This is a genomic window from Luteolibacter arcticus (genome assembly GCF_025950235.1).
Taxonomy (GTDB): domain Bacteria; phylum Verrucomicrobiota; class Verrucomicrobiia; order Verrucomicrobiales; family Akkermansiaceae; genus Haloferula; species Haloferula arctica.
In genome coordinates, this window is the sequence record NZ_JAPDDT010000014.1 from 57,672 (window position 1) to 111,952 (window position 54,281).

The following is a 54,281-nucleotide window of genomic DNA, read 5'->3' on the forward strand; positions in this document are numbered from 1 at the left end:
AAGTGCTCGCGGAGTCGGTCACCGAGCGGATTTTCCCCACCGAGTACCAGCCGCCCGAGCTCATTTGCGGGCCGCAGACGTTTTCGCAGCTAGCGGAGAAAAAGCCCACAACCTTCGGCGGATGGCTGGAGAACTTGGCGGGGCACGCGACGCCCACTTCTTTCGAGACGCGGAATACGGGCACGACCTTGGAGGCTGAGATCTCTCGTGCCACCGGACAGGAAAAGATCTGGAACGCTAGCATCGCTGTGGAGGATGTCCGCTTTCTTGGCCGGGAGACCTTCGGTGCCGATGAACTAGGGATAGGCATGCCGGCCTTCTCCTGCTTCCGCAGCACTGCCCATCTGCGGCTCAAGGAAGGCCAGTGGCAGATTCTGTCGGTGATGGAACCGCCGCGCGGGCTCGACAGCAAACCCTCCGACAAGCGCTGGATTACCTTGGTGAGGCTGGACCTCCAGGAGTGACCCCGACAAAAACCAAAGGCATCGCCCGGCTCAAGGAGGGCCAATGGCGGGTCAAATCCGTTCAGGAAGCGCCACGCGGCACCGATGGCAAGTCCACCGGCAAGAGCTGGCTCACGCTAGTCCGGGTGGACCGGGCTCGCTGAGGAGCAGACAAGGCGTGCCGTCACCAATCTTCCGCTCCAGAAACGCCTCTGGTTTCCTCGTTGCCGCCGGGCCGGGATGGCGGACCGGGGCGGCCGGCGGGCGCATCGCTCCGCACCGGCTGTGGCAGGCGTGTGGCTGCCACGGGGCGTGGCCCGCTAGTGGGGAGGAGTACCGGCCGGGGACCCTTCGGCAGACCCGACTCCCGCAGGTCCACCTGCCGCAGGCTGATGCGGAGGATGAGCCATGAGACCGCGACGCCGGCGATCCAGCTCAGGATCAGGACGAAAATGGACTCGGGCCGAAACGACAGGCACAGATTCAAGAGGATGAAAGAAGTCCACCACACCGCCACGAGATAGCCGGTTCCTTTGTGGGGTTTCCCCCGGAAGCTCGCATCGGCGATTTCTTTCATGACCATGGCCGGGAGAAGCCAGTTCACGAAGGGAATGAAGTAGCATCCGATGGCCCAGCCCGGCGAGGGTCCGCTATTCGGACTGATGATCTGGGCATTCACCGCGACCCGGAAAAGCCACAACATGTAGCTGACGATCGCGCAGAGGAGAGTCAGTGCCACGGCGAGCGCCAGAAAGACCAGCCACGCCGGATGCTCGACGCGGACTTGCCGCAGGGTGATGGTCAGGCAGTTCAGCCAGATGAAAGAGATCGTCGCCCAGCCCCAGTTGCGAGGATCCTTGATGCGGAGGTCTGGCCTCTGTTCCGCGGAGGTGCTGGCCGGGGTTTCCGGCGGAGTCGGGTCGGACGCCGGGGGTTGGTAAGGATTGCTCTCGGGGCCGGAAGTCATGGGTAGCGACCGCACATCCCAACAGCATCCGGACCTGATGGCGAAAAAAAAGCCGCCCCGGCAGGACCGGAGCGGCGTTGGGAAAAGCAGGGGCGGGATTACTTGGCGGGCTTGGCCACGGCCTTGAGGGCGTCCTTCACGGCGTCCTCGAATTCGCCGTCAGAAGGGTGGCCGTGCCAGACGAGCTTGCCATCGGCACCGAAGACCATGGCGTGGGGGATGCCGTCGCTGGGCACCGGACCGCTGCCGCCGGCCATCACCGGGTAGTCGACACGGGCCGGCTTGATGGCCTTGAGAATGTCTTCCTTGGTGCTGCCCTGGCGTTCCAGGCCAACGACCACGAGACCCTTCTTTTCATAGCGCTTCGCGAGCTTGGCCATGTCCGGCAGGCTGGCGATGCAGGGGCCGCAATTGACGCCCCATTCTTCCACCACGACGACCTTGCCAGCGAGAGCTTCCTTGTCGAAGGGGGCGGCGTTGACGACTTCAGCCCATTTGACCTGGCTGACGGAGGCATCCGGCACGGACGCCTTTTCCTTGTCTTTCTTGTCCGCGAGGGCGGGCAGGGCGAGCGCGATAAGCGCAACGAGGGCGGGGATTGCTTTCATGGTTCTTTGACGACTCAACGCTTTATAACGTCACCGGCCGGGCATCGATTCAAATTTTTGTAGCCTTTTCCTCCGGCTTCACCCGATCTGGAGGCTTTCGTTTCCCGGTCTTGCTAGACCGGATCGCCCCGGCCCATGGTCTGCCGTCGATGAGAGACGATGCCGTTCGCCAGCTCTTCCGCGCCCAAGGTCCGCTGCTCGGGCTGATCGCGGTCATGTTCGGCATCTTCCTGTTTCAGGAGATCCACGGCCGGGAGTGGTATCTCCCCTTCATGGCGGTGCCCGCTCTCATCACGGAAAGCTGGCAGGATCTCCGCGCCGGGACCGCCGATATGGGCGATTTCAAGATCTTCGGCACCCTGATTACCTGCGCCTTCCTCCACGCCGACCCGGAGCACATCGTGTATAACATGCTGTTCTTGTGGATCTTCGCCGCGCTCATCGTCGAGCTGATCGGCGCCCGCTGGATGTTCGGCATTTTCCTCTTCACCGAATTCACGGCCAGCATCTTCCACGTGGTGCTGAATGCCGGGGACCCCGTTCCCATGCTCGGCGCGTCCGGCTCGGTAATGGGCTTTGAGGGCGCTTATCTCGGCCTCGCCACCCGCTGGCTCCTGCCGGAGCCGCACATCTGGCCGATGTCGCGGCCGATTCCGGCCGGTCAACTCGCGCTCATCGGCGTGGCCGGGGTGATCATCGACTTCACCTCGCTGATGAGCCATGAGCCGGGCAACATCGCCTACGGCGCCCACCTCGGTGGCTTCGTCGGCGGCTTGCTTCTCGCCGCCCTCGCCGCGCCGAAGCCGCGGGGAGCCCATCATCGTTAGGAGATCCGTTTCAAATGCCCCTCGACCGGTCGCGATTCCGGTGTTAGAGGGGAAATGCAATGAAAACGTTCATCCTAGTCCCACTGGGCGTGATTCTGGCATTTGCTGGCACGTCTTGCACCTCCTATGCCCCCGGCTATCAGGCCGCGGGCTACAGCCCGCGCGACGCCTACTATCGCGGCCATGTCGATGGCAGCGGAGATCGCCTCTACGGACACGCTTACGATCCGCATATCAACGAGGATCGCACCCTGCCCAGCGCCCACCGCAATGACTACATCTGGGGCTATGTCGACGGCTATCGCCGGCCGGCCGGCTACGAAGGTGGGAAATAGACGTCCCGCCCGAGTTGCCGTAAAATCCCCCCATGACCCCCCGGGCAGGTATTCCTGCATTGTTGTTTCTCTGGTCCGCCACCCTTGCGTCCGGCGGGCTGTATCCCAATACAATCTCTCCCGGCAATGTCCCGTGGCCGGGGGGCGTGGTGCCTTATGTCTTCGATGCCGGCCTGTCCGCCGCGCAGCGCCAGATCTACTTGGCCGGCCTGCGTGAGTTCGAGCTGGCGGCGAACGTGCAGTTCATCCCGCGGACGGCGGAAACGCAGCACGTGCTTTTCAAATACGACCCGCAGGGGCCGAACCGCGTCTCCGGCAGCCAGCCGCAACTCGTGGAGATCAACAGCCTGAGGCGCGGGCAGATCTGCCACGAAATGGGTCACTCCTTCGGGCTCGAGCACGAGCACCAGCGGCCGGATCAGGGCCTCTACATCGAGGTGCTGGAGGAGAACATTTACCCCGGCAACGAGCACCTTTTCCAAGTCGCGGCCGGCATGACCCCGTTCGGGCCCTATGATTTCGAGTCCGTCATGCACTACGGCCGCGACGTGCTGTCGGTGCCGCCGGGCGTGCTGGACACGATCCAAGTGAAGCCGGGTTTCTCGAAATACCAGCTTCGCCTCGGCAACTACGCGCTCAGCCCCGGCGACCGGGCCTTGATGGCGTTTCTCTACGGGCCTCCGGTCGTCGCGCCGTCGCCGATCGTGACCACCACTGCCGATGGCGGGCCGGGCAGCCTGCGGGCGGCGATCTACTTCGCGCAGGATCACCCTAGCACCCCGGTCACCTTCAATATCCCAACCAGCGACCCCGGCCACAGCGCGGGCATCTTCACGATCAAGCCGACCTCATTCCTCCCGCCGCTGGCGACCGATGGCCTCGTTATCGACGCCACCACACAGCCCGGCTTCGCGGGCCAGCCGGTTGTCTTTCTGGATGGCTCGGCCATGCCGATCGAGTCGGGAGACGCCCCGGGCCTGTTGATCCGCGAGTCGGCTTGCCGGGTGAAAGGGCTCGGCATCATCCGTTTCCCGTGGTGCGGCATCGTGATGGAGCTGCCCGATGCCACCGGCAATGTCGTCTCCGGCTGCTGGATCGGCCTGAATGCCGCGGGAATCGCCGCGCCCAACGTGAAGCAAGGGATCCAGCTCAGCGATGGCGCGAGCGGCAACACGATCGGTGGAACTGCTCCAGCGGACCGCAATGTCCTCTCTGGAAACGGTGAATACGGCGTCTGGATGTCAGGCAGTGCCACCGCGGGCAACAGCGTGCTGGGCAACCCCATCGGCACCAATCCCGCGGGGACCGCGGCGGTGGCGAACGGCTCCGGCGGGGTGATCGTCACCGGTGGCGCGCATCACCAGACGATCGGCAGCGCCGCGGCGGGGAATCTGATCTCGGGAAACGTTTCCGCCGGCCTGTGGCTTACCGGAGCCGGCGTCTCGGACAACGTCGTGCGCGGCAACCGCTTCGGCACCAACTTCTCGGGAAATGCCGCCGTGCCGAATGGTTTCGCGGGGGCCAACATCATCAATGGAGCCGCGGACAATCTCATCTCCGGGAATGTTTTCTCCGGCAACGTTTCCGAAGGCCTGCGCCTCGCCGGCAGCGGCACCACCGGCAATCTCGTCGAAGGCAACCGCGCCGGAACGAATGCCGCCGGAACCGCCGCGTTGCCGAATGGCTTCGTCGGCATTGCGGTCTATCAAGGTGCGACGGGGAACCGCATCGAAGGCAATCTCTTGTCCGGGAACGGCACCGTCGGCCTCGCCTTCGCGGATGCCGGCACCTCGGACAATCTCGCCGCGGGCAATTTCATCGGCACCGATGTCACCGGCACCGCGCCTTTGTCGAATGGCTTTGCCGGCGTGTATCTCACCGGCGGCTGCAATGGCAACTGGCTCGGCGACGGCCCGGGCAGCGGCAACCTGATCTCCGGCAATGCGGTGATCGGCGTCCTCATCGCCGACCCCGCTACCCATGGGAATATCGTGCGCAACAACCGCATCGGGCCGGATGCCAACGGGGCGCTTTCGTTGTCGAACCAGGACGATGGCATCCGCATTCAAAACGGCGCGCAGGTCTCGATGATCGGCGGCAGCGCTTCCGGTGCCGCCAATGTCATCGCGGGAAACACGGCTCGCGGGATCGCGCTCTTCAACGCCGCCACCGCGGGTCACGCGTTCTCAAGGAACTCGATCCATGGCAACGGGTGGCAGGGAATCGGGGTTTACGATGGCTCGAATGGCGGCCAAGCCGCGCCGGTCCTCAGTGCTGCGACGCTCGGCGTGGCGACCCATGTGACCGGCTCGTTGAGCGGCCAGGCGAACTCCAGTCATGAGCTGGAGTTCTTCTCCTCGGAAAGCGGGAGTCCCTCCAGCGGCCGGCATTTTCTCGGTGCCACCACCGCCACCACGAACGGTGCCGGTGTGGCTACGATCGATCTCGTACTTCCCGCGCCCATTCCGGCCGGCGGCGTGATCACCGCGACGGCGCGAGGCGGTGGGGGAACCTCGGAGTTCTCCAATGGCGTGACGGTGACCACCACCGATAGCGACAGCGACGGCCTCCCGGATGCCTACGAAAGCACGATTCCCGGCTTGAGTTCCGCCAATGCCGCCGATGCCGGAGACGACTTCGACGCCGACGGCTTCTCCAATCTCGACGAGTACCTCGCCGGTACCGCCCCGCGCGATCCGGCGAGCCGCTTGTTCGCCACCGGCCAGCGCAGTGGTGAAAGCTTCGTCGTGTCGTTTCCCTCGGTTCCCGGGCAGACCTATCGCGTCGATGCCGCCGTAACCCCCAGCGGCCCGTGGCTTTCCGAGGCGATGCACCTGCATGGCACGGGTGGGACGATGGATGTCACCCTGCCCGCTTCCGGACCGAGACGTTTCTTCCGGGTAATCACCGGGCCATAGCCCCACCGGGAGCGTCAAAAGGAACAATTTCCGCCGTCCCGGTGAAGAACGCTTGAGAACCGGCCGCTTTGCATGGCAAAGCAAGGCGCATGACGACCCACCAGGAAGCCGCCGAGCAGTTGCGCGTGATCCGCACCATGATGGAACGCGCGACGATCTTCCGCGCGCTCTCCGGCGAGGCGGCTTTGTTGGGCGGGGCGATGTCGCTCGCGGCAGGCTGGCTTTCCGAAGGCAAGGCCGGCTGGAGGTGGGGAAACGTCTGGCTCGGTGGTCTGGCGGTGGTGCTGTTGTTCGCGCTCTGGCAACTTCTGCGAGTGGCGCACGTGCACCAGCGGCCGCTGTGGTCGCACGGCTTGAAGGTCGCCTTGCGCGGGGCCTTGCCGTCGTTGGTTGCCGGCGGCTTCGTGGGCCTGCTCTTTCTGCGAGGGGGTGGGAAAGGGGCCGAGATCATGGCCGCATGTTTTTGGATCCTTCACTATGGTCTCGCCCTGCTCGCCATCCGCGAATTCGCGCCGAAGTCGATGATCTGGCTGGGACTCGCCTTCATGGTCACCGGCTTGGTCGCGCTCTCGGCCGCCACTTTCGTCCAATCGATGAGTCCGCTGCTGATTCGCATGGGTCCCTCCGGGCTGATGGCGGCCACGTTTGGAGGCTTCCACTTGCTTTACGGGGCCGCCATCGTCACTACCACTCGCCGCGACGGGCCGGGCGCATGATCGACTTCTCCAAACTCGACAAGACCATTCACGAGAAGGGGCGGCTCGGCATCATGACGCTGCTCGCTTCCCGCGTGGAGCCGTGGCCGTTCCAGGACCTCAAGGGCGAGTTGGACATGAGCGATGGCAACCTGATCACGCACCTCCGCACGCTGGAGCAGGCCGGTTACATTTCCGGTGAGAAGCACACGGGCGATGGCCGCCCGCAGACGCTCTACACGCTGACCAAGCCGGGCCGGAAGGCCTTCGAGGACTACCTCGGCATCCTCGAGCAGATCCTCAACCTCGGGAAATGAAATGACGCGGGAGCGACGGCTGCGCATCCTGCGTGGCGTGGCCGCTGGCGGTCTCGCAATGGCCTGGGTCGGCCTGTTGTGTCGCGGCAAGGATGGCACGGCCCTCACCGCGACCTTGTTCTATGCGACGCCTTGGTTGCTGCGGTTGATTGCGGGAGTGCTCGCGGTGAGCGTGCTCAAGCACTGGGGCTTCCGGGTGATGGCGGCGACCTGCGTTTTCGTTTCGCTGTTAGAAGGCTGGCATTCGTGTCGTCTCGACGATGTGCCGGTGGTTCCCGCGGGATCGCTCACCGTTTCAGTATGGAATGCCGGTCGTGGTCTCGACGCGAATCCCGCGGCGTGGCCAGCCGTCGGGCAGTCCGATCTATCCGCCGTGGTCGAGTGCGGCAACTTCGGTGCCGACGAATGGAAGCGCTTCACTGCGGCAAATCCCGACCACGAGTGGCGACGCTTCGACACAAGTACGATGCTTGGCGTACGTGGCAAGATTCTCTCCCACGAGTCGCTCGGTGTGCACGACCTCTTCCGCTGCCATCGGGTGAAGGTCATGCTGCCCGGCCATGGCGAGCTGAACGTGGTCGTGGCCGATGTCCGCTCGCAGCCGTGGATTTCGCGTGAGCCGTCGCTGGCCGGTATTCTGAAAGCTGCTGTCGGGGATCCTCGGGCCATTGTTCTCGGTGACTTCAACACGCCACCGGAATCGCGCTGGTTCCGCACGTGGCATGAGCAAGGATTCACTCTGGCAAACGATGGCCCGCATTGCGGCTTCCGCGAGACGTGGGCATACGGGCTGCCGTTGTTGACGCTGGACCACGTCTGGCTCGGGTCGGGATGGAAAGCGCTCTGGACGGAACGTTCCCGCCACGGTTCCGACCACGCCATGGTAACTTGCCGGCTCGGTGGGGGCTGATCCCATGCCATGGGAATCGGACTCGTGAATTCAACTGGCGGCAGCGACGTCGCTTGCGCGATGATCGGCACATGGGACTTCTCACCGACATCTTCTTCGGCGACCTCAGCCAAAGCTTCTCCATCGACGAACACCGCTCGGCTCTGAAGTCCCAGGCGATGAAACAGGCCGAGAGCAGTGGGAAGCTGTTCAACGCGACCATGGAGATCGACCGCCTCAAGCGCCAGAATGGCGAGCTTCGCCTGGCGGTGACCGCTCTCACCCGCTTTCTCATCGATCGCAAGGTCGTGGATGGGGCGGAGCTGGAGGCCTTTGTCCGCGAGATCGATGCGGAAGATGGGAAGATCGACGGTGCCCTTGCTTTCCCTCCGCCTCCCAAGCCGGGACCGCCCAAGCGAGGACCGCGCTAGCTTGCATCTATCGGGCATCGCGGCATCCTCCGCGCATGCCCCTTTCCGCGGTGATCTTCGACTTCGACGGCGTGGTGATCGACTCCCACGAAGCCCACGAGCGTTCCTGGTTCCTGCTCGCGGACGAGCTTGGCCAGACGCTGACCCGTGAGACCTTCGTCTCCACCTTCGGCCAGAGGAATGAAAGCATCCTGCCCTTCCTCGGCTGGGCGAAGGAAGATGACCGCGCACACATCCAACAGCTCGGCGACCGCAAGGAGGTGCTTTACCGCGAAATCCTCCGTGCTGTCGGCATCGAGCCGCTGCCAGGCGTGGTCACTCTGTTAGAAAACCTGAAGGCCGAGGGCATTCCCTGCGCCATCGGCACCTCCACGCCGCGGGCGAATGTCGAGTGCGTGCTGGAACTCACCGGGCTTGCGCCATTCTTCAATGACATCGCCGCGTCGGAAGACGTCTCGCGGGGCAAGCCGGACCCGGAGGTTTTCCTGAAAGCCGCCGCCAAGCTCGGTGCCGATCCCGCATCGTGCGTGGTCATCGAGGATGCCCACGTCGGCATCCGCGCCGCGAAAGCCGCCGGCATGAAATCAGTGGCCGTCACCACCACGCATCCGGCGGAATCGTTGGCAAAGGAAGAGCCAGACCGCATCCAAACGTCACTCGAGACGGTGGATGCGGCCTTCCTACGAGATCTCTGGTAGTTGGCGAGAGTCATAAGGAGCGTGGACATTCTGTCCACGCCGTGTCGACAGAATGTCGACACTCCTTATGTTGCTTTCGGGCAGTCAGCCGAGATCGAAGCGATCAAGGTTCATCACCTTGTCCCACGCCTTTACGAAGTCGCGGACGAATTTCTCCTGCGAGTCCGCACATCCGTAGACTTCCGCGAAGGCCCGGAGCTGGGAGTTCGACCCGAAGACAAGATCGACCCGGGTGCCGGTCCACTTGAGGTCGCCGGTCTTGCGGTCGCGGCCTTCGAATTCCGCGGCATCGGACGAGACCGGCTTCCACTCCGTGGCCATGTCCAGCAGGTTGACGAAGAAGTCGTTGGTCAATGCCTCGGGCCGGGTGGTGAAGACGCCGTGCTTGGCGGCACCGGCGTTGGCACCGAGCACGCGCAGGCCGCCCACCAGCACCGTCATCTCGGGCGCGGTCAGGGTGAGCAGTTGGGCCTTGTCGATCAGCAGCACTTCAGCCGGGATCGAGTAGTAGCCCTTGAGGTAGTTGCGGAAGCCATCGGCAATCGGTTCCAGCACCGCGAACGACTCCACATCCGTTTGTTCCGGCGAGGCATCCATGCGTCCCGGCGTGAAGGGAGCCGCGACGGTGTGACCTGCATTCTTCGCGGCCTGTTCGATGCCCGCGCAGCCGCCCAGCACGATCAGATCGGCCAGCGAGACTTTCTTGCCGAAGGAACCCTGGATGCCTTCCAACGCTGTTAGAACCTTCGCCAGTTGGGCCGGGTTGTTGGCTTCCCAGTCCTTCTGCGGGGCTAAGCGAATCCGCGCTCCATTCGCGCCGCCGCGCTTGTCGGAGCCGCGGAAGGTGGAAGCCGACGCCCAAGCGGTCGATACCAGCTCCGAAACCGAAAGGCCCGATGCCAGGATCTTGCTCTTCAGCGCATCGATGTCCTGCGCATCGATCAACGGCTGATCCGCCGCCGGAATGGGATCCTGCCAGATGAGTTCTTCGGCGGGCACTTCCGGGCCGAGGTAGCGGACCCGTGGGCCCATGTCGCGGTGCGTCAGCTTGAACCACGCCCGGGCGAACGCGTCGGCGAACTGCTCCGGGTTTGCCAGGAAGCGCCGCGAGATCGCTTCGTAAGCCGGATCGGCCCGCAGCGCGAGATCGGTGGTCAGCATCGTCGGCACGCGCATCTTCGAGGGATCGTGCGCGTCGGGAATCGTCGCAGCGGCCCCCTTCGCCACCCACTGCTGCGCACCCGCCGGGCTCTTGCTGAGCTCCCATTCGTGGCCGAAGAGATTCTCGAAGAAGTAGTTGCTCCATTGCGCCGGCGTCTGGGTCCATGTGACCTCCAGGCCGCTGGTGATCGTGTCGCCGCCCTTGCCGGTGCCGAAGCTGTTGCTCCAACCGAAGCCCTGCGCTTCGAGTCCGGCTGCCTCGGGCTCCGGTCCCACATGGTCTGCCGGGCCGGCACCGTGGGTCTTGCCAAAGGTGTGGCCGCCGGCGATTAGCGCTACGGTTTCCTCGTCGTTCATCGCCATCCGGCCAAAGGTGTCGCGGATGTCACGCGCCGCGGCCACCGGGTCGGGGTTGCCGTCCGGACCTTCCGGGTTGACGTAGATCAGCCCCATCTGCACCGCGGCCAGCGGGTTCTCCAGATTGCGCGAGTGGATGCGACCGTCGGCATTGTCGTCGGACACGAGCACGCCGCCGTCTTTCTCGACGCCTTCGGAACCGCGGGCATAGCGCTCGTCGCCACCCAGCCAGGTCTTTTCGGTGCCCCAGTAGACGTCGTGATCCGGCTCCCAGGTGTCCTCGCGTCCGCCGCCGAAGCCGAAGGTCTTGAAGCCCATTGTCTCAAGCGCGACGTTGCCGGTGAGGATCATCAGGTCAGCCCATGAAATCTTGCGGCCGTATTTCTGTTTGATCGGCCACAAGAGCCGGCGGGCCTTGTCGAGGCTGACGTTGTCCGGCCAACTGTTGAGCGGGGCAAAGCGCTGCTGCCCCCGGCCGCCACCCCCCCGGCCATCGCCGGTGCGATAGGTGCCGGCGCTGTGCCACGCCATGCGGATGAAGAGCGGGCCGTAGTGACCGAAGTCCGCAGGCCACCAATCCTGGGAGTCGGTCATCAGCGCCGCGAGGTCCTTCTTCACCGCCGCCAGATCGAGGCTCTTGAACTCCGCCGCGTAGTCGAAGTCGCAGCCCATCGGGTCGGACTTGCGAGAGTGTTGGTGCAGGAGTTCGACCTTCAACTGGCTCGGCCACCAGTCGCGGTTGGTGGTGCCGCCGGCGGAGGCGGCGGCGTGATGGAACGGGCATTTCGCTTCGGTGGACATGGAACTTTCCTTTCGGGACGTGAATGGTGCGGTGGTGCTGGGAGGGGCTTTCCTCAGGGGCTAACAACGACTTCGGTGCGGCCGCGAGGACTCATCGGGACGATATCACGAACCAAGCACCTCCCGATCCGGGCAGCAAGAACGCAACGGCATTTCGGGAGCGTTATCCTACAATCAATAGCCTCTGGCGGCTTCCCGGAGGGTGTCGTGAAGCTCATCGAGCCGCTTCTGGTAATGAGGATAAGTATAGAATTTGCCCGACCGGGGGCGAACGGCCTCACGGAGAAGGGCGCGATCTTCGACCAAACGCGTGGATGTCATCGCGTAGTCGATGACTACTTTACCACCAACCGGATATTTGCCGCCAAGGTCTGCGGGAGAGGCGGGCCATCTGCCATCGTGCCGCCGTACGAACTCCTGGAGATCGCGAATCGCCTCCACAGTCCCATACTCGCTTTTCATGTTCCGGAACTTCGGGATCAAAAGCGCAGCGATCACCGCGGGCACTAACAGGACCGCGACGAGAAAGAGCTTCAAGGGCCACTTCATGCCTCGGATATCTAATCCATGAGCCACGAGAGGTAATGGGGTGAAAAGCCCATCATGAAGATCAGAACGATGCCTGTGCAAACCCCCGAGGGAATGGCGACAACGTAGCGACGTCGGCGGAATGCTACGAAGGTGGCGATCAAGAGGGCGGGGACCACGACGTAGCACAGGGGGTAGAGCAACAGGACGACCAGCCGCCAAAGGTCACCCATCCAAAGCATCGGAATCATTTGCTTTGGATCCTGGTCCATTGCGGGAAACGCGCCCAGATCGACCTGGTAAACTCCTGTTGCCCAGTAAGGATAGCTTCTCCATCCAACGACGGCGCAGGCCAAAAATGCGGCCGCGAACGGCGCAAGCCCGATGGCGTCTGTTCGATTGTGACAGCATTTTGCCAATAGCTCGAAAAGGGCGATCGTTGCAGCCGACAGTCCCAGTAGGATCAGTCCAGCACGCTGTGGCTGGAGTGAGTCACTGGACGCAAAATCCGGGTAAGGCCGGAAGCCCATCGCGTATGGAGTAAAGACGATCAGGATCAATAAGAGTCCCATTGAGATCCAAGGAATCTGACGTGTCATTTCTCCACTGCTCATGATCGTCTGCGACAGCCTGCAATCACGCTCCTATCAGCCTTGGTACGGTTGAGGCAATTCGAAACCGGGAGGAGGCGGAAGGCCAAGACGTCCAGCGTTACCTTGCCATTGACGCGCCCATTCCACCAACTTCAACCGGCCCCGGTCTTTGCCTTCCACACCCCGCGCCTACTTGCGCCGATACGTCTCGGGATCGATCGCAACACGACGGAGGGTGCCGTCGGGCAAACGCGTGACTTCGCGAACCCAGGCGGGGGCGGTTTCACCGCGTTCAACGGAGCGAACCTCGCGGAGGACGTCCTTCATCTCGGTCTTTTTCATGCGTCGAGTTCGCTGAGAATCTGTTCTACTTCAGCTTGGGAAAGCTTCCCTTGGCTGGATTTCTCGTAAATGCGGCAAAACCGGCTGCTTCTATGAAATTCGGTCAACACCGCCAGCCTTTCGCTGATCGTCACTTCAGCAAAGCTTGAAGTTCCCACGTGCGTTTGGCGCGCGGGGTACCCGGGCCATTGTAACCAAGAAGCCGGAAGCCCTTGGGTTCGACCTTTCGCTGTCCAAGCGAGGCTTCCAATGCCGCCTTTGCCTTGGCGATATTTTCCTTCGAGTCCGTCCCTTGCCAAGCATAGCTGAGCGCCGGGGCGGCGGGCACGTCCCGGACTTCCACCTTGTTCCCATCCTGGCCGGGGTTGCCGACCTCGTCGCTCTGATAGAGGAAAGCCATGGAGGCCTGCTTGTCTTCAGCATCCAGTCCCATCTCGACCGGAGCAGTCATGGGAATATCCTTGCGCTTGATGTGGGCGAAAAGCGTCCAAAAGGCGAGGGTCTCGCCCTTGCCACCGGTGAATGCGGCGCGGTAGGCCGGATATTTCTTTTCAACGACCTCGTCATACGGACCAGGTTGCGGCCAGCCTTTTGGCAGGGGTGCCTCGTCCACGTAGACCGGTGCCGGCTCTTTCGCCGGCTCCGGCTCGGCTTGTAGTCCTCCGGCAGAAAGCAGGACAAGCAGGGGGAAGAATCGCTTTTTCACGTTTGTAACGAAGCGAGGACGGGCCTGTTCGCAAACGGGATTTACTTCCCGAAAATCTCTGCGAAGAACGACTTCATCGCCTCCCAGGAGCGCTTGTCCGCCTTCTCGTTGTAGGCCGAGCCCTTCGAAGGGTCGTTGCCGGCCATCTTCTGGGTGAAGGAGTGCACGGCATCGCCGTAGGCCACGAGCTGCCAGTCGGCACCGGCATCTTCCATCTCCTTGCCGAAGCCCTGCACCTGCTCGGTCGGCACGTGGGGATCCACGGCACCATGGCAGACCAGCACCTTGGCCTTCACGCCGTCCTTCGTGGCCGCCATGCCGTCAGCGGCATCCAGACTGCCGTGAAAGGAAACCACCCCCGCGATGTCGGCACCGCTGCGGGCCAGCTCCAGCACGCCGGCACCGCCGAAGCAGTAGCCAATCGCGGCGATCTTCGCGGTGTCGGTGCGCTCGTCTTTCTTCAGGACTTCGAGGCCGGCGTTCAGGCGGCCGCGATAGAGTTCGCGGTTGCCCTTGTATTTCCCGGCTTCCTGTCCGGCCGCGGGTGGCACGGGGCGGACGCCTTTGCCGTAGATGTCGGCGGCCAGGACATTGTAGCCGAGCTGCGCCAGCATCCGGCTGCGCTCCTTTTCGTAATCGCTCAGGCCGGTCCACTGGTGGATCACCATCACTGCGGGGCGCTTGCCTTCGACGGCGTCATCGTAAACGTGGAAGCCCTCGAGCTTCACGCCATCGTGCTCATATTCGACGGACTTCTCGATCAAGGCGGCGGAGGCGGAACCCATGGCGAGGAGGGAGAGGAAGAGCGATTTCATCTTCACCAGCAAAGCGAGTCGGGCGGCGCTGTCAAACGGCCTTCCGTCGGAATGCCAGCACGATCGCCCCGGCGACGATCGCCCAGAAGGCCGCGCCGATCCCGAGGAGGGTGATGCCGGACAGCGTCACGAAGAACGTCATCACCGAGGCCTCGCGGTAGCCTTCATCGGCCAGCGCGGCGGAAAGCGCATTGCCGATGGTCGTCAGCAGCGCGAGGCCGGCCACGGCGAGCACCAGTTCCTTCGGAAAGGCGGCGAACAGACCGGCGACCGTCGCGCCGAAGAGGCCGACCAGCAGGTAGAAAAAGCCCGCGGAAACCGGTGCCCAGTAGCGGCGTCGCGGGTCGGGGTGCGCCTCCGGCCCGATGCAGAAGGCCGCGGTGATCGCTGCCAGATTGATTCCGAAGGCCCCGAAAGGCGCGAGCAGGAAGGTGGAAACGCCGGTCCAGCCGATGATCCGCGAGACCGGAGCCTCGTAGCCGCCCACACGGAGTGCCGCGATGCCCGGCAGGTTTTGTGACGCCATCGTCACGATGAACAGCGGGATGCCCGTGCCGATCAGCGCCGGCACCGACCATTCCGGCGTCACCCACACCGGCGTGGTGATGTTCCACGGCACCAGCTCCATGTGAAGCAGCCCCTGCGCGGCGGCGATGGCGACGCCAATGACCAGGATCACCGGCACATTGGCTCGTGGCCAGAAGCGCCGGCCGAGCACGTAGGCAGCGGCCATGGATAGGACCAGCAGCGGGTTCCGCGGGATCGCCACGAAGGCATCCAGCGCGAACCTCGCCAGCACCCCGGCCAGTAGCGCCGAGGCGAGCGGCAGGGGCAGCCGGTTCATGATTTTTTCAAAGCCGCCGCTGAAGCCCGCGATGGCGATCAGCACGCCATTCAAAAGGAAGCACGCGATCGCCTGCGGCATCGTCAGGTGCCCCGCCGCGGCCGCCGCACCGATCACCGCCGCACCCGGCGTGGACCACGCGATCAGGATCGGCTTCCGCGTCGCCAGCGACATCACGATGCTCGGCACGCCCATGCCGATGCCGATCGCCCACAGCCATGAGGCCGTTTGCTCCGGGGTCGCGCCAAGGTTCTGGGTCGCCTGGAAAATGATCGCCACCGAGCTGGTGAAACCGACCAGCACCGACACGAAACCGGTGACGAGGGCGGAGAGCGAAAAGTCCTTCAACATGGTGTGGCGGCCCGGCGAGGGAACCCGATTCGCCCGCCCCCCGCAACCGCCGCGAAGCGAGAGGATTTGTAGCGGGACGACTTCGTCGTTCTGGCTGGGAGCGGACCGGACCGGGAATCAAAGCTCCGATCCGCTTGGTGGCCTCACCCCGCCGGAACGACGAAGTCGGTTCCGCTACGAGGAATTCCCAGATTCTCCGGCATCCGGCAGCGCTATTTTGTCGAGCGGGGACAACGATGGCCCGCTAGCGGAAGGACCATGCAACGCAGCTGGCGTCTCCTGCTTCTTGTCATCTTTGGCCTCGGTAGCTGCGCGGCACCCGTTCGCGTCGAAGACGTGGAAGGAAAAGCGGTTTCAAAAGTAGCCATCCGCTACCACGGGCCGAGGACGGTTGAAGAAGCGCGGCTACGGACCCACATCGGGACCACAGCCGGGTCTGTCTACAAAAGCGATCGGGTCGACAATGACATCAAGGCGCTCTACGAGAGCGGTTTGGTCAATGACGTGCGGGTGCTCGCGAAGCCGAAAAGAATCGGAGTTGAGGTGGTCTTCAAAGTCCAAACGCGCGGCGCGATTTGTTGTTCGGGATTTGCCGGGAACACGGTCTTCTCGGACCAGCGTCTCGCGAAGCAAACCGGCATACGCGTGGGGCAAAAAATCGACGGTCCCATTCTCACCACCGCAGCGAGGAGAATCGAAGCCTACTACCAAGCCCGCGGATACCCCGGGACGCGGGTTATCCATAGGTCCGAATCGGGCGTTGTGATCTTCATCATCGAGGAAGGCCCGGGTCCCGGCTGATGGGATCAACTCGTGGTCCGTCACGCCGCCGGCTTCACTTCCGACTCGATGAGCTTCCCGAACTCAAGCCCGGCTCGCTGCATTTCGTAGTGAAGCTGGAGGCGCATCCAGAAGCCGGGCTCCATTGAAAAGTAGCGGGAAAGCCGGAGGTCGTACTCCGGGGTGCAGCGGCGCTTTCCGCTCTTCATTTCGGAAAGCCGCGCCACGGGAATCCCGGTAGCCTGCGAGACTTCCTTCTGGTTCACCGGCCATTCTTCCAAGGTTTCGCGAAGGGTCTCCGCAAAGGCGTTGGGTAAGGGCATGGTTTTCATGGTGCATCAAGGGCACCGGGAATCAGGCCTTGGGCTTTTTACGAAACTGCACCACCCGTCGGTAAGGCTTTCTCACCCGGCCCGCAGGGGTGAGGATCCCGGACGTCACCAGAGTATCGCGTCGTTCATCGGGCGTCATGTTGCGCAAGCGCTCGGCAGTCTTGTCCCAAAGCGCTCCGATGTCCAAAGATTGGCCGACGGGTCCGTTCACAGATTCAAGTAGGCCGAAAATAACCGATGATGCAAGACGGTTCCCGGACTGCGACCTGAATATGGGACTTCAGCCGTATTCCCGAACCTTCGAATGCTTTGGCACCTTCGGGAAACATTCCCCGAACCGTATGGAACTCTTGTCCGTTTCTTTTCAAGCGTTCCAGAGTCCAGTTGAGAACCATGCAGTCGCGTTCCCTTCGTAAAAGATCATCTCCTCCGCGGTTTTCGGGGATCACTCCCCCGGTCTCTTCCATCACCGTTTCTAATTCTTTGAACGCCGGCCCAAGAATCCGGGTGTAGTGGGTGTCGAGGAGGTCAAAGCAGATTCCAAGTTGGATCAAGGCACCGACGACCGCCGGGTTCTCGATTTCTCCCCGGCTCTGCTTTTCCTTTGCCCATTCAAACGCCCGATCGGGGCCATGTTCCCAAAAATAGATGCCGCTTCCCAACCAGTCGAAGGTCTCTTCACTAGGGCGCAACGAAATTCCTTTTTCGATCACTTCGGAGGCCACCTTTGCATCGCAGCCATGGAAGCCGATCACGTGCCGTTGGTAGGCGGAAAGATTCACGGCATGCTGATAGCTTAATCAGACGGCGGCTGTCCATGCGGGCAGACGACCATGTCACGTTCTTCAAAAGGAAACGGCCTTCCCATTCGGAAAGGCCGCCTCTCGCTAACAGGTTGATGTCGGTCGATCAGACCGTGCCGAAGATCGTCTTGCCGCTGGAAAGGAGGTCGTCGCAGGCTTCCTTCATGCGCTCGCAGAGGCCCAGCTCGGCCTTCTTGAGATACGAGCGCGGGTCGTAGGCCTTCTTGTCGCCGACTTCGTGGTCGATCTTGAGCACGCCTTCGATGTTCTGGCAGACGTGCGTCACGATCGGGCGAGTGAAGGCGTACTGGGTGTCGGTGTCGATGTTCATCTTCACCACGCCGTAGTCGAGGGTCTCGCGCAGGTCGCTCTCGGAGGTGCCGGAGCCGCCGTGGAAGACGAGGTCCATCTCGGCTTCTGCACCATACTTGTCGGTCACGGCCTTCTGGCCATCGCGGAGGATCGAGGGCTTCAGCTTCACTGCGCCGGGTTTGTAGGAGCCGTGGACATTGCCGAAGGTGGCGGCGAAGAGGAAGCGGCCGATCGGGTTGAGCGCTTCGTAGACTTCCACCATGTCTTCGGGCGTGGTGTAGAGCTTGTCGTGGGGCAGGCCGGATGTGTCGTGGCCATCTTCCTCACCGCCCACGCAGCCGGCTTCGACTTCGAGGATGATGTCGAGCTCGGCGCACTCCTTGAGCAGCTCCTTGGAGATCTTGAGGTTCTCGTCGAGCGGGACGACGGAGCCGTCGAACATGTGGCTCTGGAAGAGCGGGCCCTTGCCGGCGGCGATGCGCTCGCGGGAGGCCTGCAGGAGCGGCTTCAGGAAGCCCTCGACCTTGGCTGGGTGGCAGTGGTCGGTGTGGAGGGCGATGAGGACGTCGTACTTTTCCGCCAGGCGATGCACGGCTTCGGCCAGCACGATGGCGCCGAAGGCCGCGTCCTTCACGGAAGTGCCGGAGGCGAACTCGCCGCCGCCGGTGGAAACCTGGATGATGCCGTCGGACTTGGCCTCGGCGAAGGCGCGCAGGGCACCATTGATCGTGGGGAGCGAGGTGACGTTGATGGCCGGGTAGGCGTATCCACCCTTCTGGGCGGCATCGAGCATCGCGCGATATTGGGCAGGAGTAGCGACGGGCATGAGGGGTGCGGGGTAAAGGACGATTTCTCCCGAAGCAAGGCTGGATCGGGACATGCAGTACGCAGGGGGCGTGCCAGCGGGCGGGTTACCACGTCCGGTCCTGCCGCACCGCCTCGTAAACCGTGATGGCGATGGCGGTGGAGAGATTCAGGCTGCGGGTGCCGCCGGGGGCCATCGGGATCCGGATCGCCTGCTCGCCAGCCCCATACACCATGGCTTCCGGCAGGCCGCGGGTCTCGCAGCCGAAGACGAGGTAGTCGCCGCCCCGGAAGGGCGCATCCCAGTGCGCGCGGGTCGCCTTGGTGCTCAGCAGCCAGAAATTCGCCGCGGGATCGGCCTCGTTTTTCAGGTCGGCGAAGCTTTCCCACACCCGCAGATCCACGTCCTGCCAGTAGTCGAGCCCGCTGCGGCGGACGTGCTTGTCATCGAGCGAAAAGCCGAGCGGCTTCACCAGGTGCAGCCGCGCACCGGTGGCGAGGGCCAACCGCCCGGCGGCACCCGCATTGTGCGGGATCTCGGGCGCGACGAGGACGATGTGATACATGGCCGCCAGTCGGTCAGTTCAGTGCGTGAGTTCTGCCAGCACGCGATCGGCACGGTAGATGACGCGCATCGCCTCCACGATCCCCGCCGGATGGACCGAGACCGCGCGGCCCTTTTCCTCGGTGTAGAAGAAGTCGGACACGAGGCCCGGCGCATTGCTGTCGAAAATCAGGCCAACCAATTCGCCCTCGCGATTCACCACCGGGCTGCCGGAATTGCCGCCGGTGATGTCGTTGCTGCTGATGAAATTCAGCGGAGTCAGCGAATTGAGTTTGGTGGCCTTTGCCTTCCACTCTCCGGACAGGTCGAAGGGTGGGATTGCGCCTTGGGCTTCACTCCGCTCATGCATCTCCCAGAAGGTCGTCTGGGCCGGGACCGTTTCCTTGCCGTCGGCGTAGCCCTTCACCACGCCGTAGGAGAGGCGCAGGGAAAAGGTCGCATCTGGATAGGCCGAGTCGCCATCGCGAGCGAAGCGGGCCGCGGCGATCTCACGATGCGCCTGGGCGATGACCTCCTCGGTCGCCTCCGCTTTCTTGCGGAGGTCGCGGGCTTCCTGATCCACGGCCTTGGCCAGCTTGACCAGCGGGTCATTGGAGGTGGCGAGGGCCTCGCGTCCGCCATCATAGAGCTTCCGGCGCACCTCGACGTCTTCGAGGGCGGTTCCTTGGACCAGTTCGGCGGCGCGCGAGTCCGGGGATTTGCCGGAAAGGATGCTTAGCACCGTGGGATCGGTGGCGCCGAGCTTCGCGCAGAGGAAGGTCAGCGCATTCGCCATCCGCACCGTCTCCAGGTTTTTGTAAATGGGCTCGGTGGAAAACAGCTCCAGCTCCAGCGAGGGGCGCGAGGTCTGGCGGTATTCTTCCAAGCGCTCGCCTTCCGGTTTCCCGGCCTCATCCGCCACCCGCACCAGCGTGCGCGCGATGCCGAAGAGCCCGCTGCCAAAGGCATCTCCGCCTTCCAGCAAACGCAGCCGGGTCTCGAAGCCACGCGCTTCCTTCTCAGCCGCCTCGATCCGGGCGAAGGCGTCCGCTGCTGTTTCACGGAGCTTCGTTTCGCTCGCCGCCTTCCGAGCCATCAGCGCCGGATCGAGCAGTCCATCGAGGCGCGCCATGATGGCCTTGCGGCCATTCTGCGTGCCGACGATCATGCCCTTGGCGCGGCGGGCGTTCTCCAGGTCGCGGTCGGCCCAGGCACTCAGCAGGGTCTCCGCGCGGAAGATCTGCTCCAGGCGATAGGGAAAGGCGTCGTCGCGCAGTGTTTCGAGCTGGGCCAGCGTGACCGAGCGATTGGTGCGGCCCGGATGGCCGGAGGTGAAGACCAGCTCACCTTCTTTCGCGCCCTCCGTCTTCCATTTCAAGAAGTGCGGCGTCTTCGCCGGGGCATCGTTTTCGTAAGCGCGGAAGAAGCAGAAATCGAGGCAGTAGCGGGGGAACTCGAAGTTATCCGGATCGCCGCCGAAGGCTGCTGCCTTCACGTCCGGCGCGAAGACCAGCCGCACGTCCGTGTAGCGATGGTAGCGGTAGAGGTGATAGGCGCCGCCCTGATAAAGCGTGACCACGTCGCTGCGCAGGCCGGTGGCATCATGGGATTCCTTCTCGATCGCCGCGATGATCGAGCGGCGTGCGGCGGCCGCCTCGTCTGGCGTCTGACCGTCCTTCACGGCGGTATTCACCCGCTCCGTGACGTCCTCGATGCTCATGAGCACGTTCAGCTCGAGGTCCGGGCATTTCAGCTCGGCCTCGCCGGTGGCCGCGTAGAAGCCGTGCTTCAGCAGGTCGCGCTCCTTGGTGCTGAGCTTCTCGATCATCCCCGAACCGACGTGGTGATTCGTCAGGATCAGCCCGTTCGCCGAGACGAAGGAGCCCGAGCCGCCATTGCCAAAGCGCACCGACGACTTCTGCAAATGCTCCAGCCACCCCGGGGTGATCTCGAAGCCATACTTCTCCTTCACCTGCCGGACCGGCGGCTTGGTGAACAGCCACATGCCCTCGTCCGCGCGGACGGCGGGGAGCAGGGCGAGAAGGAGGCTCGGGAGAAGCAAGGAACGCATGGCGACGGAGCTTAGGAGCCCGCCGACAAGGTGCAATCCCACTTCTGCGATGCCCGTGGTTCCAGGGGGAAGCGGAGGAGCGACAGTGGCAAGAGCCTACGGCTTGAGCGCGGAGATCTTGTTCTCGATATCCAGGATGACGCGGTCGATTGAGATGAGAAGCCGGTCCAGGTGAGCGATCTGGAAATCATCCTCGGCGGTGGCGTGGTAAGCTTTCGCTCTCATCAAGGAAAACACCAGGTTGGTCAGCCAGTTTCCTCTTCCGCGCGAGAATTCACGGGTGCCGGTGTAGCGGGATCGGTTTTCCCGGAGGCTTGCCAGCTCCGTCCGCTTGCGAAGGACGATAAGTTTCCGCCGGCGCTTGAGCTCGGCAAGGCCTGCCTTGGCTCCTTTGAGACTGGTGGTGTCAAAGGTGACACGCGGAAGAGCTTCATCAATGTCCAGATAGTACTCGCCTTCTTTCATGTCCGTTGGCGCGGGTTCACTTGGGCGGGGGATTCGATCACCAAGCCTTTTCGCCGCGGTCGTTGTAGGGCAGCCACAGCAGCGACACGGAATCGACTTTCACGTTGGTCTTGGTGGGCTTGAGCGTTTCGGTCTCAAGCACGAGCTTGGAAGGATCGAAGGTTTGGGACAGCGCCGCGATGTCGGCTTCCAGTTCCTGATTCAGCGCCGCGATCTGCTGCTGAACGGTCTCCACCTTTTCCTCTGCGATGGATACGTCCTGATGTTGCTTGTAGGCGCTCGTCCCCTTCGTGACCACGGATCCCATGCCACGCTTGCGACCGAACAGGCCCCCTAACAGGCCTCCCAAGATCGAGGTCCCTACCTGCGCCAGTGCGCCTTGGGATTCCGCTTTCTGACGGCCCAGCGAACCTTGGGCTGTCTGCAGTTTTCCCTCCAAGGTGCCGAGTTTCTTCTTCGTCGCGTCGCGAAGCTTTTCGACCGCGGCATCGCGAGCCTCGCGTGCCTTTTGTGAAAGCCGCGCGCGGAACTCGGCCTCGGACTCGCGGATCTGCGAGTATTCCTTCAGCGCCGGGCAGGAAAAGATCTCGGCACGTTCGTTGCGATAGAGCCAGTCGGCGAAGTCCTTCTCGACCTGCTTGTAGTTGGCGGCATTCATCGCGTAGCCGGGCAGTGTGTCGAAGCCGGCACCCTCGGCAGGGCTGTCCTCCAGCTTGAGCGGCGGCGGCAGCTCCTTGTCGTAGGCGATGGTATCGGGCAGGATTGGATTCACTTTCCGCACCTTGCGATCATCCTCCGCGCCCGTTTTAGTGGAGGAGAAATGGACCATGCCCGCGCGCAGCAAGTGAGGCTTGTAGATGACTTCCGAAGCATCGCCCGCGGGTGGCGCGAATTTCTCGATGACTCCGGCACCCACCACCGGCCGGGCGGATGCCTTCACCGTTACTGCGGATATGCCGGGCATCGCCATCGGATTGGATGCGGCTGGTACGGCATCCTTCGTACTTCCGAAGGCCGCGCGCTTTGGGTCCATCAAGGCCTTGATGCTGGTGCGGGTCAGCGGGCCGGTGAGGAAGCTCATCACCCAGCGCACGTGGAAGAGCACTGGGTGATCCTCGTGGACGTTGTTCATCAGGAAGACGCGGTTGCCGAGGCCGGACAACAGCGTCTCCATTTCCGATCGGTTGAACTTCGCGTTCTGCGAACCGGCCGCGCCTTCGAGTCCATCGAGCACGCGCAATTTGTCGCGCTCCGTTTGCAAGCGACCGAGGAACCAGGTGCCGATGTTAGACAGTGCCTTGTAGTCGAGATCGACCGGGTTCTGCGTGGCGAGCAGGCAGCCGAGGCCGAAGGCGCGGGCTTGCTTGAGCAGCGTCATCATCGGCTTCTTGCTCGGCGGATTCGCGCTCGGCGGCAGGTAGCCGAAGATCTCGTCCATGTAGAGGATTGCCCGCAGCGACGTCGTTCCGCTTTGCCCGCGCATCCAGCCAAGGGTCTGGTTTAAAAGCAGGCTGACGAAGAACATGCGGTCCGCGTCGCTGAGATGCGCGATCGAAAAGATGGAGATGCGCGGCTTGCCATCCGGCGTGTGCAGCATTTTCGCGATGTCCAGCGGCGGGCCTTCGAGCCAGGTGGAGAAGCCGGGCGAGGCGAGCAGGTTGTTGAACTTGAGTGCCAGGGCCTGGCGGTTTTTTTGCGGCAGGAAGCTTTCCAGATCCATCACGCCGACCTTGTCAAAGGCGGGCTTCTGGATGTGGCGGATCAGCGTCTCCAGCGAAAGGTTCTGCCCGCTTTCCCATGCCTTCTGGAAAATCGTCGCGACCAGCACCGCTTCGGGCGTTTCCGCGGCTTCGTCCCGCACGCCTACCAAGGTCAGCAAGGCGGTCGTCGTGGTCATGATCCGCTCGCCTAACAGCTCGCTGTCATCCATCACCTCGAAGGGCGGCACCTCCAGCGAACTCATGATCGACACCGGGATGCCGGCCTTCGAGCCGGGCGTGAAGATGTTGATGTCCACCTTCTCCTTGAGCTTCGCGATGCGGTCCGGCTCCTGGCCCCAGTCGGCGAGTCCCTTCTTCCACGTCTCCGCTGTCTTCGCCGCGAACTCATCCGGCGTGACGCCTTTCTTCGTCGCGTCGTCCTCATTGATCCACGGGCGGAAGTCCTCTGCGGCGAGGTTCGGAAACATCAGCAGCAGGTTCGAGATGTCGCCCTTGGGGTCGATCACGATGGCCGGGATGTTGTCCATCGCCGCCTCTTCCAGCAGCGCGAGACAGAGGCCGGTTTTGCCCGAGCCCGTCATCCCGAGCACCACGCCGTGGGTCACGAGGTCCTTCGAATCGTAAAGGATCAGCCCACCGTCGGCGGTCTTGGTATCGAGGTCATACTCGCGGCCGAGGTAAAAGGCGCCCAGCTTTTCGTAGTCGGAGACGGACGGGGTCATGATGGCGGGAATGTTAGGAATCCGAGGGCGCTTGAAAAGCGGCATTCGGCCCGGTTGACGGGCCGGGGAAAGAGTGGTATATACCATATATGACGACGACGCTTTTCCTCAACGGGAGGTCGCAAGCGGTGCGCATTCCCAAGGAATTTCGCTTCGAAGGCCACGAAGTAAGCATCCGTCGCGTGGGCGATGGCCTCTTGCTGGAACCGGTGAAAGCAGCGTCCTGGCCGGCCGGCTATTTTGAGAATATCCGGATCGACGACGATGCCTTCGGTCGCCCCGAACAAGGGGCGCTTCCCCCGGTAGTGGATTTCGACCGGTGAAATACCTGCTCGATACCAATGCGTGCATTCAAGCGATGCGCGGTCACTCGCAAGTCACGGCCCACTTGAAGTCACACGCTCCGGACGACTGCGGCGTTTCGATGGTGAGTGTGTTCGAGTTATTTGCCGGCGTGGAGCGCTGCCGCGAACCGGAAAGGGAGAGCGCAAAGGTGATCGCTTTCCTGACGCCGCTACATCTCCTGCCGTTCGACTGGGATTCCGCGCTTCGCACCGCTGCGATTCGCTGGGAATTGGAAAAAGCAGGCAAGAAGATCGGTCCCTACGACCTACAGTTGGCAGGGCAAGCGCTCGCATTGGACCTGACCCTCGTCAGCCACAATGTCCGGGAATTCCAGCGCGTATCGGGCTTGCGGATCGAGGACTGGGAGGTTTGAAACTGACGGAGCGGGTGGTCGGCGGCGAGCGTTACCCAGGTGCCCTGCGGGGGAGCGGCCGGGCTCTTCAGGGGAAGGGCCGCGGCAAACAAGGCCAAGGCGAGCGCGAATGAGGATCGATGGGACAAGATCCCCCGTTGTAACGCGAAATCCGCAGTCGTTACACCATGCGCAGCCTACTCAAACTGGCAGGGCCGGCGGTCAATCCACGCTGTACTCGATCCTCCGCCGTCCGCGGGAGACATCGACCGATGGATCGGCGCGGTAGCGGCTCACTTCCCTTAGCGCCTCCTGCTGGAGCTGCTTCGGCGCGTCCGTGGAGATCACCTTGGCGTCCTTCGTCTTGCCGTCGGTACCCACTGTGTACTCCACGTCCACGAAGAAAGACTTCTTCTTCGGATCGATGGACGGGTCAGGTCCTCCGGCACAACCGGCGGCGAGGAGGGCGGCAGCGGAGAGGCAGAGCAGGCGGACAAGGTTCACTCCGCCATGCCACCGGGTGGCACCCGGCTCGTCAACCTAACCCTGCGGCGAACCGGGGGCAGGATCGCGCCCGTTTTTCCGGGTGGATTGCCGCGCGATCTTTCCGATCCGGCGGTTTTCAAGGGGAATTCTCCGGGCCGATAAAAAAACGTCGGAAAAACTTGTCGTCCCCGGGACCCATTGCGGCTACGCTCCCGAGTTGGTTCCCGCCATGGCAAGATCAAGGCCTGGAGTATCGCCAGGCGAATCTTGAGGATTCGGTGGCGGTCTGAAACCCGATTCACGGGAACAGTCTCGGACAAAGTCGTGACGCTGGAGCCAACGGACGAAGATGAAAATGTACGTAGGCAACCTGTCGTTTCAGACGACCAAGCAGGAGATCCAGGACCTGTTTTCCCAGCAAGGCCAAGTGACCGACGTCCACCTCCCGGTGGATCGTGAAAGCGGCCAGCCTCGCGGTTTCGCGTTTGTGACGATGGGATCGAACTCCGAGATGAACAACGCCATCAAGGCCTTTGACGGCTACGATCTCGGCGGCCGCAAGCTCAAGGTCAACGAAGCCCAAGCCCGCGAAGAGCGTGGTGGTGGCGGCGGTGGCGGCGGCGGTGGTGGACGCGGCGGCTACGGCGGCGGCGGTGGTGGCGGTGGTGGCGGCGGCGGCTATGGCGGCGGTGGCGGCAAGCCATCGAGCGGCGGTCGTCGCTATTGAGACGCCCTGAGCGATCGACTTTCATGGCGGCACTCCTCACGGGGTGCCGCCTTTTTCGTGCGCCGCGGCTGGCTACTTCTTCTTCGGCGGCGGTCCGCCACCGCGTGCCTCACGGCTGGCGTCGGTCTGGCGCTGTTTCGCCTGTCCGGCCGCGTCGGTCTTGGTCTGCTTCTGAGACTGCTGCTTCTGCTTCGATTTCGGGGATTTGTCGCCCATGGCTTCGGTTGGTTGGGGTTGGTGGGGTCAGGTCATCGGCGCCGGGTGAGTTCGGAGCGCGAGAGATGGAAGGCGAGGGTGGATTCCGCGCCTTGGTTCTGGTTGATGTGATCGCGCAGCAAGGCATCGCGGCAGCCCCCCGTTTCAGGGTCGTAGAGTGACACGCCCAGGTCGTTTCGCCCGAGGAACCACTCGAAACAGCGGCGCGCATGGGCGGCCCAGACTTCCGCGCCAGTGACGTCATAGGCGGCCATGCAGGCGGACACCATCGCGTGGGCCTCCACCGGCTGCTGGTCGAAGCGGGCCTTTTCCGACCCCTGCGGCCAGAATCCGTGGCAGCCGATGGGCGAGAATTGGCCGCCATCGCCGGTCTGCTCGTCGATCAGCCATTTCAGTGAAATCAGGCCGGTCTCGATGGCCGGATGCTGGCCGGAAAGGATCAGCGCGTGGGACAGCTTGGCATTGTCGTAGGTCGCGACCCGCTCGAACCACAGCCAGCCGGGCGACGAGTTCGCTTGGAACAGCCCCACCAGGCGGGCGACGAGGAGGCGTTGCATCTTCGCCACCGCTCGGTCGCCGGAGAAGGCGCGCAAGTACTCGTGGATCGCCACCAGTGTGAAGGCCCAGGCGCGCGGCGAGCTGAAGCGCTTCACCGGCTCGAGCCCGCGCTGGAAGAGCAGGGCGGAGAGATTGCGGAAGCCTTCGTTCTGCGAATGTCCGAGTGCCGTGCCGACCGCCCACAGGGCGCGGGCGTGGCTGTCTTCGGAGCCATTGCTTTCCAGCCAATGCCGCTCGTGGCTCATGAAGTTCCGGAAGCGGCGCGTGTTCGCGTCGAAGGCATACCAGAGGAAAGCGAGGTAAGTGCTGGCCAGCCGGTTGACCGCCGGATCGGACCCATGCTCCTGCTCGTGGAAGACCGTGTAGATGAAGGCCCGCGCATTGTCGTCGGTGCAGTAGGCCTCGTGGTAGTTCGGCACGCTGTAGATCGCGTGCTGGAAGATCCCCGTGTGATCGGTCATCCGGAACAGATGGTCGAGCTTGGGCGCGGGAATCGGGTAGCTGTGCTCCTCCATCACCGCGGCGGTCGGTTCGCTCAGGCCGGCCCGTGCGCGGTCGAAGCTCTCCATGTAGCGTCGCGCCACTTCGGGCCAGGTCATCTTGCGGCCTTCCTTCCACGCCCGCTTGCGCATCGCCGTCATCCGCGTGGGATGCTCCAGCAAGTCATTCACCGCGGCCGCGATGGCCGCCGCGTCGGCAAAGGGCACCAGCACCCCACGCTCCTCCGCGAGCAGTTCCTGCGCGTGCCAGTACGGCGTGGAGATGATCGCTTTCCCGGCTCCAAACGTATACGCCAGCGTGCCCGAGGTAATCTGCTCCTCGTTGCGATACGGGGTGAGATAGATGTCCGAACCGCCGATGAATTCCTTCAGCTCGTCCATCGAGACGAAGCGGTTGTGAAAGACCACCTGCTTCTCGACTCCCAGCTTGATGGCGAGTGCTTCGAGGCTTTCGCGATACGCCTCGCCCTGCGTGGCGACGAGGTGGGGATGCGTGGCCCCCACGATCAGGTAAACGATCTCCGGGTTCTTCGCGAGGATCGCCGGCAGTGCTTCGATGGCGGTCTCGATGCCCTTGTTTGGTGACAGCAGGCCGAAGGTCAGCAGCACCGTCTTGCCCTCGGCATCGAAGATGTCCTTGTAAAAATTCGAGTCCACGAACGGCATGTCGATCACCCCGTGCGGGATCAGGTCGATCTTCTCGGGGTCCACGCCATAGACATCCACCAGCAGCCGCTGGCCGCGCTCCGCCATCACGACGAATCGCTCCGAAAGCTCATTCAGGCGGTCCATCACCTCCCGCTGCGCGGCATCGGGTGACTTCAGCACCGTGTGCAACGTGGTCACGACCGGCTTTTTCAACTGGCTCAGGAATCCCAGCAGATGGGACCCCGCCGGGCCGCCGTAGATGCCGAACTCGTGCTGCACCGAGACCACCTCCACATTGTTGATGTGCAGGAACTCGGCCGCCCGCGTGTAGGACTCCGGATCGTCCTGATCGATCTCGAAGCGAACGCGCGCTGGATAGTCGTAGCCTTCCGGCCGGTCATTCACGGCCCCCGCGAAGCAGCTCGCATCGGGGAACTCCTCAGCAATCGCCTCACAGATGTCCGCGGTGAAGGTGGCGATGCCGCATCGTCGCGGCGTGTGATTGCCGATGAAGGCGATGTGACGGGTGGGCTGGGCAGTCTTCATGGGTGCGAAATTCGAAACGATCTCGCGCTCACCATGGCAGCGGCGTTCAGGAACACCGACAAGCAGCCCAATAGCTGCCTACGAAACAGTGCACCCTAAGCGGGGCGCAGGGTCCGTCAAAGAATATCCCAAAACGGGAAGGCAGCCTACTTTGTGGCTTCCGGTCCCGCGAGACATTCCTTGATCTTTCCTTCAAGGAACTCGGTGACCGAGGCCAGCGAGCGCGAGCCCGAATTCGGTGACTCGAAGATCGAGCCGGCTTCGGGCTGGACCTGAGGCTCCGGCCCCGGCTCCACCAGCATCACGAAGCGAGGGAAGCGGCTGGGCAGCCAGATGATTTCGGTGGCCTTGGCAAAGGACTTCACCACCGCCTCGACCTGCGGCCGGCGGTTCTCCGGAACGGAGGTGGTATTGAGGGTGATCTTCACGAGAAACGGTGGGTGAGCGCTCCGGATGAAGAGCCCGTCGGGGCGCTGTAGCCGGGCGCGAACTTGGATGCGAGAGAATAAGTGGGAGAATTCTCGCATCGTGCTCGTTTCGAGTCCGGCGGTCTCACGAACTCCCGGGAAATTCGACCGCTTCCGGAGGGCTGACTGGATCCCAATTGCCTTCGCCCAGCAAGGGGACCAGGCATTCCCCAAGCGAGATGCCGAAGACCTCCTGCGCAGCGCTCTGGCCGGCATCCTCGTAGGTGGCGGTCAGGAAAAACCGGTCCATCTCCTCGCGCGGCGTCGTTCCTCCCTGGTGCAGTGAGTGGAGGATGAAACGGGCGAGGTGATAGCTCAGCTCCTGTCCATCGTCGGGGAAGCCAAAACTGTCTCCGGTCCAGAACGACTGGAGCAGTTTCTCATCCCAATAGTCCCGGTGGCGGCGGATGATTTCCCGGTCCAGCACGTAGGGCAGCGCTCCGGTGATCGAATGCTCCACACCCTGAGTGATCGCTTCGTCGAGCCAGAGAGGCAGCGGAAGGTGGCTCAGGAATGAGTGGCAGAGCTCGTGGCTCATCACCGCAGCGTAGTGGTCGAGTTGCGGGCTCGGCAGCGCGAAGTGGCCATAGCCGCGGTTGAGATACACCCCGCCCATGGCTCCGAACTCGCCGTCGTCGTCGAAGTAGCCCGAGACGTAGTCGTAGAAATCATTCTCATCCGTGAAGGCGAGGACCGGGCATTGACCATAGAGCGCCTCCGGGAGCAAAGCCGGAATGGTCTGCTGGATCCGCGCGTGGATTCGCTCCAGGAATTGCAATACCTCGACGGCCTTTTGCTCCGAAGCGGTGGAGACGAGCAGGAAGTTCTTCGATTCGCGGATCGCGTAGTTTCCGCCCAACCGGTCACGGACGGTCGCCATCCACTCCCGGGCGATCTCGCACCAGACCTCATGCCATGCTTCCGGCGGATGCTCCGCTTCGACTTCATCCCAGATCGCTTCCCAATCGGGCATCGCATAGCCTTGGGCGGTGGTGGGGGAGTGGTTTGCGAGCATCGGCTGATTCGGGGCGGGGGATCAGTCCAGTTATGCCAGACGAGTCAACCGCGGCCCTAGGTCAGCCGAAAGCTGTCCGGCGACAGGGCTTTCGATTCCAGCTCCAGCAAGAACGCTTTGGCCTCAAGTCCTCCCGCAAATCCAGTGAGCTTGCCATTGGTGCCGATCACGCGGTGGCACGGGGCGACGATGGAAATGGGATTCTTCCCATTCGCGGCTCCGACCGCTCGCACGGCGTCGGGACTCCCGACCTGAATGGCGATCTGCCGGTAACTCCGGGTTTCGCCGAACGGAATGGTCGTGAGCGCGTGCCAGACTTTCCGCTGGAACTCGGTGCCGATGAAATCGAGCGGCAGCGAGAACTCCGTGCGCTCTCCCGCGAAGTATTCGGCCAACTGGCGCTCGGTTTCGAGAAGCAGCGGATGGGACGAGTCCTCCAACAGCGGGCCGAGACGGACGCGGTTCGGGTTGTCATTCTCCCAAAGGATCGCCGTCAGTCCCTGATCGCTTGCGACCAGCTTTAGCAGGCTCACGGGCGAAGGCATCGTCTTGTAGTGGAAGCTCACGGGATATGCCTGATGAGTTGGGAAGGTCACCCACGTTGCGCTGCGGGAGCGGGCGCTTCTTGAATCAGCGGCAGCAAGTTCGCATGGCGAGTGGTGAGGGATGGGTCTTCCTCAATGACCCGGTCCGCCAAGGCGCGGGCTTCGCGAAGCAACGTGGTATCCGCCAGGAAATCGGCGAATCTCAAGTCGCCGAGGCCGCTTTGCATGGTGCCGAGGACATCGCCGGGGCCGCGCAGGCGGAGGTCTTCCTCGGCGATGACGAAGCCGTCCGAGGTCTTCTCCATGACCGCGAGCTTCTCCATCGCCTCGGCGCTTTTGCCATCGGTGAGCAGGATGCAGTAGCTCTTGTGCTCGCCGCGGCCGATGCGTCCGCGGAGCTGGTGAAGCTGGGCCAGGCCGAAGCGCTCGGCGTGGTGGATGATCATGAGGTTGGCGTTCGGGACATCGACGCCGACTTCGATGACGGTGGTGGCGACCAGCGCGTGGATCTCGCCATCGCGGAAGCGGCGCATCACCTCCTCCTTCTCCTCGGGCGAGAGCTTGCCGTGGACAAGCCCGACCGAGTGGCCGGAAAGTCGCTTCTGCCATTTCTCGAAGGCCTCGGTGGCGGACTCCGCCTTGAGCGTCTCGCTTTCCTCGACCAGCGGATAGACGAGGTAGGCTTGCCGTCCGGTGGTGAGCTGGTCCTTCACGAACTTGGTCACCTCGGTCTGCTTCGCGGCGGTGCGCAGGGCGGTGACCATCTTCCCGCGGCCGGCGGGGCGCTCGTCCAGGATCGAGACGTCGAGGTCGCCGTAGATCGTCATCGTCAAGGTCCGCGGGATCGGCGTGGCGGTCATGACCAGGACGTCGGGCATGGTGCCTTGCTCGATCAGCCGCGAGCGCTGGCTGACGCCGAACTTGTGCTGCTCATCGATGACCACTAGCCCGAGGTCGGTGAAGGCGACCTTGTCGTAGAGCAGCGCGTGGGTGCCGATGAGCACCTGCGGCTCGCCATCCAGCGGCAAGTGCGTGCTTGTCTCCTTCGCGGCCGTGCGCAGCAACACGCGCACGCCGAGCGGCTCGAGCCAGCGCTTGAAGGTGAGGTAATGCTGCTCGGCCAGGATCTGCGTGGGTGCCATCAGCGCGGCCTGCGCGCCGGAATCGATCGCCAGCAGCATCGACGCCATCGCGACGAAGGTCTTGCCGCTGCCGACGTCCCCTTGCAGCAGCCGGTTCATGGGCCGCGGCGAGCGCAAGTCGGCGACGATCTCCTTGATCGAGCGCTTCTGCGCGCCGGTGAGGTCGAAGGGCAGGCTTTCGTAGAAGCGTTTCAGCAGCGTCGTCTTCGTGCCCTGCACCCGGCCCTGGTGATCGTGAATGCGGGCGCGCCGCCAGACGACATTGAGCTGCACCGCGAAGAACTCCTCCAAGGCGAAGCGCCGGCGCGCGGCATCGGCCTGCTCGACAGCCTCGGGGAAATGCACCTCGCGAAATGCCTCGGCCCGCGGGTAGGTCGGATCGACATCGTAGGGCGTGCCGAGCGACGCGGGATCGATCTCCTCAAGCAGGCGATGCTGGATTTCCCTCAGCCGCCGCTGGGCGATGCCGGAGACATTGCGGTAGATCGGTACGATGCGTTCGAGGTGGATCGATGGCCCGCCATCGTCGCGGATGACCTCGAAGTCGGGGTGATCGATGTAGATCCTGCCCTGAAAGTCCTTCGGCTTGCCGTGGAGGATGACTTCCTGGCCGGCCGCGATGACGTTTTTCAGAAACGGCATGTTGAACCACCGGCAGGTGATGGTGGCCGTTCCCATCCCCGAACTGCGGGTGTCTTCCACGACAGCTTCGTAGAATCGGGCGCGCGGGCCGAAGCGGTTGCGGGTGTCGATCACCTTGCCGCGGACGCAGATCGCCGGTCCGCCCGGCGCGGCGGGAAAAGCGTCGAATCGCCGGCGATCCTCGTAGCGGCGCGGCAACCAATCGAGCAGGTCACCGGCGACGTGAAGGCCGGCGGAAGCAAGCGAGAGGACTTCCTTTGGGATGAGGAAATCGACGGAGGCGAGCGGGGCGGCGGCTTGGATCAATGGAACAGCCAAGGGGTCAAGGTTGCTCCACGATGTCGCCGCGGCTCAGGATGAAGAGCACTTTTGGATGAGGAGGTTCCGCCGCGAACTCGCCCGTAACGCGTGCGTTCTTTCCTTTGAGCGCGTTCAAATCGGTAACCTCGAGCCCCGGTTGCCCGCCAGCGACGCGATAGCCTACCATGGCGGTTTTCTTGTCGGACTGTTCGAGTTCAAGAAACCGGACGCCCCGGCCGGTCTTGGCATCGTAAGCGCGAAGGATCTTGCCTGAGACCGACTGATTTCCAGAGGGCACACGCGGTGCCGGAGCGGCGGCAGGCGTCCCGCCGGGTTTCGGGGCGGCGTCGGCCTTTGCCGTGGCCGCGGCCGGAGGCGAAGACGGCATATTCGTGGCTGTCGGCCCGGCGGCATTCCAGCCGGCGGGCGGTGGCTGAGCAGAGTTGGGGAACGACTTGGCGGCCAGCTCGCGGCGCATTTCGTCGGCGGTGACGTGGCGCTTGCCCTCCGGTCCCTTGAATTTGGCGATGACCTTTTCCAGCGATCCGGTTTTCCAAGCGGCGAAGCCACCCCCGCCGAGCAGGAGAAGGAGGGAAACCGTGACCCATGGCCACACGGCCTTCTTTTTCTTGGCCCGCTTGGCGGGAGGAGCACCCGGTTTGGTCGCGACGGCGCCCTGTTTGGTGGCGGCTCCGGGAGCTCGCTGGATTTGCACGGTCGAGGTGGCGGAGGTGACCGAAACGGGGTGCTGGAGTGCTTCGAGAGCCGCGGCCAGTGTCCAGCCCTTGGGGTTTGCGCGGATCTGGCGGATCCAGCCGGCCATGCCATCGCCGGTGGAGTCGTGCTGGATCGGCTTGCCCTTCCATCCCAGCAGGCGCTCAGCGAGTTCCGCGAGCGGCAGCAGCCCGCGGACATTGAGGGAGGCCAGTGGCGATACCCAGAAGGTGATGCCGCGACCCGATTCCGGGACGACGATAGAGTTCTCGCTGCAGCCGACCCAAAGCGTTTCGTGCTCCAGCACGCGGGAAAGTTCCTGCGACGCTTTGAGCGCCACTTCCACGATGTCCTTCACCGAGGCGCTTTCGAGCGGCTTGCCGCGGGTGAAGGAGCCGAGGGTGTCGCCCTCGACCCAGTCGGTGACCAGAAAGGGAATGCCGTCCACCGGGTCGCAACCGCCGTCGAGTGTCTTGCGCAGCTCTTTCAGCTTGAGCGCCTTCAGCTTTTCGACCGCTTCCAGGAATGCCTGCTGCTCCGGAGGCTCGAGCCCCCCCCCCTCCCGGCCATTCGGGAAAAAGCGCCTCAGCACCACATCGCGCTTTTCCTCACGGTCCCGCGCCCGGAAAGCGACTCCCCGGTCGTCTTGGGACAGCATATCCTCGATCTCATAGCGCTGGGTCACTTCCAAGCCACTATCAGAGTCGCGGCCTCTTCCGCAATCCCGCTGTCTTGGTGGGGGTGCCCCACCGGCTCCATCCCTTTCTTTTTACGTGCTTTCGGTGTAATTCCCTGTTTTCCATCCGCGCGCCCGCCGGCACTTCCTGACACGCCATGCCCACTTCCCTGACCCGCAATTTCTCGATCATCGCCCACATCGACCACGGGAAGACCACGCTTTCGGACCGGCTGATGGAGTTCACCAATACCGTCACCGAGCGCGAGTCCAGTGCCCAGCTCCTCGATGCGATGGATCTGGAGCGCGAAAAGGGGATCACCATCAAGTCCCACCCGGTGGCGATGGTGTACAAGGCGAAGGACGGCAAGACGTACAAGCTCAATCTTCTAGACACGCCGGGGCACGTCGATTTCTCGTACGAGGTGGCCCGCTCGCTGGCCGCCTGTGAGGGCGCGATCCTGATGATCGATGCTGCGCAAGGCGTGGAAGCCCAGACGGTGGCGAACCTGCACCTGGCCCTGCAGCAGAATCTCACGATCATCCCGGTCCTCAACAAGATCGACCTTCCCGCCGCTGACGTGCCGAAGTGCCGCAAGCAGCTTGAGGACATCCTCGCCATCCCGGCGGAGGACGCCATCCCAGCCTCCGCGAAGCAGGGCATCGGCATCGAGGATATCCTGGAAGCGATCGTCAAACGCGTGCCTGCACCGACGGAAAATCCGGACAAGCTGCTGCGCGCCACCGTTTTCGACTCGATCTACGATACCTACCGCGGCGTGGTCTCCTACGTCCGGATCTTCTCCGGCACCGTGAAGAAAGGCCAGCGGGTGAAGCTCTTCGCGACCGGCAAGACCTACGAGGTCAAGGAAGTCGGCGTCTTCACCCCGAAGATGAATGCCCGCGAAAAGCTCGTGGCCGGCGATGTGGGCTACGTCATCGCGAACATGAAGTCCGCGGACGAGGCGAAGATCGGCGACACCCTCACCGACAATACCCATCCCTGCGCCGAGGCACTGCCCGGCTATAAGGAGATCCAGCCAATGGTCTTCTCCGGCATCTACCCGATCGATGCCTCCGACTACGAGTCGCTGAAGACCGCGATGGGCAAGCTGCAGATCAATGATGCGGCCTTCACTTACATGTCGGAAAGCTCGACCGCGCTTGGCTTCGGCTTCCGCTGCGGCTTCCTCGGCCTGCTCCACATGGAGATCATCCAGGAGCGCCTCCGCCGGGAGTTCAACATGGACGTGATCTCCACCTATCCGTCCGTCATTTACCAGGTCACGAAGACCAATGGCGACGAGGTCATCGTCGACAATCCGTCCTTCTTCCCCGATCAACAGACCATCGCCGAAGTCCGCGAGCCGCTGGTGAAAGTCTTCGTCATGATCCCCGGTGAATTCATCGGCGACATCATGTCGCTGGTCATGGAGAAGCGCGGCGAGGTCACCAATACGGAGACCATCGATGACACCCGGGTGATGCTCACCTGCCTGCTGCCGCTTGCGGAGATCCTCGTCGATTTCAACGACCGCCTGAAGTCCTGCACTCGTGGCTATGGCTCGATGGACTACGAACACGCCGGCTACCGCGCCGCGAACATGGTGAAGATGGAAATGATGATCGCCGGCGATCCGATCGAGGCCTTCGCCACCATCGTGCACCGTGAGAAAGCGGAAGGCTACGGCCGCTCCCTCGCCGCGCGCCTGAAGGAAGTCATCCCGAACCAGCTCTTCGTCGTCGCCATCCAGGCCTGCATCGGCGGCAAGATCATCGCTCGCGAAAGCATTTCCGCCATGCGCAAGGACGTGACCGCCAAGTGCTACGGCGGTGATATTTCCCGCAAGCGCAAGCTGCTGGAGAAGCAGAAGGAAGGTAAGAAGAAGATGAAGGCCATCGGCAAGGTGAACATCCCGCAGGATGCCTTCATCAAGGTGCTGAAGAGCGGGGATTGAGGTCTTTCCACCGCTCATGTATCTCGGACGTACCCATCGCCGTGATGTAAGGGTAACGACCCATAACAAGGGGATCTTCGCGCCGCTGCTCCACCTCACCTTGTGGATTGTGGAAAGCAGATGGGACCGTTGGTGGGAACGGATGCAGCGGCAAGTGGTGAAGGAGTGGCCCACGTTTGACCAGGATCAGGGTGTATCCTTGTTCTCCAAGGAGACCCAGGTGCAACTGGATTTGTCGAAAGCGAACACGCTTCGCTGGAGGGTGGTCCTATACTGGAATGGAGGCAGTCACGTCCAAGCCCGCTTTTTCGGTCCTCTTTTTCTCGGAATGGAATTTGTATTCTGACCGGGCCTTTGGTGTAGAAAGGGGTATCCCATGCCTCGTGGAATCGTCATCTCGGATTTGCACCTTTTCTCGGTCCGTTCAGCCGGAGAGCAGCGGCTCGCGTCGATCCGCGATGACTTGGCGGCCGCTGATGTCATCGTGCTGAATGGCGACACCTTCGATTTCCGCTGGAGCCACTTTCGCGATGAGGAGAAGTTCGTGGAAGCGGCGCTCGATTGGCTCCGCCGATTCGCTGCAACTTACCCGCAAGCGACGATCCACTTCATCTGCGGCAATCACGATTGCCTCGATGCGCTCACCGTATGCTTGGATGACCTGGCGCAACGATGCCCTTCCTTGAGCTGGCACGAGACGCACCTGCTGCTTGGCACTCATCTCTTCGTCCACGGCGATTGTGCTCACCGGAGAATGGATGCCGTCGGGCTCGGCCGCTATCGTGAGGTCTTCAAGCGCGAGAAGCCGCGTGCCGCGTGGCTGGCCCAGGGCTATCGCGTTGTCGACCGCATCGGGATCACTTGGCTGGCGCACCGGTCTCACTTCGGGGTGCAAGGAACGCTGGAACGCCTGACATGGCATCTTGACCGCGCCATTCCGGAGTGGAGAGCCACCACCCGCGACTGCTACTTCGGCCATACCCATCTGCCATTCCGCGGTCGTAGCCTCGATGGCGTGCGGTTTCATAACACCGGTTGCGGAATCGCGGGAAGCCGCTTTGCACCTGTGATGTTTGAGATCTGAAGTCAGCGACGTCAGATTTTCCCCAGCTCAGCCAAGTCGATCAGATCCTTGGGCCGTCCCGAGGCGGCCTTGTTCCGGAGCAGGTCTTGCTTGCCGATGACTTTCAGGGTGCGTCCCTGATGCTCCAATTCAACTCGGTTCCGGTAGCACTCATCGAACCGGACGCCATCGATTCCGGTGAGCACTTGGATTTTCCGAGGCTCTCTTCCGATCTCAACGACGAAGTCTTCCTCAAGGAAATCCTCCTGAGTAAGTCCGATCTCGCCGAAGCCGAAGCGCTGGAAAACCCGGATCAACTTGTCCGCGTTCCCGGCACCTACGGCCACGAAGAAATCAATGTCGCCCGTGTAGCGAGGAAACCCGTGGATGCTCACGGCATACCCTCCGACGATCAGGTATTCAACGGACTCCTCTCCGAGCAATCCGATGAATTCGAGAAAATCCCGGTTCAGGTGATCCATCATTCTGGCTGGTTCCGCAAATCACCGCCATGGCTACGAGGCGTTCCTCGTGGCTGCGGTTTTTCCAAGGGTTCTCGCGATCCCGGAAGTCCCGAAGTGTCCGTTTGGTGACCGTTTTATCCACTATGTTCTTAAGTGAACCTAGCAGCACCGCGCACCATAGGGCCAGTGCAAATCGTTCAGGGCTGGGCTCGTCGCAGAGACCTACCTCCCGGCGGTCAAGGGATTCAGTACGAGGTGGTCTTGGATTTGAAGGCATCGACCTTCCTCCGGCATTCCGGGCATTGCCAGACGTCCCAGCGGATCATGCCTCCGGAGCAGCAGCTCGGGAAGTCGTAGCCGTGATTGTAGTAGACCCCGAGGTCGCGCTGTTCTTTTGAGGATTGGAGGATCCAATCCGCTTGGTCGGCAGGACCGAATTCCATCCGGCGGCCGTGCACGTCACAGACCGAGGCGTCGATCACCGATGCTCCGCCGTCCTCCACTTTTGAGAGCATCGCGTGGTGATAGTCGGTATAGCCCCCGGTCTGATGAGTGATGTAGAGGCGAAAGCGATAGGTCTTCCCCAGGTCGAGCTTGCGCTCCAATTCCTCGTCCGCAATCGGGCTGTTAATGTAGTAAGGCTCTCCGTTGGGCTTGTTGAAATTCTCGATCCTTAGCCACGGGTAGAAGTCGCTTTTGCTGATGATCGGGCGTCCGGTCACCAGCACTTCCTTCACCTTGTAGTGGGATCCCTTTGAAGAGACGTTCAAGACCACGACGTTTCGGGCACAACTGCCGAGGATCGCCGGCAAAACCGCAACGAGAAGGAGGGCGCGCATCAGGCGGTTGTTAGGGAAGGGGAGAGTCATTTCAGTCGCGGAAGCCGGGACATTCCGTCCGTTGTTGGAGAGGAGCCAATGCCATTTCGTCCGGGATGGGAAACATCATCGTCTCGTCCTCTTGCCCGGACGACCGGGGGAAATCGCCTTGCCGTCGGCGGGCAGACGTGGCATCTCTTCGTCGTGTTCTTTCGATATTCGCTTTCCCGATCTCGATCCCGCCTCAGTTGAGGCGCGTTGATCCTTTTGGAAAGTGAAGCGGCGAGGTTGCCGCAACCGTTTGCTAAACGGATTGTCCCGCAAGGGATGGGGTTCACGTCCTCCGCTTTCCGCCTTCTGGAAGGTGCCGCTGAATGGCCGGCGACCGGTCTTGAAAACCGGGGTAAGTGAAAGCTTAGGGGTTCGATTCCTCCACCTTCCGCCAATTTCTTTTTCATGAGCGTCTGACCGAGTGGTCGAAGGTGGCGGACTGTAACCCCGCCGGCGAAAGCCCGCACAGGTTCGAATCCTGTGGCGCTCACTCTCTCGAACAACGCCTTGCACTTCAGTTCCGGGAATCTGCCCGTGCCGTGAAAAAGTCCGGGCGTTGTCCGGAAAGGGCGCCCTTGTTCGTTGGTTGGGAGAACACCTTCTCCAAGACATGAAAGCCAAGATCAGCCCATTCCTCTGGTTCGACCATCAGGCCGAAGAAGCCGCCAATTTCTACTGCAGCATCTTCCCCAACTCGAAGATTCTCGAGATCTCGCGCTACAGCGAGGCCGGGCAGGAGAACCATCGCCGCCCGCCGGGGTCGGTGATGGTGGTTTCCTTCGAGCTCGATGGCCAGAAATTCTCTGCGCTGAACGGCGGGCCGATCTTCCACTTCAGTTGCGCGGTGTCGTTTGTCGTCGACTGCGAGACGCAGGAGGAGATCGACTACTACTGGGAAAAGCTCGGCGCGGGCGGGGCTCCCGAGGCGCAGCAATGCGGCTGGCTGGCGGATCGCTTTGGGCTATCGTGGCAGATCGTGCCGGCCTTCATGGACAAGCTGTTCACCGACGCGGAGAGCCCGGGAGCCAAGCGAGCCATTACCGCGATGATGAGGATGAAGAAGCTCGATATCGCGGCGCTCCAAGCCGCCTACGATGGCTGAGGCTCACTTCTCGATTTCCTTCAACACGTCGGCCGCCTGCTGCTCGGTCGAGGCCTCGAGGTCGCGCCAGGCGAGCTTGCCGTCCTTGAAGAGGAAAGCCTGCCGCTTCGTGAAGCCCAAGCTGTGCGGCACGCCGAAGGCATCGGCGACCTTGGCCTCCTTGTCGGCGAGGAGCGGGAAGGGGAGCTTGTACTTCTCCTGAAAAGCCTTCTGGGCCGCCACGTCGTCCATGCTCACGCCGAAGACTTTCACCTTCTTCTCGGTGAGTGTGGCGTAGGAGTCCCGCAGTGAGCAGGCCTGCTTGGTGCAGCCCGGGGTATCGGCCTTCGGGTAGAAATAGACGAGCGTCCAGCCCCCGGCGCCGGCTTCGGCGAGTTTCACCTCCTGGCCGTCCTGATTCTTCGCCGTGACGGCTGGCAGCGCCGCTCCGACCTCGATTGGCTCGGCCGCGGCGGCGGCGATGGCGAGCCCGATGGGGGCGACGGCGGCGGCGAGAATTTGGAGCGGCTTCATGGAGGCGGTAGGTTGCCACGGGAACGCCGGGCCGCAAGAGGACGATTTTTCAATGGACAGTAACGCCGGGCGACGCTAGAGCCTCCGCCCGCCCGCGAGGGCAGCACTTGGTAACGGCAGAGTAGCTCAGGGGTAGAGCAGAGGACTCATAAGCCTTTGGTCGGCGGTTCAAATCCGCCCTCTGCTACCAAGGTGACCCGATCTGGAAGTTTAGTTTTCTTCCAGAGGAGGCGCAGCGATTGGAAACTTCCCGATCCTGCTTTGAAGATCGGACCCCGGATTGAGTGGACTTTCGTGTCTCCAAGGGATACCGTGACATAGTGCTCGGAAAATGGGGGCCCTGTGGGGCCGTTTGGGGCAATGGAACTGCACCCTTGGATTCCCTCGTGGAATCGTCGGTGGGCTCCTGACACCAGAGATCCGGCCCGCAAAAAACAGGAGCCGGGAATGTTTTCGTCGCGGGTATCCGCATTCAAGGGTGATCCTTGGCGAAACGTCGGCCGACAAGATGCGGTCGATGTTCGGTGGCGGCGCGAATCCGATGGTCCCGCTCCTCGGCAAAAAGCCCGCCTCGTCCGGATGCTTGCGCCTAGACAGCTTTTGTCAGTCCTGCCTATCAAACCATCGTGAAACGCCGAGTCTCCCTTCTTCTCCCGACCTTCTTTTTGTTGGGGCTGCTGATTTGGCTGATAAGACCTGAAATTGGGGAGCGGGATGGTGTGATTCCATCATCCTCCGCAGGCAGCGGAGTAGGGGAATCCCGGGCCTTGGAAGGGTTCGCGGAATGGCGGGCCAAGTTCCGCACCCGCGAGCCCGAGCGGGGCGAAATGGAGACCGGTCTCCGGATCGCCCTGGCGCGCAAGGAGCAAATGTTGGAGTGGATGGCCAAGGATCCCGCCCGCGCCTTGAAAGATGCCATCTCCCGCAGCGACTACGAGGAATTGCCGGAGGCGCTCAAGCCGCATTTCGAGAGGTCCTTCAATGAAGTGGCAAGCTTGCGGGTGATGCCGGTTTGTATTCCCGGCTTGGCGAGGGAGCCAGTGTGGACGTTGGTTTCCGGGAGCCAAACCTTCCGGGCAAACGTGGTGGGTCGCCGCAAGGGCCAAAGTAGCAAGGAAGACACCCCGTTGGCTGGCATCGTGCTGGGAGACCACGCGGTGCTGCGCGAGCATGCTTTTGAGAAGCTGGGCTCTGACGACCTCAAGGTTTTAGGGAGGCGGCCCTCCGGTCAGGCAGACCCGGGCCGTGATTACTCCAGTGGCTTGAGGTTGGGCTCCGGCCAGGTGACGGCGCTAGCCGGGGGAAAGCTCTATCACTTCGCCAGCGAAGCATCTCTCGATGCGTTTAACGCGAGGCTTTCGGCTCTCGACGACAGGCCCGGTCCCCATGCCGGCTCCCGGGTGGTCTTGGCGTCGCCCGGCGACTCCGGCTCAGGTGATGGCGGCTTTCCGTGGAACGAGGTCGAAGACGAGGTGGACCGGCTTGCCAGCGCGTGGACGGAAACACCGAAGAAGGTGTTCCTCATCCGTGTGGATTTCCCGAATCTGACCGGGCAATCCGCCAGCGAGGCCCAACTGGAGGGCATTCTCAACGGTGCGGTTACGACAAGTATCGCGCAGATGTCCTACGGCAAGACGCGCATCATCGGAGAGGCGAGCACGATGATAGTCCGCTTGCCCGAGACTTACGACTACTACAGTGCCGGAGAGAAAAACGAGGAACTGCACCAAGATGCCAGCGATGCCTACGAGGCGATCGCCGGGATCGGATCACTGGGTGCCTACGACATTGTAGGAGTGCACTTCAACAGTATCGCGATGACTTCGGGGGGCGCGCTTTACGCCGGGCTCGCCACGCTGGGGGGGACGAAGATGTGGATTCAAGCGACGATCAGTTTCTCCACCTTCGTCCACGAGCTCGGCCACAACTACGGGATCCATCACGCGAGCTTCTGGAAGACGACCAATGGGACCGTGCTCGGTCCGCCCGCCACCCAGGAGGAATACGGAGATCCCTTTGACGTGATGGGCAGTGGCACGGATGTGTCGATCCATCATTTCAGTGCGAGTGGCAAAGGCCGTTTGAATTGGCTAACGTCCTCCCAGATTGCGAGCGTGAGTTCCGCCGGGAGTTCCGGAATACGGAGAATCCATCGTTTCGATGACGCCGGCACCACCGGCGCCACCCAGGCGGTAAGGGTTTCGATCCCGGGAAGTCCGGATAACTATTGGATCGGCTACCGGGCGGGGGTTCCCCTTAATCAGTCCCTTGGAAACGGCGCCTTCTTCACCTTGGAGAAGACGGGCGTGCCCCAGACTTTGCTGCTCGATCTCACTCCCGGTTCCGCCTCCGGGAAGATGGATTGCGCGCTGCCGTTGGGTAAGACCTATTCCGATCCAAATGGAGTCCACATCACGCCGGTGGCGAAAGGTGGCAGCGGTGGGGACGCCTGGCTGGATGTGAATGTGCAGGTCGGGTCCTTCGCCGGGAACCAGCCACCGGTCTTGAGCTTGAATGCACCGGCGACCGCAGTTCCCCGCCAGACGATCCCGCTGTCCGTGACGGCGAACGACCCCGATGGCGATCCCCTGATCTATCAATGGGACTTCGGGGACGGCACTGCCGCCGTCATTCACGGGACAGCGAGCGTCGATCACATGTGGGCTTTGGGCGGGACTTACACCGTGAAGGTGACGGCGAACGACATGAAGGGCAGCAGCGCGACGACCCAAGCTACGGTCACGATGGCCGACCCGCTCGCGAGCTGGACAGGGGCTTCCACCCCCATCGTCTATGAGGCTGTGCACTATCTCGGCGGACGTTTCGTCGGCATGAGTTCGGCTGGCTTCCACTTCTCTGCCGATGGGGTGAATTGGGAGCACATCGTCAGGAGCGGCAATAACATGTCGTACCAAGCAGGCCCCATGGCCTACGACGGCGATGTTTTCGTGGCCTCGTCAGGCGCGACTTTCTTCCGCTCGCGGGATGGAAGAACTTGGGAGGCTGCGGTCTCGACTCCCCCGGCGGCCGCCATGAGGGCCGTGAAAAGCACCCCGGGTAAATTCGTGGGAGTCGGGGACGGCTTCAGCCTCATTTCCTCCGACCAAGGGAAAACCTGGCAGTCGTATCCCATTGGAACCGGCTTGGAATTGAGAGGCCTCGCCTTTGGGCGCGGCATGTTTGTCACGGTCGGCCGCGCCGGTGATTTGTCCACGGGGAGTCCTGCTGTGTACACGTCCCCGGATGGGATCAACTGGACGGCCTGTTCAGTTCCAGTCGTCCAGTCCTCCACCGGGAAGTTCCTCGGAGTGGAATTCGTGGACGGGGTGTTCTACGCGTTCGGTGAGCAAACCGGAATCTTGCGCTCCACCGATGGCGTGTCCTGGACTGTGGCGCTGGATCGGAGCGCGTCGATTTGGAGTGATGGCTCACTCTTGGCGATCCGCAGCCTCACTGCAGGCCCTGGTTTCCTGCTCGCTGCAGCAAGTAATGGGTTAAGGCACATCTGGTTGTCTTCCTTGGATGGCCATACTTGGGTGCGTGGTCCCGCCCCCACCTACGCCCCGAACTCGCTCTATGCGGACGGGAGGCTTGTTTCAGGTAAAACTCATGGTTCCTCCGCCTCTCCCAAGTTCTACTCTACGGGCACGCTCCAACCGTCAAACCGCGCACCCACTGCCTCAGTCGATGCGCCAGCCGTTTGCGCCGCTCGGGAGCCGGTATTGTTCCGGTCGCAATGCACCGATCCGGATGGCGATCCGCTGACCCTGCTCTGGGACTTTGGCGACGAAACGCTTTTGGAAGAAACTTCCAATTGTTACCACCGCTTCCTCGCGGGAGGGACTCACCAAGTGAAGCTTCACGCGCTCGACCGGCGCGGGGGGGTGACCACGGTGACGAAATCCGTGACGGTGACGGATCCCTTGGCAAACTGGACGCAGCTCGCTTCCAACACGACCGATCGTCTCGAATCGATTGCGGCTGGGGGCGGCAGGCTCGTGGCCGTCGGACATTCCGGTGGAGCTTACCGGACTTCCCCCGACGGGGTGAGCTGGACCGGCGGCAGGATCAGCCCGGAGACCTACCCGTACCCCTTTCTCGACGAGATTGTTTATCACGACGGCCAATTCGTTGCCTGCGGCTACGACGGGACCAGCGGGTCTTCCCAAGGAGTGATCTATACTTCGCCGGACGGGACTACTTGGACGCTCCGCTATCTGGAGAGTGGGTCCCTGACGGCTTTGGTCTCGGCAGGTGGCCGTTGCTATGCGGGAGGCGGCGACAGCACGATCTTGTCTTCAGTCGACGGTGTTTCCTGGTCCCCGCTTCTGGGCGGGCAACCAGGGGGGTTCAGCAGTTTCGCTTATGGGAACGGCCATTTCGTGGCAGGTGGCACCCGCTTGGACTCGCGGCTGGTGATGACTTCGCCGGACGGGAATACGTGGACCGATACCAGCAGCGGCCTGGGAAGCTACCAAACCACCTCGCTAGGCATGCTCTTTCATACAGGAGACAGGTTTATCGGCGCTTCAGGCGACAGTGTGGCGGCCCGCAGGGGCGACATCCTCTACTCCCTGAATCACGGAGCCACGTTCAAAAAAACGGGAACCAAGCTGGACTCCCTCCGGGCCTTCGGTGGGGGCAACGGCCTGATCCTAGGCTCCGGGATCATGTCCTTGACCAACGCTCAGGTGAACATTGTATCGATTGACGGGATGGAGTGGCGGCCCTTGCCCACGCCTGCCCAATCGGACCGGACGGACATCGCCTATTTCAACAGTCGCTTTTACACGGCGGGGCTTGCAGGCTCGATCTGGCGTTCCGGCGAAGTGCCTCCACTAGCAGCGGCGGGATATGCTGGCTGGCAGACCGCCTGCTTCCCGGGAGGTGACGTGCGGTCCGGGCCGGACGATGACTTCGATGGAGACGGGATACCGAACCTAGCTGAATATGTCACCGGTAGCGATCCCCGCGACCGGGAAGACCGCGGCGAGATCATCGCCGAAGTAGCGGGGGAGGTCTTCACCATGATCGTTCCCAAGACCGGAGGTGCGGACGATGCGGTTTGCCACGTAGAGTACTCGGAACATTTGGATGGCTGGAGTCAGGAAGGCGTGGAAATCGTGGAGGACAGCAGCGAGCGTTTGGTGGTGAAGGTTCCCACCTCGGCGCGCGCGGGCTTTCTGCGGGCGGTCTTCGCTTTGAGGTGAGAGGCGTGCCGTGATCATCGCATTTGCGTCCCAGACCGGCCCCGGATTCCGCGCCGCCGCCTTGTCCGCGATCAACTGCCGGGATGCTGCCTTTGACGGAGTTTTTTCCGCTGCGGCGGATATTATTTTCACCCGCCGTAGTTTGAATATTCGGAGCACTGGCCGAGAAAACCGCCGTGCTTTCCGTCCTCCATGCGTTCTAGCGCAGCTGGAAGTTTCTCTGTACAAAAGGGTTCAAGAGATGATGGCCGGAAAGGTGGGTGGCCCAAATCTCTAAAAAATCAGCCCCAGCGCAGGGGAATTCCGGGTGAATTTTTTTCCGAAATAGGACTTGTCAGGTGACCTTCGATCCCTAGATTCGCCGCCCCACATCGCCACCCGCCAACCGGTATTCATTGCCACGCGGGCGGCTTCATTCTCCAAACACTATCGGGTGCAGCTCCGGACAAAAGGCTCCTGCGAGGGATTTTTCGCTCGCTTCCTTGTCCGGCGACGCATCCAGCGAACACCGAACCACGCAGGAATCCCATGCCGACCATCAATCAGCTCGTCCGTAAAGGACGACAGACTCCGATCGAGAAATCGAAGTCTCCGGCGATGAGCAATTGCCCGCAGCGCCGAGGCGTCTGCCTTCAGGTCATGACCCGCACCCCGAAGAAGCCGAACTCGGCGCTCCGGAAAGTGGCGAAGGTCCGCCTGACCAATGGCTACGAAGTGATCGCCTACATCGGCGGTGAAGGCCACAACCTTCAGGAGCACTCCATCGTGCTCGTCCGCGGCGGCCGTGTGAAAGACCTTCCAGGTGTCCGCTACCACATCGTCCGTGGTTCGCTCGACACCCTCGGCGTCGACAAGCGCCGCCAGAGCCGCTCGAAGTACGGCGCCAAGCGTCCGAAGCCGGGCCAAGCCGCAGCTCCTGCCAAGGGTGGCAAGGGCGGTAAGAAGTAATCCTGCTTCGCAAGCCTTAATCTTTTCCGACCATGTCACGCCGCAAGCGCACTTTCCACAAGCCCGATCGCCGGGACTCCCGCTACGACAGCTCCCTCGTGGGTCACCTGATTTCCAAGGTGATGATCGATGGCAAGCGGTCCCTCGCGGAACGCATCGTCTATGCCGCCATCGACAAGGCGAGCGAAGGCGCCGATACCGTCGATCCGCTCGAGATCGTCACCCGCGCCATTGAGAACGCCAAGCCACGCGTGGAAGTGAAGAGCCGCCGTGTCGGTGGTGCCACTTACCAGGTTCCGCTCGAAGTGAACCCGGATCGTTCCGAGTCCCTCGCCCTGCGTTGGATCGTCGGTTACGCCCGCGGCCGCAAGGGCACCCCGATGCACGTGGCACTCGCCAACGAACTGAAGGATTCCGCCAATAACCAAGGCTCGTCCGTCCGCAAGCGCGACGACGTGCACAAGATGGCCCAGGCCAACCGCGCCTTCGCCCACTTCCGCTGGTAAACAAGTCAACGGGGAGTTCCTTCCCCATCCCGCCATGTCTTCCAATCCCAACAATCCTGATCGCCCGTATCCGCTTGAGCGGACGCGGAACATTGGGATTGCGGCGCACATCGACGCCGGGAAGACGACGCTCACCGAGCGCATCCTCTTCTACACGGGGATGATCCATAAGATCGGCGAGGTGCACGACGGTGCCGCCACGACCGATTGGATGGAGCAGGAGCGCGAGCGCGGCATCACGATCACCTCCGCCGCTGTGACCACCAAGTGGATCCAGCTTGCGGAAGAAGGCGTGACCAAGCTGTTCCCGAAGGCGGAGCAGCGGATCAACATCATCGATACCCCCGGCCACGTGGACTTCACGGCCGAGGTCGAGCGCTCCCTGCGGGTGCTCGATGGAGCGATCGTCGTCTTCTGCGGCGTCGCCGGGGTGCAGCCTCAGACCGAGACGGTCTGGCGCCAGGCCACAAAGTATCACGTCCCGCGGATCGTCTTCGTTAACAAGATGGACCGCGTCGGCGCGAACTTTAACAACGTCTTCAATGAGGTGAAGGAGAAGCTCGGCGCGAACGCCGTGCGGGTCCTGATCCCGATCGGTGCCGAGGATTACCTCACCGGCCAGATCGACGTGGTGAACCAGAAGGAGATCCACTTCAACGACGACGACAAGTTCGGCTCGACCTACGAGGTGCGCGAACTCAGCGCCGATCAAAAGATCATCGCCGAAGCCGCCTACACCGAACTGGTGAGCACCGTGGCCGACGTGGACGACCAACTCGGCGAGAAATTCCTCATGGAGGAGCCGATCACCAAGGAGGAGCTCAAGCAGGCCATCCGCCGCGCCACGATCGCGAACAAGCTGGTGCCCGTTGCCGGCGGTTCCGCCTTCAAGAACAAGGGTGTCCAATACCTCATCGACGCCGTCGTCGATTACCTCCCGAGCCCGCTGGAACTCCCGGCGATGATCGGCATGGACCCGGATAACGAGGAGCACAAGATCGAGGTCCACACCACCGACCACGAGAAGTTCTGTTCCCTCGCCTTCAAACTCTGGGCGGACAAATTCGTCGGTAAGCTCGTTTTCTTCCGCGTCTATTCCGGTGTGATCAAGAAGGGCGACACGGTTTACAACCCGCGAACCCGCCGCTCCGAGCGAGTTGGCCGCCTGATCCAGATCCAGGCCGACGAGCATAAAGACATCGATGCCTGTTACGCCGGCGATATCGCCGCGATGGTCGGGATCAAAAACGTCACCACTGGTGACACCCTGGCCAAAGAAGGTTACCACGTCGTTCTCGAACCCCCCACTTTCCCGGATCCCGTCATCTCCATGGCGGTTGAGCCAAAAACCAAAGCCGACCAGGAAAAGCTGGCACTCGCTTTGGCCCGCCTCTCCGAAGAGGACCCCACCTTCCACGTCAAGACCGACGAGGAGACCGGCCAGACCATCATTTCCGGCATGGGCGAACTTCACCTGGAGATCATCGTCGATCGCCTGCGCCGCGAATTCAAGGTAGAGGCCAATACCGGCGCTCCCCAGATCGCCTACCGCGAGACCATCACTGCCGAAGCCCCGGGCGAAGGCAAGCTGGTCAAGCAATCCGGCGGCCGCGGCCAATACGGCCACGTGCGCCTGCAGGTCCGCCCGAATGAAAAGGGCAAGGGCCTGACGATCGAAAACAAGATCGTCGGTGGTGAAATCCCGAAGGATTACCACAACGCCGTTTTCAAGGGCGTGAAGGAAGCCATGACGAATGGCATCATCGCCGGCTACCCGGTCATCGATGTCCACGTCGACGTCCTCGGCGGCTCCTTCCACGAAGTCGATTCCAACGAGAACGCCTTCACGATGGCCGCGATCTTCGCCGTGAAGGACGCCTTCAAGAAGGCCAAGGCCATTCTCCTCGAGCCGATCATGGCCGTGGAAGTCTCCACTCCGGACGACTACCAGGGCGATGTGATGGGCGATCTGAACCGCCGTCGCGGCCAGATCCAGAACATGGAAAACAAGGGCAAGCTCGCCGTGATTCACGCGAACGTCCCCTTGAAGGAAATGTTCGGCTACTCCAATGCCGTCCGCTCGCTCTCGTCGGGCCGGGCTTCCTACTCCATGACCCCGTCGCACTTCGAACAAGTGCCGGGCAACATCGTCGCCGAGATCGTCACCGACCAAGGCAGCTAAAGACTTACCCAACATCTCACACTAATCCACCGCCATGGAAAACCAGAAGATCCGCATCCGCCTGCGCGCTTTCGATCACCGCGCCATCGACCGCTCCGCCGCGGAGATCGTCGAAACCGCCAAGCGCACCGGTGCCAAGGTGGCCGGCCCGATCCCGCTCCCGACCCGCATTGAGAAGTTCAGCGTGAACCGCTCCGTGCACGTCAACAAGAAGTCGATGGAACAGTTCGAGATCCGCACCCACAAGCGCGTGCTCGACATCGTCGATCCCACCGCCCGCACCGTCGATGAGCTCAAGAAGCTCAACCTTCCCGCCGGTGTCGACATCGCCATCCGCATCTGAGGTCCAGTCAGGATCTCGAATCTCAGTTCTCAACTTTCAAATCGACCACCGCCATGTCTCTCGGACTTCTCGGCAAAAAGCTCGGTATGACCCGCCTCTTCGATGAGGCGAGCCAGGCCATGATTCCCGTCACCGTCATCGAAGTGAGCGGCAACACCTGCCTGCAGGTGAAGACCGTTGAAAAGGACGGCTACTCCGCTGTTCAAGTCGGCTACGGCGACAAGAAGGAGTTCCGCACGGACAAGCCTTCGCTCGGCCACTTCAAGAAGCACGGCTCCACGCCGAAGTACAAGGTGCAGGAGTTCCGCTTCGCCGCCGACCAGGCAGCGCCGGAAACCCACACCGGCATGGAAACCTTCACCGCCGGCCAGTGGGTCGACGTGATCGGCACCAGCAAGGGCCGCGGCTTCCAGGGTGCCGTCAAGCGCCACGGTTTCGGTGGTCTCAAGCAGACCCACGGCTCCATGATGCACCGCCGGACCGGCGCCATCGGTTGCCGCTCCACCCCGGGCCGCGTCTGGAAGAACCAGAAGATGCCCGGACACATGGGTGATGTGCCCCGCACCACGCAGAATCTCAAGGTCGTCGCCGTGCGCCCTGAGGATGGCGTGATCCTGATTTCCGGTGCCGTCGCCGGCGCCAAGGGCGGTTTCGTCACCATCCGCCCTGCCAAGAAGAAGACCGCTGCCGCCTGAGGCCGGGTTTGAACCGAAACTCTCAATCGCATCCCAGTCATGCCCGCGAAAACTTTCACCGCTGACGCCGCGCAGAGCGCGAACATCCTGCTCGCCGAAGCCGACAAGGGCGCCCAGGCCGTGCACGATCTCGTCACCGCCTACCACGCCAACCGCCGCACCGGTTCCGCCAACACCAAGACCCGTGGCGAAGTCCGCGGTAATAACAAGAAGATCTACAAGCAGAAGGGCACCGGTAACGCCCGTCACGGCGACAAGCGCGCCCCGATCTTCGTGGGTGGTGGTGTTGTCTTCGGTCCGCGTCCCCGCGACTACTCGAAGCACGTCCCGAAGAACGTCCGCAAGCTCGCCTTGCGCCGCGTGCTCGGGGACCTCGTCCGCGAGGAAACCGCCAAGGTCCTTCCTTCCTTCTCCATCGCCGATGGCAAGACGAAGTCCTTCATCGCCGCCGTCTCCGCTGACGCCGCGCCGAAGAAGGTGCTCATCGTTGCCAAGAGCTTCGACGAGAAGACCTACCTCTCCGCCCGCAACGTCGGCTGGGCCCAGCTCGTCACCGCCGAAAGCGTGAACGTCGAGGAACTCCTTCACGCCAACACCGTGTTGCTCGTGGAAGACGCCCTTGAGACGCTCGCCAAGCGCACCGCCTAATCTCATCGCTGAAACCGCGCCATGAAAGACATCTACCAAGTCATCAAGAACGTCCGCCTCAGCGAGAAGGCCACCATGCTCCAGGAGACCAACAATGAGGTCGTCCTCGAGGTGAACCGCGAGGCCAACAAGCTCGATATCAAGCGCGCCGTCGAAACCCTGCTGGGCAAGAAGGTCGCCGCCGTCCGCACCGCCAACTACGCCGGCAAGGCCAAGCGCCGCCGCCGTGCCGATGAAGGCCGCACCAACCACTGGAAGAAGGCTATCGTTCGTCTCAAGGAAGGCGAAACGCTCGACCTCGTCTGATTTTTCTAACCGGCTAACCCCGAACCAACCCCACCAGAGCCATGCCTCTCAAGGAGTTCACACCCAATACCCCGTCCGAACGCTACAAGGTGCTTCCGTCCTTCGACGAAATCACCAAGCACAAGCCGGAGAAGAGCCTTCTTACCCCGCTCAAGAGGAGCGGCGGCCGTAACAACACCGGCCGGATCACCACCCGCCACATCGGCGGTGGTCACAAGCGCCACTACCGCCTGATCGACTTCAAGCGGACCAAGCATGAAGTGACCGCCACCGTGGTCGGCATCGAGTATGATCCGAACCGCACCTGCCGCATCGCGCTCCTCCAGTACAAGGATGGCGTGAAGAGCTACATCCTGGCTCCTGCCGGTCTTGAGACCGGTGCGACCGTGGTGTCCGGCGAAAAGGCCGCCCCGAAGGTGGGCAACGCGATGCCACTCAAGAGCGTCCCGCTCGGCACCGCGATCCACAACATCGAGCTGATCCCGGGCAACGGCGGCAAGGTCGCCCGCGCTGCCGGCCAGCAGGCCGTGCTCTCCAACCGCGAAGGCGGATGGGCGCTGATCAAGATGCCTTCCGGTGAAATCCGCCGCTTCAACGAGAACTGCTACTGCACCATCGGCACCGTCGGCAACCGCGACCACATGAACGAGGTGTCCGGCAAGGCTGGCCGCACCCGCTGGCAGGGCGTCCGCCCGACCGTCCGCGGCATGTGCATGAACCCCGTCGACCACCCGAACGGTGGTGGCGAAGGCAAGTCGAAGTCCGGTGGTGGTCGCCAGCACCTTCTCAGCCCCTGGGGCCACGCGAAGGGTCAGAAGACCCGCAAGCCGAAGAAGGTCACCAGCACCTTCATCGTCGAAAGCCGCCACAACAAGAAGCGCTAAGCTAATCTTTACCTCACGAACTCATGCCTCGCTCTCTCAAGAAGGGTCCGTACATCGACCAGAAGCTTCTGGCCAAGATCGATACCGCTGCCGCCGCTGGCGACAAGAAGCCGATCAAGACCTGGAGCCGCGCCTCGATGGTCACGCCAGACTTCGTCGGCCTGAACTTCGCCGTGCACAATGGCAAGACCTTCGTCCCGGTGTATGTCACCGAGAACATGGTCGGCCACAAGCTCGGTGAATTCGCCCCGACCCGCCTGTTCCGCCAGCACGGCGGTATCGGCAAGAAGTAAGCCGTTCACGCTCACACTCCCGTTTCCATGCACCGCTCGCGTCCATTCGCTCTCACCGCCGCAGTCCTCGGACTGTCCGCGGGGGCGTGGACTTGTGCGGCGCAGGGAACGGATGTGGCGGCCTTGCAGGACCGGATCATCGATCAGGAAGCCAAGATCAAGTCGCTCGAAAAGGCTCTCGTGGAGTCGAACCGGGCGGAGAAACTGGCGACCGAGGAAAAGAATCAGGTCAAGCTCCGCCTCGAAGCGCTCGGCCGCGATTTGCTCGATGGTGGCGACGACCGTCTGGTCCAAGCCAATGCCGACCTCGAAGTAGTCCGCCGCCGCTCCAGCGACCTCGAAGCCGTTTGCTCCCGCCTCGTGGGCGTGGTGACCGACTACCTCCGCCAGGCGGTGGCCGCGAACCCCGACGCACGTCTGCGAGTGGAAACCGCCATGCGGGAGCTTGACGAAGTGCTCGGCCTGAGGCAGAAGCCCGCCCCCGCAGCCGCCGCCGGTTCCGCCGGCCAAGCAAAAGTGGTGAGCATCGACTCGGAAAGCGGCCTCCTCGTCCTCAACGTCGGGGAAAGCCAGAACGCCCGCATCGGCACCACTTATCGCCTCGTCCGCGGGGAACAATCATTCGGCACCGCCATCGTGGCCGACGTCCGCCGCAACGTATGCGGCGCCTTTGTCGAGGAGCTCGACCCGGGTCAAGGCCCGGTCCGCCTCGGCGATTCCGCCCTTCTCATCACTGAATAATCCGCGCGCCGCGCACCATTCTCTCAAACGCCTCACCGACCCGATCCATGGAAGTCAAGAGCACCACCAAATACGTCCGCCTGTCCCCGAAGAAGGCGCGCGACGTCGCCCGCGAAATCCAAGGGCTGCCCGTGTCGAGCGCGCTCGACATTCTCACCTTCACTCCGAAGAAGGCCGCCTTTCACATCAACAAGACCCTCAAGACCGCAATCGCGGACGCCGAGAACAACTTCTCGTTGAGTGCCGAGTCGCTGATCGTGAAGGAAGCCGTGATCGGCGCCGGTCCGGTCCTCAAGCGCTTCTCGCCGCGGGCCAAGGGCTCCGCCGGTGCCATCCTCAAGCGCACCAGCCACATCTTCATCACCCTCGCGGAAGCGCCGGAAGGCGAACCGAAGCGCAAGAAGGTCAACGTTTCCCCGAAGGCTTCCAAGGACGCCTGATCCCAATCACACACCGCATTTCATCATGGGCCAGAAAGTCAACCCCATCGGTTTCCGCCTCGCCGTTTCCAAAGACTGGCGCTCCAAGTGGTTCGCCGCCGGCAAGGATTACGCCGAGAAGCTCCACGAGGACCTCCGCATCCGCGGCTACATGCGCTCGCGCCTGCAGTTCGCAGCGCTTGCCCGCGTGGTCATCGAGCGCGCTTGGAATAGCGTCCGCGTCACGCTCCACACCTCCCGCCCGGGCCTGATCATCGGCCGCAAGGGTTCGGAGATCGAGCGCATGACCAAGGAGATCTCCGACATCTGCAAGGGTGCCCAGGTGAAGATCGACATCGTCGAGATCCGCAAGCCGGAGCTGGATGCCCAGCTCATCTGCGAGCAGGTCGCCGTGCAGCTCGAGCGCCGTATTTCTTTCCGCCGCGCCATGAAGCGCGCCGTGCAGACCGCCATGGACTTCGGTGCTGAAGGCATCCGGATCCGTTGCGCTGGCCGCCTCGGTGGTGCTGACATCGCCCGCTCGGAGTGGTACCGCGAAGGCAAGGTGCCGCTTCAGACGCTGCGCGTGCCGCTCGACTACGGCTTCGCTGAAGCCCGCACCGTTTACGGCGTGATCGGCATCAAGTGCTGGGTCAACAAGAAGGAAGACGACGGCAGCTCCCCGCGCCCTGAGCGTGGTGGCGACCGCCGCGACCGTGACAACCGCGGCCCACGTGGCCCGCGCCCGCCGCGTAACAACGGCTGATCAGAATTTTAACACGAACCATTTTTCCCAGGAGGATTTGAGCCATGCCCTTGATGCCCAAACGCACGAAGTTCCGGAAGTCGCACCGCGGCAGCCGGGCTGGCAATGCACAGCGCGGAACCACGGTCGCCTTCGGTGACTTCGGTCTCCAGGCCCTCGACCGCGGTTGGATGACCAACCGCCAGATCGAAGCCTGCCGTATCGCGATCAACCGCTTCCTCAAGCGTAAAGGAAAGGTCTGGATCCGGATCTTCCCGCACAAGTCGATCACCGCCCGTCCGCCGGAAACCCGTATGGGTAAGGGCAAGGGCG

General features: G+C 62.6%; 58 protein-coding genes and 3 tRNA genes (2 of these 61 cut by a window edge). 35 read left to right on the plus strand and 26 right to left on the minus strand.

Going from position 1 to position 54,281, the window contains the following annotated elements:
* Both OKA05_RS22760 and OKA05_RS22765 read left to right on the plus strand, forming a co-directional pair.
* On the plus strand, nucleotides 1-464 hold the 3' portion of the coding sequence (locus OKA05_RS22760; RefSeq protein ID WP_264489505.1) for a hypothetical protein. The gene continues 295 nt to the left of window position 1, outside the view; the window shows 464 of its 759 coding nt (coding positions 296-759); the start codon falls outside the window, past its left edge; it ends in the stop codon at nucleotides 462-464.
* Nucleotides 461-607 carry a hypothetical protein gene (locus OKA05_RS22765; RefSeq protein ID WP_264489506.1) on the plus strand — a complete coding sequence of 49 codons (147 nt, stop codon included), beginning with the start codon at nucleotides 461-463 and terminating at the stop codon, nucleotides 605-607. Before OKA05_RS22760 ends, OKA05_RS22765 begins: the two co-directional genes overlap by 4 nt.
* Nucleotides 608-627: 20 nt before the next feature.
* Here OKA05_RS22765 and OKA05_RS22770 read toward each other — a convergent pair whose 3' ends face one another.
* Complete coding sequence (locus tag OKA05_RS22770) at nucleotides 628-1,410, minus strand: DUF4328 domain-containing protein (RefSeq protein WP_264489507.1); 783 nt, start codon at nucleotides 1,408-1,410, stop codon at nucleotides 628-630.
* 98 nt (nucleotides 1,411-1,508) lie between these two features.
* Nucleotides 1,509-2,018 (minus strand): TlpA family protein disulfide reductase, encoded by a 510-nt coding sequence (locus OKA05_RS22775; RefSeq protein ID WP_264489508.1) that lies wholly within the window; start codon nucleotides 2,016-2,018, stop codon nucleotides 1,509-1,511.
* Nucleotides 2,019-2,167: 149 nt separating this feature from the next.
* On the opposite strand from OKA05_RS22775, the gene OKA05_RS22780 reads away from it, so the two are divergent.
* The 8 genes from OKA05_RS22780 to OKA05_RS22815 all read left to right on the plus strand — a co-directional run bounded on the left by OKA05_RS22780 (nucleotide 2,168) and on the right by OKA05_RS22815 (nucleotide 9,128).
* Complete coding sequence (locus tag OKA05_RS22780; RefSeq protein ID WP_264489509.1) at nucleotides 2,168-2,845, plus strand: rhomboid family intramembrane serine protease; 678 nt, start codon at nucleotides 2,168-2,170, stop codon at nucleotides 2,843-2,845.
* A gap of 59 nt (nucleotides 2,846-2,904) precedes the next feature.
* The gene (locus tag OKA05_RS22785; RefSeq protein ID WP_264489510.1) at nucleotides 2,905-3,180 is read left to right on the plus strand and encodes a hypothetical protein; all 276 of its coding nucleotides are present in this window, start codon (nucleotides 2,905-2,907) and stop codon (nucleotides 3,178-3,180) included.
* A gap of 32 nt (nucleotides 3,181-3,212) precedes the next feature.
* Nucleotides 3,213-6,098 carry a M12 family metallopeptidase gene (locus tag OKA05_RS22790; RefSeq protein WP_264489511.1) on the plus strand — a complete coding sequence of 962 codons (2,886 nt, stop codon included), beginning with the start codon at nucleotides 3,213-3,215 and terminating at the stop codon, nucleotides 6,096-6,098.
* Between the two features lie 89 nt (nucleotides 6,099-6,187).
* Nucleotides 6,188-6,814 carry a hypothetical protein gene (locus OKA05_RS22795; RefSeq protein ID WP_264489512.1) on the plus strand — a complete coding sequence of 209 codons (627 nt, stop codon included), beginning with the start codon at nucleotides 6,188-6,190 and terminating at the stop codon, nucleotides 6,812-6,814.
* Complete coding sequence (locus OKA05_RS22800; protein ID WP_264489513.1) at nucleotides 6,811-7,110, plus strand: winged helix-turn-helix domain-containing protein; 300 nt, start codon at nucleotides 6,811-6,813, stop codon at nucleotides 7,108-7,110. Before OKA05_RS22795 ends, OKA05_RS22800 begins: the two co-directional genes overlap by 4 nt.
* A 1-nt stretch (nucleotide 7,111) precedes the next feature.
* On the plus strand, nucleotides 7,112-8,020 hold the full coding sequence (locus OKA05_RS22805) for an endonuclease/exonuclease/phosphatase family protein (RefSeq protein WP_264489514.1): 909 nt from the start codon (nucleotides 7,112-7,114) through the stop codon (nucleotides 8,018-8,020).
* A 71-nt stretch (nucleotides 8,021-8,091) separates the two neighbouring features.
* Nucleotides 8,092-8,430 (plus strand): hypothetical protein, encoded by a 339-nt coding sequence (locus OKA05_RS22810; RefSeq protein ID WP_264489515.1) that lies wholly within the window; start codon nucleotides 8,092-8,094, stop codon nucleotides 8,428-8,430.
* A gap of 35 nt (nucleotides 8,431-8,465) precedes the next feature.
* Complete coding sequence (locus OKA05_RS22815; RefSeq protein ID WP_264489516.1) at nucleotides 8,466-9,128, plus strand: HAD family hydrolase; 663 nt, start codon at nucleotides 8,466-8,468, stop codon at nucleotides 9,126-9,128.
* Nucleotides 9,129-9,212: 84 nt separating this feature from the next.
* On the opposite strand, the gene katG is transcribed toward OKA05_RS22815, so the two are convergent.
* The 7 genes from katG to OKA05_RS22850 all read right to left on the minus strand — a co-directional run bounded on the left by katG (nucleotide 9,213) and on the right by OKA05_RS22850 (nucleotide 15,626).
* The gene (katG, locus tag OKA05_RS22820; protein ID WP_264489517.1) at nucleotides 9,213-11,447 is read right to left on the minus strand and encodes a catalase/peroxidase HPI; all 2,235 of its coding nucleotides are present in this window, start codon (nucleotides 11,445-11,447) and stop codon (nucleotides 9,213-9,215) included.
* Nucleotides 11,448-11,621: 174 nt separating this feature from the next.
* Nucleotides 11,622-11,996, minus strand: a complete 375-nt coding sequence (locus OKA05_RS22825) for a hypothetical protein (RefSeq protein ID WP_264489518.1) — start codon at nucleotides 11,994-11,996, stop codon at nucleotides 11,622-11,624.
* A gap of 11 nt (nucleotides 11,997-12,007) precedes the next feature.
* Complete coding sequence (locus OKA05_RS22830; protein WP_264489519.1) at nucleotides 12,008-12,589, minus strand: hypothetical protein; 582 nt, start codon at nucleotides 12,587-12,589, stop codon at nucleotides 12,008-12,010.
* A 168-nt stretch (nucleotides 12,590-12,757) separates the two neighbouring features.
* A complete protein-coding gene (locus OKA05_RS22835; RefSeq protein ID WP_264489520.1) occupies nucleotides 12,758-12,910 on the minus strand; it encodes a hypothetical protein in 153 nt (50 codons plus the stop codon).
* Nucleotides 12,911-13,040: 130 nt separating this feature from the next.
* Complete coding sequence (locus tag OKA05_RS22840) at nucleotides 13,041-13,616, minus strand: heme-binding protein (protein WP_264489521.1); 576 nt, start codon at nucleotides 13,614-13,616, stop codon at nucleotides 13,041-13,043.
* A gap of 41 nt (nucleotides 13,617-13,657) precedes the next feature.
* Nucleotides 13,658-14,431, minus strand: coding sequence for a dienelactone hydrolase family protein (locus OKA05_RS22845; protein ID WP_264489522.1), 774 nt, complete (start codon nucleotides 14,429-14,431; stop codon nucleotides 13,658-13,660).
* A gap of 31 nt (nucleotides 14,432-14,462) precedes the next feature.
* Nucleotides 14,463-15,626, minus strand: coding sequence for a benzoate/H(+) symporter BenE family transporter (locus OKA05_RS22850; protein WP_264489523.1), 1,164 nt, complete (start codon nucleotides 15,624-15,626; stop codon nucleotides 14,463-14,465).
* Nucleotides 15,627-15,884: 258 nt separating this feature from the next.
* Between OKA05_RS22850 and OKA05_RS22855 the strand changes: the two genes are divergently transcribed.
* Entirely contained in the window at nucleotides 15,885-16,427 is a 543-nt protein-coding gene (locus tag OKA05_RS22855; protein ID WP_264489524.1) for a POTRA domain-containing protein, read from the plus strand.
* A gap of 20 nt (nucleotides 16,428-16,447) precedes the next feature.
* On the opposite strand, the gene OKA05_RS22860 is transcribed toward OKA05_RS22855, so the two are convergent.
* From OKA05_RS22860 to OKA05_RS22890, 7 genes are all read right to left on the minus strand, one after another.
* Nucleotides 16,448-16,729 carry a HigA family addiction module antitoxin gene (locus OKA05_RS22860; RefSeq protein WP_264489525.1) on the minus strand — a complete coding sequence of 94 codons (282 nt, stop codon included), beginning with the start codon at nucleotides 16,727-16,729 and terminating at the stop codon, nucleotides 16,448-16,450.
* A gap of 224 nt (nucleotides 16,730-16,953) precedes the next feature.
* Complete coding sequence (locus OKA05_RS22865; protein WP_264489526.1) at nucleotides 16,954-17,520, minus strand: hypothetical protein; 567 nt, start codon at nucleotides 17,518-17,520, stop codon at nucleotides 16,954-16,956.
* A 127-nt stretch (nucleotides 17,521-17,647) separates the two neighbouring features.
* The gene (gene fbaA / locus OKA05_RS22870) at nucleotides 17,648-18,679 is read right to left on the minus strand and encodes a class II fructose-bisphosphate aldolase (RefSeq protein ID WP_264489527.1); all 1,032 of its coding nucleotides are present in this window, start codon (nucleotides 18,677-18,679) and stop codon (nucleotides 17,648-17,650) included.
* Between the two features lie 85 nt (nucleotides 18,680-18,764).
* Nucleotides 18,765-19,223, minus strand: a complete 459-nt coding sequence (locus OKA05_RS22875; RefSeq protein ID WP_264489528.1) for a tRNA (cytidine(34)-2'-O)-methyltransferase — start codon at nucleotides 19,221-19,223, stop codon at nucleotides 18,765-18,767.
* Between the two features lie 18 nt (nucleotides 19,224-19,241).
* Nucleotides 19,242-21,272, minus strand: a complete 2,031-nt coding sequence (locus OKA05_RS22880) for a S46 family peptidase (protein ID WP_264489529.1) — start codon at nucleotides 21,270-21,272, stop codon at nucleotides 19,242-19,244.
* A gap of 96 nt (nucleotides 21,273-21,368) precedes the next feature.
* The gene (locus tag OKA05_RS22885; protein WP_264489530.1) at nucleotides 21,369-21,737 is read right to left on the minus strand and encodes a hypothetical protein; all 369 of its coding nucleotides are present in this window, start codon (nucleotides 21,735-21,737) and stop codon (nucleotides 21,369-21,371) included.
* A gap of 37 nt (nucleotides 21,738-21,774) precedes the next feature.
* Nucleotides 21,775-24,180 carry an ATP-binding protein gene (locus OKA05_RS22890; RefSeq protein ID WP_264489531.1) on the minus strand — a complete coding sequence of 802 codons (2,406 nt, stop codon included), beginning with the start codon at nucleotides 24,178-24,180 and terminating at the stop codon, nucleotides 21,775-21,777.
* Nucleotides 24,181-24,269: 89 nt separating this feature from the next.
* Here OKA05_RS22890 and OKA05_RS22895 point away from each other — a divergent pair, with 89 nt between their 5' ends.
* Both OKA05_RS22895 and OKA05_RS22900 read left to right on the plus strand, forming a co-directional pair.
* Nucleotides 24,270-24,503 carry an antitoxin gene (locus tag OKA05_RS22895; protein WP_264489532.1) on the plus strand — a complete coding sequence of 78 codons (234 nt, stop codon included), beginning with the start codon at nucleotides 24,270-24,272 and terminating at the stop codon, nucleotides 24,501-24,503.
* Nucleotides 24,500-24,898: a type II toxin-antitoxin system VapC family toxin gene (locus OKA05_RS22900; protein WP_264489533.1), complete on the plus strand. Its 399-nt coding sequence runs from the start codon at nucleotides 24,500-24,502 to the stop codon at nucleotides 24,896-24,898. The genes OKA05_RS22895 and OKA05_RS22900 overlap by 4 nt, the downstream gene beginning before the upstream one ends.
* A gap of 201 nt (nucleotides 24,899-25,099) precedes the next feature.
* Here the strand turns inward: OKA05_RS22900 and OKA05_RS22905 are convergent, their stop codons facing one another.
* Nucleotides 25,100-25,381: an energy transducer TonB gene (locus tag OKA05_RS22905; protein WP_264489534.1), complete on the minus strand. Its 282-nt coding sequence runs from the start codon at nucleotides 25,379-25,381 to the stop codon at nucleotides 25,100-25,102.
* Nucleotides 25,382-25,712: 331 nt separating this feature from the next.
* On the opposite strand from OKA05_RS22905, the gene OKA05_RS22910 reads away from it, so the two are divergent.
* Nucleotides 25,713-26,090, plus strand: a complete 378-nt coding sequence (locus OKA05_RS22910; protein ID WP_264489535.1) for an RNA recognition motif domain-containing protein — start codon at nucleotides 25,713-25,715, stop codon at nucleotides 26,088-26,090.
* A 72-nt stretch (nucleotides 26,091-26,162) separates the two neighbouring features.
* On the opposite strand, the gene OKA05_RS22915 is transcribed toward OKA05_RS22910, so the two are convergent.
* The 7 genes from OKA05_RS22915 to OKA05_RS22945 all read right to left on the minus strand — a co-directional run bounded on the left by OKA05_RS22915 (nucleotide 26,163) and on the right by OKA05_RS22945 (nucleotide 34,074).
* Complete coding sequence (locus OKA05_RS22915) at nucleotides 26,163-26,306, minus strand: hypothetical protein (RefSeq protein WP_264489536.1); 144 nt, start codon at nucleotides 26,304-26,306, stop codon at nucleotides 26,163-26,165.
* 32 nt (nucleotides 26,307-26,338) lie between these two features.
* On the minus strand, nucleotides 26,339-28,558 hold the full coding sequence (locus tag OKA05_RS22920) for a glycosyltransferase family 4 protein (protein ID WP_264489537.1): 2,220 nt from the start codon (nucleotides 28,556-28,558) through the stop codon (nucleotides 26,339-26,341).
* A gap of 146 nt (nucleotides 28,559-28,704) precedes the next feature.
* Entirely contained in the window at nucleotides 28,705-28,986 is a 282-nt protein-coding gene (locus OKA05_RS22925) for a hypothetical protein (protein ID WP_264489538.1), read from the minus strand.
* A gap of 124 nt (nucleotides 28,987-29,110) precedes the next feature.
* Nucleotides 29,111-30,040 carry a hypothetical protein gene (locus OKA05_RS22930; RefSeq protein WP_264489539.1) on the minus strand — a complete coding sequence of 310 codons (930 nt, stop codon included), beginning with the start codon at nucleotides 30,038-30,040 and terminating at the stop codon, nucleotides 29,111-29,113.
* A 56-nt stretch (nucleotides 30,041-30,096) separates the two neighbouring features.
* Complete coding sequence (locus OKA05_RS22935) at nucleotides 30,097-30,585, minus strand: methylated-DNA--[protein]-cysteine S-methyltransferase (protein ID WP_264489633.1); 489 nt, start codon at nucleotides 30,583-30,585, stop codon at nucleotides 30,097-30,099.
* Between the two features lie 47 nt (nucleotides 30,586-30,632).
* Nucleotides 30,633-32,687: an ATP-dependent DNA helicase RecG gene (recG, locus tag OKA05_RS22940; RefSeq protein ID WP_264489540.1), complete on the minus strand. Its 2,055-nt coding sequence runs from the start codon at nucleotides 32,685-32,687 to the stop codon at nucleotides 30,633-30,635.
* 4 nt (nucleotides 32,688-32,691) lie between these two features.
* Nucleotides 32,692-34,074, minus strand: coding sequence for a serine/threonine-protein kinase (locus tag OKA05_RS22945; protein WP_264489541.1), 1,383 nt, complete (start codon nucleotides 34,072-34,074; stop codon nucleotides 32,692-32,694).
* A gap of 143 nt (nucleotides 34,075-34,217) precedes the next feature.
* Between OKA05_RS22945 and lepA the strand changes: the two genes are divergently transcribed.
* The 3 genes from lepA to OKA05_RS22960 all read left to right on the plus strand — a co-directional run bounded on the left by lepA (nucleotide 34,218) and on the right by OKA05_RS22960 (nucleotide 37,673).
* A complete protein-coding gene (gene lepA / locus OKA05_RS22950) occupies nucleotides 34,218-36,017 on the plus strand; it encodes a translation elongation factor 4 (protein ID WP_264489542.1) in 1,800 nt (599 codons plus the stop codon).
* Between the two features lie 376 nt (nucleotides 36,018-36,393).
* Nucleotides 36,394-37,101 (plus strand): metallophosphoesterase, encoded by a 708-nt coding sequence (locus OKA05_RS22955; protein WP_264489543.1) that lies wholly within the window; start codon nucleotides 36,394-36,396, stop codon nucleotides 37,099-37,101.
* 86 nt (nucleotides 37,102-37,187) lie between these two features.
* Entirely contained in the window at nucleotides 37,188-37,673 is a 486-nt protein-coding gene (locus OKA05_RS22960; protein WP_264489544.1) for a hypothetical protein, read from the plus strand.
* A gap of 116 nt (nucleotides 37,674-37,789) precedes the next feature.
* Here OKA05_RS22960 and OKA05_RS22965 read toward each other — a convergent pair whose 3' ends face one another.
* Nucleotides 37,790-38,413: a hypothetical protein gene (locus OKA05_RS22965; RefSeq protein ID WP_264489545.1), complete on the minus strand. Its 624-nt coding sequence runs from the start codon at nucleotides 38,411-38,413 to the stop codon at nucleotides 37,790-37,792.
* 308 nt (nucleotides 38,414-38,721) lie between these two features.
* On the opposite strand from OKA05_RS22965, the gene OKA05_RS22970 reads away from it, so the two are divergent.
* The 3 genes from OKA05_RS22970 (at nucleotide 38,722) to OKA05_RS22980 (ending at nucleotide 39,515) form a co-directional block, all read left to right on the plus strand.
* Nucleotides 38,722-38,807 (plus strand) — tRNA-Ser (locus tag OKA05_RS22970).
* A gap of 13 nt (nucleotides 38,808-38,820) precedes the next feature.
* A tRNA-Tyr gene (locus OKA05_RS22975) sits at nucleotides 38,821-38,903 on the plus strand.
* A 120-nt stretch (nucleotides 38,904-39,023) separates the two neighbouring features.
* Nucleotides 39,024-39,515 carry a VOC family protein gene (locus OKA05_RS22980; RefSeq protein WP_264489546.1) on the plus strand — a complete coding sequence of 164 codons (492 nt, stop codon included), beginning with the start codon at nucleotides 39,024-39,026 and terminating at the stop codon, nucleotides 39,513-39,515.
* A gap of 3 nt (nucleotides 39,516-39,518) precedes the next feature.
* Here the strand turns inward: OKA05_RS22980 and OKA05_RS22985 are convergent, their stop codons facing one another.
* Entirely contained in the window at nucleotides 39,519-40,028 is a 510-nt protein-coding gene (locus tag OKA05_RS22985) for a peroxiredoxin (protein WP_264489547.1), read from the minus strand.
* 115 nt (nucleotides 40,029-40,143) lie between these two features.
* On the opposite strand from OKA05_RS22985, the gene OKA05_RS22990 reads away from it, so the two are divergent.
* From OKA05_RS22990 to rplP, 15 genes are all read left to right on the plus strand, one after another.
* Nucleotides 40,144-40,218, plus strand: a tRNA-Met gene (locus OKA05_RS22990).
* 577 nt (nucleotides 40,219-40,795) lie between these two features.
* Nucleotides 40,796-45,238, plus strand: coding sequence for a PKD domain-containing protein (locus OKA05_RS22995; RefSeq protein WP_264489548.1), 4,443 nt, complete (start codon nucleotides 40,796-40,798; stop codon nucleotides 45,236-45,238).
* Nucleotides 45,239-45,766: 528 nt separating this feature from the next.
* Nucleotides 45,767-46,186, plus strand: coding sequence for a 30S ribosomal protein S12 (gene rpsL, locus OKA05_RS23000; protein ID WP_264489549.1), 420 nt, complete (start codon nucleotides 45,767-45,769; stop codon nucleotides 46,184-46,186).
* A 32-nt stretch (nucleotides 46,187-46,218) separates the two neighbouring features.
* Nucleotides 46,219-46,692, plus strand: a complete 474-nt coding sequence (gene rpsG / locus OKA05_RS23005) for a 30S ribosomal protein S7 (RefSeq protein WP_264489550.1) — start codon at nucleotides 46,219-46,221, stop codon at nucleotides 46,690-46,692.
* Between the two features lie 34 nt (nucleotides 46,693-46,726).
* Nucleotides 46,727-48,874, plus strand: coding sequence for an elongation factor G (gene fusA, locus OKA05_RS23010; protein ID WP_264489551.1), 2,148 nt, complete (start codon nucleotides 46,727-46,729; stop codon nucleotides 48,872-48,874).
* A 34-nt stretch (nucleotides 48,875-48,908) separates the two neighbouring features.
* Nucleotides 48,909-49,217, plus strand: coding sequence for a 30S ribosomal protein S10 (gene rpsJ / locus OKA05_RS23015; protein ID WP_264489552.1), 309 nt, complete (start codon nucleotides 48,909-48,911; stop codon nucleotides 49,215-49,217).
* A gap of 53 nt (nucleotides 49,218-49,270) precedes the next feature.
* Nucleotides 49,271-49,912 (plus strand): 50S ribosomal protein L3, encoded by a 642-nt coding sequence (gene rplC, locus OKA05_RS23020; RefSeq protein ID WP_264489553.1) that lies wholly within the window; start codon nucleotides 49,271-49,273, stop codon nucleotides 49,910-49,912.
* Nucleotides 49,913-49,951: 39 nt separating this feature from the next.
* Nucleotides 49,952-50,560, plus strand: a complete 609-nt coding sequence (gene rplD, locus OKA05_RS23025) for a 50S ribosomal protein L4 (RefSeq protein ID WP_264489554.1) — start codon at nucleotides 49,952-49,954, stop codon at nucleotides 50,558-50,560.
* A gap of 21 nt (nucleotides 50,561-50,581) precedes the next feature.
* Nucleotides 50,582-50,866: a 50S ribosomal protein L23 gene (rplW, locus tag OKA05_RS23030; RefSeq protein WP_264489555.1), complete on the plus strand. Its 285-nt coding sequence runs from the start codon at nucleotides 50,582-50,584 to the stop codon at nucleotides 50,864-50,866.
* Nucleotides 50,867-50,907: 41 nt separating this feature from the next.
* Nucleotides 50,908-51,750, plus strand: a complete 843-nt coding sequence (rplB, locus tag OKA05_RS23035; protein ID WP_264489556.1) for a 50S ribosomal protein L2 — start codon at nucleotides 50,908-50,910, stop codon at nucleotides 51,748-51,750.
* A gap of 23 nt (nucleotides 51,751-51,773) precedes the next feature.
* Nucleotides 51,774-52,043, plus strand: coding sequence for a 30S ribosomal protein S19 (rpsS, locus tag OKA05_RS23040; protein WP_264489557.1), 270 nt, complete (start codon nucleotides 51,774-51,776; stop codon nucleotides 52,041-52,043).
* 27 nt (nucleotides 52,044-52,070) lie between these two features.
* Nucleotides 52,071-52,784: a hypothetical protein gene (locus OKA05_RS23045; protein WP_264489558.1), complete on the plus strand. Its 714-nt coding sequence runs from the start codon at nucleotides 52,071-52,073 to the stop codon at nucleotides 52,782-52,784.
* Between the two features lie 47 nt (nucleotides 52,785-52,831).
* Entirely contained in the window at nucleotides 52,832-53,224 is a 393-nt protein-coding gene (gene rplV, locus OKA05_RS23050) for a 50S ribosomal protein L22 (RefSeq protein ID WP_264489559.1), read from the plus strand.
* A 25-nt stretch (nucleotides 53,225-53,249) separates the two neighbouring features.
* Entirely contained in the window at nucleotides 53,250-53,969 is a 720-nt protein-coding gene (rpsC, locus tag OKA05_RS23055; RefSeq protein ID WP_264489560.1) for a 30S ribosomal protein S3, read from the plus strand.
* 44 nt (nucleotides 53,970-54,013) lie between these two features.
* Nucleotides 54,014-54,281, plus strand: partial view of a 50S ribosomal protein L16 gene (gene rplP / locus OKA05_RS23060; RefSeq protein ID WP_169454389.1) — the 5' portion only. The gene runs 152 nt beyond the window's last position; only the first 268 of its 420 coding nucleotides appear in the window; its start codon is at nucleotides 54,014-54,016; the stop codon falls past the right edge of the window.

Excerpts from the sequence above, each read along its gene's own strand:
- OKA05_RS22770 (WP_264489507.1), bottom strand. The coding sequence starts at position 1,410 with ATGACTTCCGGCCCCGAGAGCAATCCTTACCAACCCCCGGCGTCCGAC.
- OKA05_RS22775 (WP_264489508.1), bottom strand. The coding sequence starts at position 2,018 with ATGAAAGCAATCCCCGCCCTCGTTGCGCTTATCGCGCTCGCCCTGCCC.
- OKA05_RS22780 (WP_264489509.1), top strand. The coding sequence starts at position 2,168 with ATGAGAGACGATGCCGTTCGCCAGCTCTTCCGCGCCCAAGGTCCGCTG.
- OKA05_RS22785 (WP_264489510.1), top strand. The coding sequence starts at position 2,905 with ATGAAAACGTTCATCCTAGTCCCACTGGGCGTGATTCTGGCATTTGCT.
- OKA05_RS22790 (WP_264489511.1), top strand. The coding sequence starts at position 3,213 with ATGACCCCCCGGGCAGGTATTCCTGCATTGTTGTTTCTCTGGTCCGCC.
- OKA05_RS22795 (WP_264489512.1), top strand. The coding sequence starts at position 6,188 with ATGACGACCCACCAGGAAGCCGCCGAGCAGTTGCGCGTGATCCGCACC.
- OKA05_RS22800 (WP_264489513.1), top strand. The coding sequence starts at position 6,811 with ATGATCGACTTCTCCAAACTCGACAAGACCATTCACGAGAAGGGGCGG.
- OKA05_RS22805 (WP_264489514.1), top strand. The coding sequence starts at position 7,112 with ATGACGCGGGAGCGACGGCTGCGCATCCTGCGTGGCGTGGCCGCTGGC.
- OKA05_RS22810 (WP_264489515.1), top strand. The coding sequence starts at position 8,092 with ATGGGACTTCTCACCGACATCTTCTTCGGCGACCTCAGCCAAAGCTTC.
- OKA05_RS22815 (WP_264489516.1), top strand. The coding sequence starts at position 8,466 with ATGCCCCTTTCCGCGGTGATCTTCGACTTCGACGGCGTGGTGATCGAC.
- katG (WP_264489517.1), bottom strand. The coding sequence starts at position 11,447 with ATGTCCACCGAAGCGAAATGCCCGTTCCATCACGCCGCCGCCTCCGCC.
- OKA05_RS22825 (WP_264489518.1), bottom strand. The coding sequence starts at position 11,996 with ATGAAGTGGCCCTTGAAGCTCTTTCTCGTCGCGGTCCTGTTAGTGCCC.
- OKA05_RS22830 (WP_264489519.1), bottom strand. The coding sequence starts at position 12,589 with ATGAGCAGTGGAGAAATGACACGTCAGATTCCTTGGATCTCAATGGGA.
- OKA05_RS22835 (WP_264489520.1), bottom strand. The coding sequence starts at position 12,910 with ATGAAAAAGACCGAGATGAAGGACGTCCTCCGCGAGGTTCGCTCCGTT.
- OKA05_RS22845 (WP_264489522.1), bottom strand. The coding sequence starts at position 14,431 with ATGAAATCGCTCTTCCTCTCCCTCCTCGCCATGGGTTCCGCCTCCGCC.
- OKA05_RS22850 (WP_264489523.1), bottom strand. The coding sequence starts at position 15,626 with ATGTTGAAGGACTTTTCGCTCTCCGCCCTCGTCACCGGTTTCGTGTCG.
- OKA05_RS22855 (WP_264489524.1), top strand. The coding sequence starts at position 15,885 with ATGCAACGCAGCTGGCGTCTCCTGCTTCTTGTCATCTTTGGCCTCGGT.
- OKA05_RS22860 (WP_264489525.1), bottom strand. The coding sequence starts at position 16,729 with ATGCCCTTACCCAACGCCTTTGCGGAGACCCTTCGCGAAACCTTGGAA.
- fbaA (WP_264489527.1), bottom strand. The coding sequence starts at position 18,679 with ATGCCCGTCGCTACTCCTGCCCAATATCGCGCGATGCTCGATGCCGCC.
- OKA05_RS22875 (WP_264489528.1), bottom strand. The coding sequence starts at position 19,223 with ATGTATCACATCGTCCTCGTCGCGCCCGAGATCCCGCACAATGCGGGT.
- OKA05_RS22880 (WP_264489529.1), bottom strand. The coding sequence starts at position 21,272 with ATGCGTTCCTTGCTTCTCCCGAGCCTCCTTCTCGCCCTGCTCCCCGCC.
- OKA05_RS22885 (WP_264489530.1), bottom strand. The coding sequence starts at position 21,737 with ATGAAAGAAGGCGAGTACTATCTGGACATTGATGAAGCTCTTCCGCGT.
- OKA05_RS22890 (WP_264489531.1), bottom strand. The coding sequence starts at position 24,180 with ATGACCCCGTCCGTCTCCGACTACGAAAAGCTGGGCGCCTTTTACCTC.
- OKA05_RS22895 (WP_264489532.1), top strand. The coding sequence starts at position 24,270 with ATGACGACGACGCTTTTCCTCAACGGGAGGTCGCAAGCGGTGCGCATT.
- OKA05_RS22910 (WP_264489535.1), top strand. The coding sequence starts at position 25,713 with ATGAAAATGTACGTAGGCAACCTGTCGTTTCAGACGACCAAGCAGGAG.
- OKA05_RS22915 (WP_264489536.1), bottom strand. The coding sequence starts at position 26,306 with ATGGGCGACAAATCCCCGAAATCGAAGCAGAAGCAGCAGTCTCAGAAG.
- OKA05_RS22920 (WP_264489537.1), bottom strand. The coding sequence starts at position 28,558 with ATGAAGACTGCCCAGCCCACCCGTCACATCGCCTTCATCGGCAATCAC.
- OKA05_RS22930 (WP_264489539.1), bottom strand. The coding sequence starts at position 30,040 with ATGCTCGCAAACCACTCCCCCACCACCGCCCAAGGCTATGCGATGCCC.
- OKA05_RS22935 (WP_264489633.1), bottom strand. The coding sequence starts at position 30,585 with ATGCCTTCGCCCGTGAGCCTGCTAAAGCTGGTCGCAAGCGATCAGGGA.
- lepA (WP_264489542.1), top strand. The coding sequence starts at position 34,218 with ATGCCCACTTCCCTGACCCGCAATTTCTCGATCATCGCCCACATCGAC.
- OKA05_RS22955 (WP_264489543.1), top strand. The coding sequence starts at position 36,394 with ATGCCTCGTGGAATCGTCATCTCGGATTTGCACCTTTTCTCGGTCCGT.
- OKA05_RS22965 (WP_264489545.1), bottom strand. The coding sequence starts at position 38,413 with ATGACTCTCCCCTTCCCTAACAACCGCCTGATGCGCGCCCTCCTTCTC.
- OKA05_RS22980 (WP_264489546.1), top strand. The coding sequence starts at position 39,024 with ATGAAAGCCAAGATCAGCCCATTCCTCTGGTTCGACCATCAGGCCGAA.
- OKA05_RS22985 (WP_264489547.1), bottom strand. The coding sequence starts at position 40,028 with ATGAAGCCGCTCCAAATTCTCGCCGCCGCCGTCGCCCCCATCGGGCTC.
- rpsL (WP_264489549.1), top strand. The coding sequence starts at position 45,767 with ATGCCGACCATCAATCAGCTCGTCCGTAAAGGACGACAGACTCCGATC.
- rpsG (WP_264489550.1), top strand. The coding sequence starts at position 46,219 with ATGTCACGCCGCAAGCGCACTTTCCACAAGCCCGATCGCCGGGACTCC.
- fusA (WP_264489551.1), top strand. The coding sequence starts at position 46,727 with ATGTCTTCCAATCCCAACAATCCTGATCGCCCGTATCCGCTTGAGCGG.
- rpsJ (WP_264489552.1), top strand. The coding sequence starts at position 48,909 with ATGGAAAACCAGAAGATCCGCATCCGCCTGCGCGCTTTCGATCACCGC.
- rplC (WP_264489553.1), top strand. The coding sequence starts at position 49,271 with ATGTCTCTCGGACTTCTCGGCAAAAAGCTCGGTATGACCCGCCTCTTC.
- rplD (WP_264489554.1), top strand. The coding sequence starts at position 49,952 with ATGCCCGCGAAAACTTTCACCGCTGACGCCGCGCAGAGCGCGAACATC.
- rplW (WP_264489555.1), top strand. The coding sequence starts at position 50,582 with ATGAAAGACATCTACCAAGTCATCAAGAACGTCCGCCTCAGCGAGAAG.
- rplB (WP_264489556.1), top strand. The coding sequence starts at position 50,908 with ATGCCTCTCAAGGAGTTCACACCCAATACCCCGTCCGAACGCTACAAG.
- rpsS (WP_264489557.1), top strand. The coding sequence starts at position 51,774 with ATGCCTCGCTCTCTCAAGAAGGGTCCGTACATCGACCAGAAGCTTCTG.
- OKA05_RS23045 (WP_264489558.1), top strand. The coding sequence starts at position 52,071 with ATGCACCGCTCGCGTCCATTCGCTCTCACCGCCGCAGTCCTCGGACTG.
- rplV (WP_264489559.1), top strand. The coding sequence starts at position 52,832 with ATGGAAGTCAAGAGCACCACCAAATACGTCCGCCTGTCCCCGAAGAAG.
- rpsC (WP_264489560.1), top strand. The coding sequence starts at position 53,250 with ATGGGCCAGAAAGTCAACCCCATCGGTTTCCGCCTCGCCGTTTCCAAA.